Source organism: Armatimonadota bacterium, assembly GCA_018268395.1.
In the GTDB taxonomy this organism is placed as follows: Bacteria; Armatimonadota; Fimbriimonadia; order Fimbriimonadales; family Fimbriimonadaceae; genus JAEURO01.
In genome coordinates this window covers 1-57,671 of sequence record JAFDWQ010000008.1, presented here as the reverse complement: position 1 = coordinate 57,671, position 57,671 = coordinate 1, and the positions used below count along the sequence as shown (strand labels likewise).

Annotated in this window: 54 protein-coding genes (1 of these 54 running past the window's edge); 26 read left to right on the top strand and 28 right to left on the bottom strand. The window is 62.9% G+C overall.

All coding sequences use genetic code 11. The features are described from left to right. Window positions 1-82, bottom strand: partial view of a hypothetical protein gene (locus JST30_12835; protein MBS1715212.1) — the start only. The gene continues 281 nt to the left of window position 1, outside the view; the window shows 82 of its 363 coding nt (coding positions 1-82); its start codon is at window positions 80-82; its stop codon lies off the left edge, out of view. 147 nt (window positions 83-229) lie between these two features. Here JST30_12835 and JST30_12830 point away from each other — a divergent pair, with 147 nt between their 5' ends. From JST30_12830 to JST30_12810, 5 genes are all read left to right on the top strand, one after another. Then, window positions 230-3,238 (top strand): winged helix-turn-helix domain-containing protein, encoded by a 3,009-nt coding sequence (locus tag JST30_12830; protein ID MBS1715211.1) that lies wholly within the window; start codon window positions 230-232, stop codon window positions 3,236-3,238. 646 nt (window positions 3,239-3,884) lie between these two features. After that, a complete protein-coding gene (locus tag JST30_12825) occupies window positions 3,885-4,853 on the top strand; it encodes a hypothetical protein (protein ID MBS1715210.1) in 969 nt (322 codons plus the stop codon). 70 nt (window positions 4,854-4,923) lie between these two features. Then, window positions 4,924-5,088, top strand: a complete 165-nt coding sequence (locus JST30_12820; GenBank protein MBS1715209.1) for a hypothetical protein — start codon at window positions 4,924-4,926, stop codon at window positions 5,086-5,088. A gap of 44 nt (window positions 5,089-5,132) precedes the next feature. Next, window positions 5,133-6,449: a dicarboxylate/amino acid:cation symporter gene (locus tag JST30_12815; protein MBS1715208.1), complete on the top strand. Its 1,317-nt coding sequence runs from the start codon at window positions 5,133-5,135 to the stop codon at window positions 6,447-6,449. 46 nt (window positions 6,450-6,495) lie between these two features. Further along, window positions 6,496-7,167 (top strand): hypothetical protein, encoded by a 672-nt coding sequence (locus JST30_12810; GenBank protein ID MBS1715207.1) that lies wholly within the window; start codon window positions 6,496-6,498, stop codon window positions 7,165-7,167. A 130-nt stretch (window positions 7,168-7,297) separates the two neighbouring features. Here the strand turns inward: JST30_12810 and JST30_12805 are convergent, their stop codons facing one another. From JST30_12805 to JST30_12775, 7 genes are all read right to left on the bottom strand, one after another. Then, window positions 7,298-7,726 (bottom strand): hypothetical protein, encoded by a 429-nt coding sequence (locus tag JST30_12805; protein MBS1715206.1) that lies wholly within the window; start codon window positions 7,724-7,726, stop codon window positions 7,298-7,300. A gap of 58 nt (window positions 7,727-7,784) precedes the next feature. After that, window positions 7,785-8,879 (bottom strand): dehypoxanthine futalosine cyclase, encoded by a 1,095-nt coding sequence (gene mqnC / locus JST30_12800; GenBank protein ID MBS1715205.1) that lies wholly within the window; start codon window positions 8,877-8,879, stop codon window positions 7,785-7,787. Between the two features lie 1,697 nt (window positions 8,880-10,576). Then, on the bottom strand, window positions 10,577-11,257 hold the full coding sequence (locus JST30_12795) for a hypothetical protein (protein ID MBS1715204.1): 681 nt from the start codon (window positions 11,255-11,257) through the stop codon (window positions 10,577-10,579). Window positions 11,258-12,274: 1,017 nt separating this feature from the next. Further along, entirely contained in the window at window positions 12,275-12,562 is a 288-nt protein-coding gene (locus JST30_12790; GenBank protein ID MBS1715203.1) for a hypothetical protein, read from the bottom strand. Window positions 12,563-12,736: 174 nt separating this feature from the next. After that, a complete protein-coding gene (locus JST30_12785; GenBank protein MBS1715202.1) occupies window positions 12,737-13,774 on the bottom strand; it encodes a hypothetical protein in 1,038 nt (345 codons plus the stop codon). Window positions 13,775-13,873: 99 nt separating this feature from the next. Beyond that, entirely contained in the window at window positions 13,874-15,793 is a 1,920-nt protein-coding gene (locus JST30_12780) for a VCBS repeat-containing protein (GenBank protein MBS1715201.1), read from the bottom strand. 81 nt (window positions 15,794-15,874) lie between these two features. Then, on the bottom strand, window positions 15,875-16,741 hold the full coding sequence (locus JST30_12775) for an alpha/beta fold hydrolase (protein ID MBS1715200.1): 867 nt from the start codon (window positions 16,739-16,741) through the stop codon (window positions 15,875-15,877). A 126-nt stretch (window positions 16,742-16,867) separates the two neighbouring features. Here JST30_12775 and JST30_12770 point away from each other — a divergent pair, with 126 nt between their 5' ends. Next, window positions 16,868-17,473, top strand: coding sequence for a hypothetical protein (locus JST30_12770; protein MBS1715199.1), 606 nt, complete (start codon window positions 16,868-16,870; stop codon window positions 17,471-17,473). A 49-nt stretch (window positions 17,474-17,522) separates the two neighbouring features. Here JST30_12770 and JST30_12765 read toward each other — a convergent pair whose 3' ends face one another. Together JST30_12765 and JST30_12760 are read right to left on the bottom strand one after the other, a co-directional pair. Next, window positions 17,523-17,993 carry a hypothetical protein gene (locus JST30_12765; protein ID MBS1715198.1) on the bottom strand — a complete coding sequence of 157 codons (471 nt, stop codon included), beginning with the start codon at window positions 17,991-17,993 and terminating at the stop codon, window positions 17,523-17,525. A 145-nt stretch (window positions 17,994-18,138) separates the two neighbouring features. Beyond that, the gene (locus JST30_12760; protein ID MBS1715197.1) at window positions 18,139-18,615 is read right to left on the bottom strand and encodes a hypothetical protein; all 477 of its coding nucleotides are present in this window, start codon (window positions 18,613-18,615) and stop codon (window positions 18,139-18,141) included. Window positions 18,616-18,688: 73 nt separating this feature from the next. Between JST30_12760 and JST30_12755 the strand changes: the two genes are divergently transcribed. The 5 genes from JST30_12755 to JST30_12735 all read left to right on the top strand — a co-directional run bounded on the left by JST30_12755 (window position 18,689) and on the right by JST30_12735 (window position 24,227). Then, window positions 18,689-20,974, top strand: a complete 2,286-nt coding sequence (locus JST30_12755) for a peptidase S41 (GenBank protein ID MBS1715196.1) — start codon at window positions 18,689-18,691, stop codon at window positions 20,972-20,974. 10 nt (window positions 20,975-20,984) lie between these two features. Beyond that, window positions 20,985-21,314, top strand: coding sequence for a TfoX/Sxy family protein (locus JST30_12750; protein ID MBS1715195.1), 330 nt, complete (start codon window positions 20,985-20,987; stop codon window positions 21,312-21,314). A gap of 75 nt (window positions 21,315-21,389) precedes the next feature. Next, on the top strand, window positions 21,390-22,547 hold the full coding sequence (locus tag JST30_12745; protein ID MBS1715194.1) for a Re/Si-specific NAD(P)(+) transhydrogenase subunit alpha: 1,158 nt from the start codon (window positions 21,390-21,392) through the stop codon (window positions 22,545-22,547). Beyond that, window positions 22,544-22,846, top strand: a complete 303-nt coding sequence (locus JST30_12740) for an NAD(P) transhydrogenase subunit alpha (GenBank protein ID MBS1715193.1) — start codon at window positions 22,544-22,546, stop codon at window positions 22,844-22,846. The genes JST30_12745 and JST30_12740 overlap by 4 nt, the downstream gene beginning before the upstream one ends. Window positions 22,847-22,889: 43 nt before the next feature. Beyond that, window positions 22,890-24,227: an NAD(P)(+) transhydrogenase (Re/Si-specific) subunit beta gene (locus JST30_12735; GenBank protein MBS1715192.1), complete on the top strand. Its 1,338-nt coding sequence runs from the start codon at window positions 22,890-22,892 to the stop codon at window positions 24,225-24,227. 343 nt (window positions 24,228-24,570) lie between these two features. Here the strand turns inward: JST30_12735 and JST30_12730 are convergent, their stop codons facing one another. Continuing rightward, window positions 24,571-24,891: a GIY-YIG nuclease family protein gene (locus JST30_12730; GenBank protein ID MBS1715191.1), complete on the bottom strand. Its 321-nt coding sequence runs from the start codon at window positions 24,889-24,891 to the stop codon at window positions 24,571-24,573. Between the two features lie 595 nt (window positions 24,892-25,486). Here JST30_12730 and JST30_12725 point away from each other — a divergent pair. Beyond that, window positions 25,487-25,804, top strand: a complete 318-nt coding sequence (locus tag JST30_12725) for a hypothetical protein (GenBank protein MBS1715190.1) — start codon at window positions 25,487-25,489, stop codon at window positions 25,802-25,804. On the opposite strand, the gene JST30_12720 is transcribed toward JST30_12725, so the two are convergent. Next, the gene (locus JST30_12720) at window positions 25,786-26,301 is read right to left on the bottom strand and encodes a hypothetical protein (protein ID MBS1715189.1); all 516 of its coding nucleotides are present in this window, start codon (window positions 26,299-26,301) and stop codon (window positions 25,786-25,788) included. The genes JST30_12725 and JST30_12720 overlap by 19 nt on opposite strands. 537 nt (window positions 26,302-26,838) lie before the next feature. Here JST30_12720 and JST30_12715 point away from each other — a divergent pair. The 4 genes from JST30_12715 to JST30_12700 all read left to right on the top strand — a co-directional run bounded on the left by JST30_12715 (window position 26,839) and on the right by JST30_12700 (window position 32,048). Continuing rightward, window positions 26,839-30,003, top strand: a complete 3,165-nt coding sequence (locus tag JST30_12715; GenBank protein MBS1715188.1) for a metallophosphoesterase — start codon at window positions 26,839-26,841, stop codon at window positions 30,001-30,003. 421 nt (window positions 30,004-30,424) lie between these two features. Beyond that, window positions 30,425-31,063, top strand: coding sequence for a hypothetical protein (locus tag JST30_12710; protein MBS1715187.1), 639 nt, complete (start codon window positions 30,425-30,427; stop codon window positions 31,061-31,063). 143 nt (window positions 31,064-31,206) lie between these two features. Next, window positions 31,207-31,776: a hypothetical protein gene (locus tag JST30_12705; protein MBS1715186.1), complete on the top strand. Its 570-nt coding sequence runs from the start codon at window positions 31,207-31,209 to the stop codon at window positions 31,774-31,776. Between the two features lie 74 nt (window positions 31,777-31,850). Further along, window positions 31,851-32,048: a hypothetical protein gene (locus JST30_12700; GenBank protein MBS1715185.1), complete on the top strand. Its 198-nt coding sequence runs from the start codon at window positions 31,851-31,853 to the stop codon at window positions 32,046-32,048. A gap of 40 nt (window positions 32,049-32,088) precedes the next feature. Here the strand turns inward: JST30_12700 and JST30_12695 are convergent, their stop codons facing one another. Further along, a complete protein-coding gene (locus tag JST30_12695; protein ID MBS1715184.1) occupies window positions 32,089-33,600 on the bottom strand; it encodes a hypothetical protein in 1,512 nt (503 codons plus the stop codon). Between the two features lie 406 nt (window positions 33,601-34,006). On the opposite strand from JST30_12695, the gene JST30_12690 reads away from it, so the two are divergent. From JST30_12690 to JST30_12680, 3 genes are all read left to right on the top strand, one after another. Next, a complete protein-coding gene (locus tag JST30_12690; protein MBS1715183.1) occupies window positions 34,007-34,327 on the top strand; it encodes a hypothetical protein in 321 nt (106 codons plus the stop codon). A 187-nt stretch (window positions 34,328-34,514) separates the two neighbouring features. After that, window positions 34,515-34,712: a hypothetical protein gene (locus JST30_12685; GenBank protein ID MBS1715182.1), complete on the top strand. Its 198-nt coding sequence runs from the start codon at window positions 34,515-34,517 to the stop codon at window positions 34,710-34,712. Window positions 34,713-34,891: 179 nt separating this feature from the next. Further along, window positions 34,892-35,590 (top strand): hypothetical protein, encoded by a 699-nt coding sequence (locus JST30_12680; GenBank protein MBS1715181.1) that lies wholly within the window; start codon window positions 34,892-34,894, stop codon window positions 35,588-35,590. Window positions 35,591-35,846: 256 nt separating this feature from the next. Here the strand turns inward: JST30_12680 and JST30_12675 are convergent, their stop codons facing one another. The 4 genes from JST30_12675 to JST30_12660 form a co-directional block, all read right to left on the bottom strand. Continuing rightward, window positions 35,847-36,332 carry a hypothetical protein gene (locus JST30_12675; GenBank protein MBS1715180.1) on the bottom strand — a complete coding sequence of 162 codons (486 nt, stop codon included), beginning with the start codon at window positions 36,330-36,332 and terminating at the stop codon, window positions 35,847-35,849. A 65-nt stretch (window positions 36,333-36,397) separates the two neighbouring features. Then, a complete protein-coding gene (locus tag JST30_12670; GenBank protein MBS1715179.1) occupies window positions 36,398-36,988 on the bottom strand; it encodes a DUF1211 domain-containing protein in 591 nt (196 codons plus the stop codon). Window positions 36,989-37,026: 38 nt separating this feature from the next. Continuing rightward, a complete protein-coding gene (locus JST30_12665) occupies window positions 37,027-37,767 on the bottom strand; it encodes a hypothetical protein (GenBank protein ID MBS1715178.1) in 741 nt (246 codons plus the stop codon). A gap of 59 nt (window positions 37,768-37,826) precedes the next feature. Then, complete coding sequence (locus tag JST30_12660) at window positions 37,827-38,618, bottom strand: DUF817 domain-containing protein (GenBank protein ID MBS1715177.1); 792 nt, start codon at window positions 38,616-38,618, stop codon at window positions 37,827-37,829. A 96-nt stretch (window positions 38,619-38,714) separates the two neighbouring features. Between JST30_12660 and JST30_12655 the strand changes: the two genes are divergently transcribed. Next, window positions 38,715-39,314 (top strand): hypothetical protein, encoded by a 600-nt coding sequence (locus tag JST30_12655; GenBank protein MBS1715176.1) that lies wholly within the window; start codon window positions 38,715-38,717, stop codon window positions 39,312-39,314. On the opposite strand, the gene JST30_12650 is transcribed toward JST30_12655, so the two are convergent. From JST30_12650 to mntR, 5 genes are read right to left on the bottom strand one after another with little or no spacing between them, the layout of a single operon-like run. Beyond that, window positions 39,298-39,879, bottom strand: coding sequence for a nucleotidyltransferase family protein (locus JST30_12650; GenBank protein MBS1715175.1), 582 nt, complete (start codon window positions 39,877-39,879; stop codon window positions 39,298-39,300). The genes JST30_12655 and JST30_12650 overlap by 17 nt on opposite strands. Next, window positions 39,872-40,849, bottom strand: coding sequence for an XdhC family protein (locus tag JST30_12645; GenBank protein MBS1715174.1), 978 nt, complete (start codon window positions 40,847-40,849; stop codon window positions 39,872-39,874). The genes JST30_12650 and JST30_12645 overlap by 8 nt, the downstream gene beginning before the upstream one ends. After that, the gene (locus JST30_12640; protein MBS1715173.1) at window positions 40,849-42,894 is read right to left on the bottom strand and encodes a xanthine dehydrogenase family protein molybdopterin-binding subunit; all 2,046 of its coding nucleotides are present in this window, start codon (window positions 42,892-42,894) and stop codon (window positions 40,849-40,851) included. The genes JST30_12645 and JST30_12640 overlap by 1 nt, the downstream gene beginning before the upstream one ends. After that, on the bottom strand, window positions 42,891-43,358 hold the full coding sequence (locus JST30_12635; GenBank protein ID MBS1715172.1) for a (2Fe-2S)-binding protein: 468 nt from the start codon (window positions 43,356-43,358) through the stop codon (window positions 42,891-42,893). Before JST30_12635 ends, JST30_12640 begins: the two co-directional genes overlap by 4 nt. 56 nt (window positions 43,359-43,414) lie before the next feature. Beyond that, window positions 43,415-43,825, bottom strand: a complete 411-nt coding sequence (mntR, locus tag JST30_12630) for a manganese-binding transcriptional regulator MntR (GenBank protein ID MBS1715171.1) — start codon at window positions 43,823-43,825, stop codon at window positions 43,415-43,417. A 99-nt stretch (window positions 43,826-43,924) separates the two neighbouring features. On the opposite strand from mntR, the gene JST30_12625 reads away from it, so the two are divergent. Then, window positions 43,925-45,331 (top strand): Nramp family divalent metal transporter, encoded by a 1,407-nt coding sequence (locus JST30_12625; GenBank protein MBS1715170.1) that lies wholly within the window; start codon window positions 43,925-43,927, stop codon window positions 45,329-45,331. Here the strand turns inward: JST30_12625 and JST30_12620 are convergent. The 4 genes from JST30_12620 to JST30_12605 form a co-directional block, all read right to left on the bottom strand. Continuing rightward, window positions 45,328-46,773, bottom strand: coding sequence for a HAMP domain-containing histidine kinase (locus JST30_12620; protein ID MBS1715169.1), 1,446 nt, complete (start codon window positions 46,771-46,773; stop codon window positions 45,328-45,330). The two genes, JST30_12625 and JST30_12620, sit on opposite strands and share 4 nt — an antisense overlap. Next, the gene (locus JST30_12615; GenBank protein MBS1715168.1) at window positions 46,770-47,444 is read right to left on the bottom strand and encodes a response regulator transcription factor; all 675 of its coding nucleotides are present in this window, start codon (window positions 47,442-47,444) and stop codon (window positions 46,770-46,772) included. Before JST30_12615 ends, JST30_12620 begins: the two co-directional genes overlap by 4 nt. A gap of 27 nt (window positions 47,445-47,471) precedes the next feature. Beyond that, window positions 47,472-48,341, bottom strand: a complete 870-nt coding sequence (locus tag JST30_12610) for a hypothetical protein (protein MBS1715167.1) — start codon at window positions 48,339-48,341, stop codon at window positions 47,472-47,474. A 105-nt stretch (window positions 48,342-48,446) separates the two neighbouring features. Then, entirely contained in the window at window positions 48,447-48,986 is a 540-nt protein-coding gene (locus tag JST30_12605) for an AAA family ATPase (GenBank protein MBS1715166.1), read from the bottom strand. A gap of 62 nt (window positions 48,987-49,048) precedes the next feature. Here JST30_12605 and JST30_12600 point away from each other — a divergent pair, with 62 nt between their 5' ends. After that, entirely contained in the window at window positions 49,049-50,701 is a 1,653-nt protein-coding gene (locus JST30_12600) for a DUF2961 domain-containing protein (protein ID MBS1715165.1), read from the top strand. Next, window positions 50,698-51,684, top strand: a complete 987-nt coding sequence (locus tag JST30_12595; protein MBS1715164.1) for a hypothetical protein — start codon at window positions 50,698-50,700, stop codon at window positions 51,682-51,684. Before JST30_12600 ends, JST30_12595 begins: the two co-directional genes overlap by 4 nt. Window positions 51,685-52,123: 439 nt before the next feature. On the opposite strand, the gene JST30_12590 is transcribed toward JST30_12595, so the two are convergent. Beyond that, window positions 52,124-53,443, bottom strand: coding sequence for a TlpA family protein disulfide reductase (locus JST30_12590; protein ID MBS1715163.1), 1,320 nt, complete (start codon window positions 53,441-53,443; stop codon window positions 52,124-52,126). A gap of 62 nt (window positions 53,444-53,505) precedes the next feature. On the opposite strand from JST30_12590, the gene JST30_12585 reads away from it, so the two are divergent. Further along, the gene (locus JST30_12585; protein MBS1715162.1) at window positions 53,506-54,807 is read left to right on the top strand and encodes an erythromycin esterase family protein; all 1,302 of its coding nucleotides are present in this window, start codon (window positions 53,506-53,508) and stop codon (window positions 54,805-54,807) included. 7 nt (window positions 54,808-54,814) lie between these two features. Here JST30_12585 and JST30_12580 read toward each other — a convergent pair whose 3' ends face one another. Continuing rightward, a complete protein-coding gene (locus JST30_12580; protein ID MBS1715161.1) occupies window positions 54,815-55,726 on the bottom strand; it encodes a YegS/Rv2252/BmrU family lipid kinase in 912 nt (303 codons plus the stop codon). A 223-nt stretch (window positions 55,727-55,949) separates the two neighbouring features. On the opposite strand from JST30_12580, the gene JST30_12575 reads away from it, so the two are divergent. Beyond that, the gene (locus JST30_12575) at window positions 55,950-56,882 is read left to right on the top strand and encodes a hypothetical protein (GenBank protein ID MBS1715160.1); all 933 of its coding nucleotides are present in this window, start codon (window positions 55,950-55,952) and stop codon (window positions 56,880-56,882) included. A gap of 354 nt (window positions 56,883-57,236) precedes the next feature. Beyond that, window positions 57,237-57,665 (top strand): hypothetical protein, encoded by a 429-nt coding sequence (locus JST30_12570; protein ID MBS1715159.1) that lies wholly within the window; start codon window positions 57,237-57,239, stop codon window positions 57,663-57,665. Window positions 57,666-57,671 lie beyond the last annotated feature (6 nt).

Sequence of the window (57,671 nt, the reverse complement as noted above, 5' to 3'; positions counted from 1 at the left end):
CTGCGGCGGGGCGCGCCCATGCCGTAAGCACGAGGCTGGCCGCTAGCAAAGTGGAAAAGCCGATCTTATGGAACTGTTTCATGATCACTCGTTCTCCCAAGCCGGCGCGCAGAAACAAACTCTCGCCGGCGAACGAATGATCCGGTGCCTCCCATTAGGCTTCCATTACCGGAAACATTAATCCGGTACGTTATAATGTGCACCACAACTAAACTCCGGAAGTCGTGGATTGGCAGTATTCGGATCGCTCTCGCTCGAACGTAAGGCTTGTCCCTGGCGGCTCTCCCTCTTCGGCCAAGTCCGGCTGGAAGGCGAGAACGGTGCCGGCAGGACGTTCGGCTCGTCGAATCTGGGAAGACTGCTGGCTCTGCTCGTGGAGCACGAAGGCCGAGAACTTCCAAAGCTCGAGGTCATCGACCAGATCTGGCCCGAGAGGAACCTCGAAGACGCCCGGAACAGCCTCCGGGTCTGTGTCCACGAAGTCCGGCGGACGTTCCGTGACCTGGGTCACGTCGGTGACGTCGTGAGCGGCGACCACCACACGCTACGGCTTGTGGAAGGCGTGGTCGAGACGGACGTCGAGACCTTCCGAAAGGGGATCAAGGCCGCTCGGGCCTCGACTTCGACCAAGACCAAGATCATCAACCTGGAAACGGCTTTACGCGAAGTCCAGGGCGAATACCTTCCCGGCATCGAGGACCCGTGGGCGACCGTCCGTCGCCGCGGCGTCGAAGACGAAATCGTCACCGCCGCGGTCGAACTGATCGAACTCCTCAACTCGATCGGAAAACCGGACGATGCATTGGCGATCGGGCGGACGATGCTCCGGGCGTTCAAAAGCCGGGAAGAGCTCCACCGGGCCGTCATGCGGACGTATGGCTTTAAGGGCGAGCCCGGGGAGGCGTTCCGGCAGTACGACGTCCTGTCGCGCGTCCTCGACGCTGAATTCGGGCTCGGGCCCTCCAAAGCCACGGACGAGACGCTCGAAAACTTACCGGAGGCCCTGGCCGGATCTGCCGGCGCAAGAGCGTTGACGGAAGCCTGTGCGGCAGAGACCCGCAGGGCCCTCGTTCCGCGGTTCGCCGCCTCGAGGTTCGTCGGTCGCGAAGCCCAATTGGCCGATCTCGGTCGATGGCTCCATCCCTTGGCCGACCGGTCCAGCCGCCTCGTCTCCGTGACGGGATTGAACGGCATGGGCAAGTCGCGACTGTGCGCCGAGGCTTGCGAGACCCTTCGCGACGCCTATGCGGACCGCGTCTGGTACGCCGAACTGCCCGCGGTCGTCACATCGGAAGGCTACTGGGCGGTCCTGCTCGAAGCGATCGCACCCGACCGGCCCCCCGGATCTTCGCCGGAGAAGCTGGTGAGGGCCGAACTCGGCAAGGGGCCTGCTCTGATCGCCATCGATTGCGAGGGCACGGCTCCGTTGACCTTGGACCCGTTCCTGGAGCGGCTGCTTTCGGACTTTTCCGACCTCAGGGTCGTCAGTGCGCTTCAGGTCCGGCTCGGTCTCGAAGCCGAGCGGGTGCTGGCTTTGAAGCCGATGTCGGTCCCCAAAGCCGGCGCCCCTTGGCACGAGGCCGAGGAGGTGGAGAGTTTCCGTCTGTTCGTCGACAGGGCCTCAAGGGCCAACCGGGAGTTTCGAGTCGACGAAGAGACCGCGCGGGCCGTCACGGAGATCTGCCGGGCGATGGCCGGACTGCCTTTGGCGGTCCAACTAGCAGCGGGTCTCGTCGGGGTCTATGGACCCGAAGGCCTGGCGTCGTCCCTCACCGACCTGAAGCTGTTGAGGCGAAGTCGTCTGGGCGGATCGCCGAACCGGAACGGCGGACTCCAGGAGGCGTTCGAATGGAGCCTCGACCAACTGGAACCGCGAACGGCCGAACGGTTGACCGACCTCTCGGTCTTCGCCAAAGGGTTCGACATGGAGGCCGCCGTCCAAGTCTTAGGCGACGAAGACCTCAGGGCGGACTTTCCCGACTTGCTGGACGGTGGTTGGCTCGAGCGGCGCTCGACCGGCAGAGGACCGCGGTTCGAACTGCTCGAACCCGTCCAGACGTTCCTCGAATCGAAGCTCAAGGACTCGGGCCGGCTGGAAGGGCTCCGTGCCGGGCACCGAAGGTACTACGAGAGCAAGGCGCTACGGATCGGGGCGGAATGGAAGGACGGCGACCGGACCTCGCTCGCAGACCAGGCGTTCGACGACCTGCCGAACTCTTTGGCCGCGGTCCAATCGGGCCTCGGCGGAGGTGCGGACGTCGAAGCGGCTTGCCGGATCGTCGGCGGCCTCGCTCAGGTGTTCAACTTCCGGGCCCACCCCGCCGCCTGGTTCCGGGCCGTCAGGTCTGCCGTCCAAGCGGTAGCCGGCCTCGAGACGGAGGAGGCGGCTACGGCCAACGGAGCCCTTGCGATCCTCGCGTTCTTCGAGTTCGATTTCGAGCTGATGTACCGCTCGGCGTCGCGACAGACCGCCATCCTGGAAAAGCGGAAAGCGTCGTCGTCTGAGACGGCTTCGGCCCTGACGCGGCTCGCCCTGGCGAACAGGGCGCTCGAGCGGTTCGACGACGCCGTCGTCCTCTACCGGAAGGCGATCGTCCTCGAACGGCGTGGTGGAAAGCCGACGATCCTGCACCAGGCCCGGTACAACCTCGCTCTCTTGCTCGAAGCCACAGGTCGGCCTGGAGCCTTGCGCCAGTACCGAAAGGCCGCACGCGAATCCGAAGATCAAGGGGACGTCCGTTTCATCGGGCTCGCAGCGAACTCACTGGCCCGCCTCGCCCGGCTTCAAGGCGATCTTCGGACGTCCCTGGCCGCCTCGCGAAGGGCGCTCGAAGTCCTCGAACTGGGCCATGACGACCGGGCCAAAGCCTTCGTCCAGAACGAGCTGGCGATGTCCTTGCTCCAGTCCGGTCAGACGGCCGAAGCCGTCTGCCTGGCGTCGCGCGCCCTTGAGTCCGCGATGTCGATGGGAGAGTACAACCTCGCGCGCTCGACCCTGTCCGTGCTCGCTAGCGGAATGGCGTCTTTTGGAAACGGGACGAAGGCCGCTCTCGCGGTCGGCGTCTTCGAGCACTTCCACTCGCGGGTGCCTGTGCGGCCGTACGAGGAAGACGTCGAAAGGGTCTCTTCCGTTCAAGCCGAGCTGACAGTGCCCGTCTTCCAGGTCCCGCGCCATGCGACGGACCTCACGGACGTCCTAAGGCCGCTCTTCGGCCTCGACGAAGCGTCGATCGCATAAAAAAGGGTTCCGGCCAGCCGGCCGGAACCGAAGGATCGATCAGTTGCATTCGTTGGATGTGCTTAAGCGGATCAGGACAGGATTTTCTTCTCTCGCTCAGAACACGACACTACTGTACCATTTCTCGTTTTCGATAAGGCGTCTTGAGGTGCAAAAAAGTCATCCAATCCCGTATTCCAGGTTCAAAAAAGACGAATGTTGCCGAATGGGCCGCGTGACAATAGTCACTCGGAATGTAGATTTCTTAAAGGATAAGAGACACGATCGGTCAGCACATGTGAAAAGGCACATGCGAGGAAGGGACGGATGCGCGCCGACGACGACGCCTAGGCGTCGCGGTGCGACGGCAGTCCAGCCGTTATCCGCTGACGGGAGACCGTCCTAGAAAGGCGGAGCGAGGGCCGGACTGAGGCACGATGCCTGAGCCCGTCGTCTCGTTCGCCCGCCCGGAAGGCGTCCTAAGGGGACGTCCGGGTCAAAGGGGACGACGATCACGGTCACTATGAGACGCTCTTGGAGCGTGTAAGCGTGCCTCTTCATAAGATGTTGCACCTAGAGGTCTCCATTATAGGAAAGATTCCGCCGTGCGCGGTGTTTTCCCGCCGATTATCGTGCGAAGTCCCGTAGGGCGCCCATAATCGGGCTCGTGTCGTCAGGCTTTCCCCGAGTGCCGCGCGTCTGGGCGGGCGCGGTCTTCAGCCCCGGCCGCTTCGGCATCGTTCATCCGAGCCTGCCATGGCGCGAGGTCATGGAGGCCTATTATTGGGACAACCTGCTCGTCGCGATGGACCTGGCCCAGGAGTCCGGAATGGGGCTGAACGGCGCCTATCTCGGAGTCTTCCGGACGATCGAGGCCGAGCACGCGACGCGGGAGGAAGGCTTGCTTTTGGACCGCGGAGACTGGCTGCTCCTGGAGTACGTGCCCCAAGAGGGCGCGGACGACGAACTCCCTTGGATCGAATCCGTCGTCCGGGAGGAGTGCGGCCGCGTCACGGACGAGTTCGGTCACTCCCTTGGCCACTCGGTCCTGTTCACGTTCCTTCACCCCGACGGCGACGTCCCTTATGTTCCGGGCAGGGAAGGGTACTTCGTCGACAAGTACCCGTTCGACAAGGTCTGCCTCCCGTCGTCGCTCTTGCGCAGACCGGACGAACTCCGGGGTGCGGTCCGGCACGAGTTCGCGCACGCCATGGCCTTGAACCGATCGCTCGGTCAATGTCCGTTGTGGCTGCACGAGGCGGTCGCGATGGTCGCCCAGGACGGGCCACGTCGCCGGGCCCGGCGCCTTGCACAGTGGAGAGGCCCGGTCGAACTGGAGGCGGCCTTCCGTAAGGACCGTGAAACGCCGGACGGGTCGGTGGCGGTCCGAGAGGCCTACACCCAGGCCGCCGTCCTTGGCGGCTATCTGGACGGACAAGGCGGGCGCCGAAAGCTGGGTTCCTTGATGGACGCGTTCACCGACAACGGGCTGCTCCAGTCTTTGTGGATGCAAGCCGTCTCGCAGAGGCCTGAAGACGAAGCGCTCAAGCAGGTGTACGGCTTCGGACTGAACGACCTCTTCGCTCGGGCCTACGAATGGTCGCAGAGCGACGACCCGACGTCAGAAAGTCCGTGACCGGGCGATAGTCCTCCGAAACCTGGCGATCAAGGTTCTGACCGGCGTCTGGATAAAGACGGCCATGAGGATGAAGACACTCGTTTGGATCGGGCTCGCGTTCGGGATCGGCGCCTTAGTCTCTCTGGGCCGCCGAAAGTGGGACGAACAGGGCCGGCGGCGGCACCGAGACCGGCTGTTGGACGAGGCGCTCGAAGAGACCTTTCCAGCCAGCGACCCCGTTTCGATCCCCTGACGGAAAGTCCAGGCCGGGCCCGGGTTTAGGTACAACCCGGAGTCATGGCCAAAGACCGAAAGCGCACCCCCCTGCACACGAAGGTCGCGGTCGGGTTGACGGCAGGAGCCGTCACGGGCCTTGCCGCCCAAGCGCTCCTTCCGGGCGGTGCTAAGAACGACGGCCTGGTCTGGGTGAACGATAACGTGATGACCCACATCGGGTCGGCCTTCCTCGCGATGATCTTCATGATCGTCGTGCCGTTGCTTCTCAGCGCTCTCGTCCTAGGCGTCGCTGAAATCGGCGAAGTGGCCAAAGTCGGTCGGATCGGCTTACAGGCCCTGGCGCTCACGGTCCTCCTCAGCAGCGTGGCCGTCGGCATCGGCCTCGCCGGTGTCAACCTCGTCCGTCCCGGCGACGTGATCCCAAGGGAGAAACGGGAGGAACTCTGGGCGGGCGTCAACAAAGAGGAAGCGGGGAAGAAGGGAGCGGCCGAGAAGGCGGCGGAGGTCGATCCGCCCGTGTTCGGCATCGTGCCGAAGAACCCGTTGCTCGAAGCGACGCGCGCCCTCTCCGGCGGGCTGATCCCCTTCATGTTCTTCGCCCTTGTGTTCGGTTTGGCCCTGGCAGGCGTCCCCGAAGAGAAGGCGATGCCCGTACGGTCGTTCTTCGAAGGGCTTTTCGCCGTGTGTCAACGGATCGTCGAGATGGCGATGTCGTTGGCACCTTTCGGCGTGTTCGCGTTGGTCTTCAAGACCGCGAGCGTCCTCGGTCTTCATGCTTTGGCCGCCGTCGGGGTCTACGCGGCCGTGGTCCTCGGGTGCCTCGCCTTGCACATGTTCGGAACCTATCCGGTGGTCCTCAGGTTCGTGGCCAGGCGCGATCCTCTGGAATTCTTCCGACAGACGAAATCGGTCATGCTGACCGCTTTCGCGACCAGTTCCTCGAACGCCACGCTGCCAGAAGCGCTGCGCGTCGCGGAGGAGGAGGTCGGGCTGCCGCGCGACGTCTCGTCGTTCGTCCTTACGGTCGGCGCCACCGCGAACCAGAACGGCACGGCGCTGTTCGAGGGCGTCACCATCCTCTTCTTGGCCCAGTTTTACGGGATCTCACTGGACTTTGGCCAGCAACTGACCGTCATGGGGCTCTCCATCGTGGCCGGGATCGGTACGGCGGGCGTGCCGGGCGGGTCCTGGCCCATGATCACGGGGGTCATCCGACGATTCGCCATCCCGGCCGAATCCATCGGGATCGTGCTCGGGGTCGACCGGATCCTGGACATGAGCCGCACGACGCTGAACGTCATCGGTGACATGACGATCGCGACTTGCGTCTCTTCTTGGCAGAAGCGTCCGGTCGCGATCCCCGAGTCAGTGGAATGACGCGCGGGCCAAACGGTCGCCGTCTGAAGCGCGTCTAGAATAGGTCATGTCGACTTGGACGCTTGGTCTGGCCCTCCTCACGGCGGCCCCCGCAAGCGATGACGACCGCGACGTCGTCCAGACCGCGATGCTTTCGTTCCTCAAACACGAGCCGTGGTACGCGTCAGACTGGAAACCCAAGGACTACGTGGTCCTCGGCACCAAGTTCCGGGAAACAGAGCGCGTGTCGTTCACCTCGGCCCTCGATCATCTGCGCGAGTCCGTGGACGCCGATCTGAAGGGCATTCGCGAGGGTCTGGCTACGACGGCACACGAGACGAAAGCGGACGTCGAACGGCTTCGTCGCGAACTTGCGCGGCTCGAGCGCAGCAAGAAGTCTCTCGACGCTATCAAAGACGCCGACACGGACTCCGGGCCGAGATACGTGCCACAAGGGATCGCTCCGCTCGCCGGTCGCTCTTGGGACAAGCGGATCAAGGTGACCGACAAGTCGAACCGGTTCCTCTTCCGCCGCGACGACAAGAACGCGGATCCCTCTCTGGAGAAGTGGACGGTCTACGGTTACGCTTCGCCACCAAGCTACTCTTCGAACGGCCGGTATGCCATCGTCGGGTTGGGCATCCCTTGGAGCATGCACAGCTCGCTCGTTACGTTCTTCCTCCAGCGCACGGCGGAAGGTTGGAAGATCAGCGCGACGCACGCGACCTTTTATGTCTAAGGAGACCCTCTCCCACGCAGAGATTCCGTTCGAGCGTCAGCGTTGAGCCTTTCAAGGAGCAGGGGACTTGGCTTGAATGACGGCCTCCCCTCGATTCGAAAGTGGCGGGTACCAAGAGGTGTCACGGGCGTCAACCGGGCATGACGACGACCGGAACCGTCGGGCACGCGGGCCAGCCGTCTTTGGCCTTGCCAGCGATGACGAGGCGGACAGGCTTGCCCGATGTCGCCGCGGCCCGTGCGATCTCAGCAGTGACGTCGTGGAGATAGAGTTTGGCGCGGCGGTTGATCTCCGTCGCCGGATCGCCCGCGGAGCGTCCCCACCGGACGTACACGAATTCGCCGCGCGAATCCTTTTGAAGGAACGGGCCCGACCATCGGGGTGTGCCGTCCTTTCCCGGGCCGAGTTTCAAGCTGAAAGGGAGCACCAGGTCGGCCTCGGTCGTCCGTCGGACTTCGACGGGTCGGGCCGACGATCCTTTGCCCTTCTGAAGCGAGGCGAGCACGCCCGGCATCGGCTCTCGGGCGACGATCTCGAACGGCACCTCGACGGTCTCCATCCCGACGGATCGTACCACCGGCGCCCGTAACGTCGGGCGAACGACCGCAAACCCGGAATCAAGCGGGCAGAAGTTCGTACCGCGTGTTCCGGACACGCGGCGTATAGCCCGCGTCTTCGATCAGCCTCTCGAACTCCGCCGCGTTCAGGATGAACTTGTTGCCGCGTGCGCTGACGACGTTCTCCTCGATCATCGTCGAGCCAAAGTCGTCCGCCCCATAGCCGAGCGCGACCTGCGCGATCTTCGGCCCCTGGGTGAGGATCGAGAGCTGCACGTGGTCGAAGTTGTCGAGGTAAATGCGCGAGACGGCGAGCGTGCGCAGGTAGTCGAACGCCGAGGCCTTGCGCTTCACGGGCAAGTTGGTCTCTTCGGGCTGGAAGTTCCAGGTCACGAACGCGCGGAACGGGCTGCACTCGTCCTGCAGGTCGCGGATGCGCTGCAAGTGCTCCACGCGGTCGTCGGTCGTCTCCACGTGGCCGAACATCATCGACGCGCTGGACCGCATGCCGAGCGCGGCCGCCGACCGCATGCACTCGAGCCACTCGTCGGTCTTGTCCTTGTAGGGCGCGATGATCTCACGGACGCGGTCGACGAGGATCTCCCCGCCTGCACCCGGGATGCTCTCGTGCCCCGCCGCGCGCAGCCGTTCGAGCGTCTCGGTGACGCTGAGCTTGCTGATGTGGGCGACGTAATTGATCTCGGCCGGGCTGAGGGCGTGGAGGTTGACCGTGGGGAACGCCTCCTTGATCTTGCGGAAGATGTTCTCGAACCAGTCGACCTTGAGCTTGGGGTTCAGGCCGCCTTGGAACAGGATCTCGGTGCCGCCCTTTTCGACCGTGTCGCGCACCTTCTCGAGGATCTCGTCCTCGCTGTGCGTGTAGCCTTCGTCGTCGCCGGGCACGCGGTAGAAGGCGCAGAACTTGCACCGCATCCAGCAGACGTTGGTGTAGTTGAGGATTCGCCCGACGACATAGGTGACGACCTTCGGGTCGGTGCGCCGCTCGCGCCGGAAGTTGGCCATCGCGGCGAGGTCGTTGAGGTCGGGATGGGCGAACAGCGCCTTCGCGTCGTCGGCCGTGATGCGGGCGTCGGCGAACACCTTGTCCGCGATCGCGTCGATCGTCTTGGCGTCGGGTCGTTCAAGGACGGGCATCGCCTAGAATTGTACGCTTTCGGGCTTGGAGGGGGTGGGTTCGGGTCGGTCCGGACAGAGCGCGGACGTCGGTCCGCGTTCGGTTTATGGAGCGCGGACTTCAGTCCGCATTCGGTCCAGCGGACTTGAGTCCGCACCCTGCCGGGACTGACGCTCCCGGCCAGTGTCCAAATCGACGTCGCCTGCGACAAGAGTGACGACGCCGTCTCCAGCTTCTGTCTGTGCTCGACGTGTGCTCCGGATGTGCTCGACACGTGCTCGACACGGCCGTTCCGAGCACGTTCCGAGCACGTGTCGAGCACGTGTCGAGCACAGAGGGTGGCGTGCAAGGGAATCTGGAACGGGGCAAGAAACCTGCATTTTCGGAGTCGAATGGTATGCGATGGCAGTGTGAGGGCTCCCCTGACGACCCAGGCTTTGAGGGTCCGTGTCACGGATAGGGGTGCAAACGGGCACGGACATCCGGTTTCACCCATGCCTCCCGGGAAGAGGTCACCCTTGGTCAGGCCACAAGCCGGACGACCTGGGACGCGACCCGTGGTGACGTCCTTGACCCGGTCTGCAACGGGACAAGCGCGCTCGGAAGGCTCGTCATGGCGCGTTGCCAGACCGAGCCACCCGTCAGATGACTCCCTCCTCCCGGTTGGCCAGGAATCGGCACGACCAGAACCGGGATGGCCCAGAGGCCGACATATCTCGTCACGACGACGTGCTTGGACTTCGATTCGGTGCGGACGAAGCCTCCAGACTAGGCCCGGCGGCGCGCGGTGTGAGGTGGTGTCCGGAGTCTGGAGGCAGCCAAGACCGGTGCGTGGCAGGAGTTTGTCAGCAATGGCTGGAATCCTTCCGTGGACAGAAACGTCCGGAGGGTCGTACTGCCCGAAGCCGTCGAGCGCATTGCAGGAATCTGGAGTGGGGCGCTCTCAGACTGAGTTCAAACCTTTGCCGGTAAGGGATGTTTAGCCCAGTATCTGTTCACTAACTAAGCCAGGGCAGTGTCCCACGGCGTGTCAAGAGGACAGCCCGTCTCTCTTGCATGTGGGCCTGGGATCGGTCCGAGCCGCAATTGTTGCCATACTCAACACGAAGTTGTTTCCGCGGCAGAATGCCGCCGGGAAGGCAGCCAACCCGATCACCTTACTATTTCACAAGACAAAGCCACACTAGGGCTGCCTCTGGCTAAGTACAACTGGTATTACTGATGCGCACAAGAGGAGCCCAAACATACCAAGAGCGAGCATGGACAGACGCTTACGGTACAAACCCGACTTCTTTCTACTCAAGGCTAATGCAACGCAGATACCTGCGAATACTATTACAAACGGGAGCTGTACAGCTCTACACCATTGCTGTAGTTCTCCGATACTCACTTCATCACACGTTTCCACCAAACCGACACTTTCGGCCGGGTGGCCCGGTCCGGACGGGTGGCCCGGTCTGGCAACGGCGTCCACGCTTCATCCCGCCGGACCGGAGACCGTTGCAGACCGGGTCAAGGACGCCGCATCAGACCTGCCCGTGAAACCGCGCGTTGTGCGCCGGTGCGGACGAAGCCTCCAGACTAGGTCCGGCGGCGCGCGGTGTGAGGTGGTGTCCGGAGTCTGGAGGCAGCCAAAAGTCAATCCAGCGTGTTGCCATGCCTGGCCCATCCTCATGCCGAGAACTCGCCACTCGGCCAACCTGTCCCAGCAAGAGCTTCACCGTAAGAACCGGAGGATCTCAAGGTTTCCCTTCAAACCCATTTCTGCACCGGAGCTTCTCCTTAAGACCGCTGACAGCTTCGGGGCCTTCAATGGCGTCTTAGTTTGCGTTTGCCTAAATGCGTTAGTAAGATTACTGCTGAACTCTTGTGGCCTGAACTCGTGGAAATTGCTGATCCCTTCCGCAAGGGTCAAATCGTCGTCACTGGTGAAACCCATGTTATCACGGGCTGGATCCAAGAGAGATGTCCACAGGAACAGCACGACTCCTCGTTCAGACTCAACAGCCAGCGAAAGGAGGACTTTCTTCCTCGTTTCGCCCCTAACCGGAACCTCAAGGTGGCTTGCTGCAACAACGCGGACTCCCCGGACGGAGTCCCCCAGTAGGGATTCGCTGACTCTATCTGTAACCTCTCGGCTTAATCCCTCCAGAAGCAAGATACTGGCCACTCTCATCCTTTGATCCGGATCAGTGCTGAGTTCTTGTAAGAGGGAAATTGCATCCCCTTTCGACAGTACTACAACCGTCCTTATCGCAACGATACGCCCTTGAAACTGCTTACTTGAATCCTTAGCGTACTTAATTAAGAAGGGAATATCACTCTTTTGTGCGTCAGATAATGAGCGCAGCGTCGTCACCGCTTCATTGGCCGAGCCGGGCAATTCTGCGCGATCCAACGTTTTTGCGAGTGTAGCCGTGCGACTTTCGCATGCAACGAGCGGGAGCATACAAAGACTCAGCATGAAGAGCAGCTTGATAGTGTGATTCTGAGAGAGCACTATTCAAGCTCCCTAACGGCTTCCTTAATGAGTTCCATCTCAGCCTCTCTAATGACTTCGTCGACGTACTCCCAATAAGACTCGCAAAAATGGTGGCAAAGTTCAAGAGATTCACCAATAAACTTCATGTTGCAGCATTCCATACACTCAATCAAATTGCGCGAAGGTGTTACACAACGAGAAACCTCAATTGGTTTCGGGGGTGGCCCCCCGTGGCCCTTACCGATGCTTGGATTGATCCTTCCACCTGAAAGCGATGGTCGGGGCGGTGGATCAGGGTATACTTCGCCGGGTCGTCCGTTACGTGGATGCGCCCTGAAAGGAGACATGCCTGGCATGCCGTACTTGCCTTGTTTGCCACAAGTAAAGTAATAGTCTCGCGCCAACTTTGCGCACACGAAGTCATGGAACAGCCCCCAGGGCGGGCAATTGCATAGTGCGTAAATGTACGCGTTCCATGGCTTGCTACACTCGACACAGTTTGACGGTGGGCTCGGGGGAGGACACACAGGACCAGGTGGCCCGACATTGAGTCCGAAGCGATCAGTGAGACCTGTTGGCCGCCCCAGACAATAGCTGAATGCGAATTGCCTTGGCCATAAGACATCCCTCGTCGTCCACCTGGTGGTCTGCGAGCTATAGTGCCGGTACGGCAGGGAGACATCGGCCCAAAGGAGGCCCGTCTGGGCGTAGCCCCAGGTTCCCACCCATGTCCTGGTCACGGTCGGCGCGGCACCGCTCACCCTCTTTCCGTAGGCGGCGTTCCGGATCGTTTCCAGCGTGTTGCCCGAGGTGTCGGTCACGTACGTCACCGAACCCAGAGCATCGGTCAGGTAGTCCTTGCGGGATCCGCCCGTCGTCTTCTCCGAGACGAGCCTCCCGTGCGCGTGCTGGTACGTCTTGACCGCCATCAGACTATGTCCGTTCCTGCAGGATCGTGAGCCCGTCCCAGACGAGCGTCGTCAGGGTCCCCGAAGTCTGCACCGAGCGCTTGAGGCCGTCGCCGTCGTAGGCCATCGTCGTCCTTGTGCTGCCGGAGCGGTACAGCGTCATCCTGTTCTCCTTATCATACGACATGGTCGTGACGGTCGGAACGAGCGCCTCCTTGACCGCCACCAGGTTGCCGTTGTCGTCGTACGTGTAGGTCGTCGTACCTGACGAGTTAACACTGGACGGGTGGCCCGGTCTGGCAACGGCGTCCACGCTTCATCCCGCCGCACCGGAGGTCGTTGCAGACCGGGGCAAGGACGCCGCGTCACGTTGGCCCGTGAAACCGCGCGCTGTGAGTCGGTGCGGACGAAGCCTCCAGACGAGGTCCGGCGGCGCGCGGTGTGAGGTGGTGTCCGGAAGTCTGGAGGCAGCCAAAGCCACCGCCAACTAGTCCACGCGCCTCAATAAGAAGGCCCTCACGTTCCTGCCAACGGCCGCCATACCAGCGATATCACCCCTTTCATTGATGTCATAAGCCGTGTCGAGGATCCATCCTGTCGGGATCCCCGACGTCACGGTGTTCAGGTCGATCGGACCTATCCCAGGTTCAATGAGCATGGCTCGGACACCGTTCGAACCCGGGGCGAACACCCCTACGATCTGCCCGCGCTCGTTGAGGCCTTCCGGAAGCATCCCCAACCCTCCGATGTCCTCCATGGCTTTGCCGGACTCACACCTGAAGCCTCGATAACCCAAGAACGCAGACCAGCAATAGCCGATGACCGTCCCCTTATTGTCGATCGCCGAGGCGAAGCTGTTGTGATAACCCGGCAAGACACCAAGGTTCTTCATCCCCTCTGAAGGCGTCCACCTGAAGGCCCGAGGATAGCCGGGCATCGGGGGCGTGCTGGCCGTACCGCACACCTCGCCTTGGTCGTTGATGTCGGTCGCGCCCGATCCGAAGTCAGGGTCGAGCCTCCCCAAGAGCGTGATCCGGCCCTCGGCGTCCCAAGTGCACGCCGTCTCAGGAGTGGCGATGTATCCGCACGCTGTACCCGACGAGTTCACGGCCTGCGGGAACGACCATGAAGACCCCGCCGTCTCGAGGATCTTGTAGCCCTTTCCCAGTTTCCAGGAGAACGGCTGCTGGTTCTTGACCGAGCCGCCCATGTACCAGTCGACATACCCGACGACCAGTCCGGAGTCGTTGACCCCGGTTGCGAGCCCCCGCCTTAACGAGGCCGAGCCGGGGCCGAGCCGCTGCATCCCAGTTGCGGCAGTCCAGTACGCAGGCGCACGGTCGTTGATCCCGGTCGAGCCCACGACCATGCCGGTGTCGTTCAGGGCCATAGCCCGTGCGTTCCCCTGTAACACGGCTCCCAGGTCGACGCATTCGTATCGGACTGCGAACGCCGATGAAGCGAACATCAGCGCGATCACGACCACCGAGCCCCTTATCGAATTCATCCCACGTCGCCTCCTCATGGTTTCTGACTTGGCACCTTCACACGATGTTCGGATCGAACCACAGTTATGTTCAACTTCGAGCGTGCCGAATGAGGATCGACAGCCTCACGTTTCGGGTTACTGCAGTCTCCACCCCACGGCGTCCGTGCTGACCGTGAACGACGACGTCACCGCCACGGTCGCGACCTTGACCCGAAGGCGGGCGCGGACGCGCTTGGTGCCCGCTTCCACGTACCGCGCGGGGTTCGTGGCCTTGACCGTCACGGTCGTGTCCGACTGGGGCGCCGTGCCCGTCTTGGCATCGACCGTGTCCCAAGCTCCCGCGGAGAAGTCGTAGAGGTCGACGACGTACTTGAGGCCGATGTTGCTGACGTGGAACGTCACGTCCGACTCGAGAGTGGACGGCAACACGGACGGGGAGGTCGAGTCGAACTCGATCGTGACCGGAAAATCGTTCTGCCCCGTCGCGACGCCCTTACGGACATTGAGAGAGTTGCCGTCGGCCGTGGCCAGGCTCGCGAGGTCGCCGCTGACGAGGATGCCCCGTGTGATGCGGAACGCGTCCGGAACCAGTTTCGCGACGGGCGCGAAGAGGCCGTCACGGACGTTGCGGGCGTGGTAGGTCGGCCACTCCAGCCCGGATGTCTTGTACTGCCAGGGCAGCGTGTAGAGATAGATCGTGACGACGGTATCGGACGCCACGACGGCGAGTTCGTAGTCGCCGTCCCCGTCGACGTCGCCGATCGTCGCACCGTTCATGTAGGTGAAGCCCGTCGTTCGGAGAGGGAAGCCGGGCAGGTCTTGTCCGGTCGCGGTCATGCCGTAGAGATAGCCTTGGTTCGAGACCATCATGTTGTGGTCGGCAAAGATCTCCTGCACTCCGTCGCCGTCGACGTCGGCCACCGTGTACGGCCCTTCTGCGCCGCCGCCGTGGGTACTCACATAGGGGAATCCGGCGCGGGTCTGACCGGTCGCCGTCCATGTCCAGAAGAGGTTCGAACTACCGGAGACGTATCCGGCCTGACCGTCGAGGACGTCGAGCGTCCCGTCGTTCTCGAGGTCGGTCACGGTCGGGCACCCGTAGCTCCAGGTCTGCATGAGCTTGGGCCAGCCGGGGAGCATCGTCCCGTCGTACTTGAAGGCGTAGGTGCCGGGCGCGTCCTTGTGCGCTCCGACGACGATGTCAAGCTTGCCGTCGTGGTCGAGGTCGGCGAGGGCGGCGCACTGGTAGCTGAAGTTCGCGCCGGGGATCTGCTTCGGCCAGCCGCTCATGACGGTGCCGTTGCGGCGGATGAGATAGAGTGAGTTGTAGGAAGCGGTGAAGACCTCTTTGTCGCCGTCGCCGTCGACGTCCGCGACGGCGCAGCTCTGGGCCGGGACGTGGTCGATCGTGACGGGCCAGTTCCCGCCCCACTCGGTGCCGTCCTTCTCGAACACATGGACGCGGCCCGCGCTGCTCATGCGTTCGCTGACGATGATCTCGAGCTTGCCGTCGTTGTCGAGGTCGGCGAGCGCGGCCGAGTATTCGACGTTGTTGTTGTTCAGCGACTTGGGCCAGCCCGCGAGGACCTGGCCTTGGGCGTTGAACACGTAGAGCCGACCGCCGCTGGTGAAGCCGCGCGTGGTCTGGACGATCTCGATCTGGCCGTCGCCATCAAGGTCGGCCACGCTCGGCGGATATTGCGGGAAGCCCGTGGTGTTGACCGGGAAACCGGGGACGGGCGTTCCGTCGAGCTTCCAGGCGTGGAGCGCGCCGAGGGTGCTGGGCACAAGGATCTCGAGCTTCTTGTCGCCGTCGAGGTCGGCCATGACCGCGCCGCGGGTCGGCACGAAGTTGGCGTGCCGCCCGGTCGTGACCGGCCATCCCGGCATCTGGGGGATGTCGTCCTGGACGCGGGTCTCGTCCGGTGCAGGTCTCTCGACCGGAACTTTGCGAACGATCCCGGCCACGTAGGAAGCGGGATCGCTGACGACCGCGGCGACGGCCTGAGGAGCCGGAACGGTGATGCTGGCGAGAAGGGCAACGAGGATCGGCATGGTCGGACCCGGAACTCCTATTCTATGACACTTTCAGGTCTACGGCGCAAGCCGCGCTCATTCTCGGCCGACGATCGTGTCCTAACTGCCGTCGAAGAAGGCGATCGCCTTTTGAATCGATCCGTTGACCGAGGTGAAGTGGTCTCCGGAAGTCTCGATGGCTTCGATGTCCTTGCCTGCGGAACGACCTGCGTCGGCCATCGCACGGGACATGACGCCGAAGAGGCGTTCTTCGCTTCCGAAGTACAGTCGCGTGGGACATTTGAGGCTCTTGACGAAGACGTTGGGCGATCTCATCTCCAATTCCGCGCGGCCGGCCCGGTCGTACGGGACGATGTCGGCCACGCCCGGGCTGTTGCTGAACTGAAAGTGGTCCGGTGCGCCCGAGAACGACGCCGCGGCGCGGACATCCTTCGTGCAGAGGGCCGTGAGCAATGTCAGTGTCCCGCCCGCGCTGTGACCGGCGACAAAGATCCGGTCTTTATCGACCGACGGATCCGATCTCAGGGCCTCGAGGGCCGCAAGCACGTCGTCCACCTCGTCATAGAGCAGGGTGAAGTCTCCAGGCTGACCGTTCTCACCCCGTAGGATCGGGGCCATGACGACATAGCCTGCTTTCCGGAAAGGGTCAGCCATGTCCCAGTCTTCGACTCCAAAGGCGAAGCCACCGTGGAGGAACAGTACGGCAGGACGGTTCCGCTCCGTGGATTTGCTCGACCAAGCCCGAAGTTTGAGCCCTCCCGATTTGTATTCCACGACGCGGACACCCGATGGCGCTACGGGCATGTCCTGCAACTGGGGGGACGGAGCCCGGAAGGCCAGCCTGGTCTTGAACGACGCCCGCGCCGTCGCGTAGTCCTCAGACCTGACCGCCGCTGGTTTCGGCTCTTCTCGGCAGCCTTGGCTCAAGAGGGCGGCACACGCGACCGGAAGGAGCAGCCGTAACAAGCCACTGCCCTTGCCCTTTCGGCCTGGCGCAAGTGATTCGAAGGTATGCAATTCCGATCCTGTACTGGGCGAAGTATGTCACGGCACCGGGGGGAAACGTTCACGGCTTGACAGTAGACTGGACCGATGATCTCCGAGCTCGTGATCCTTGGTTTCGACAAGCTCATGCCTCGCGACGAGGCCGCCCACGACGCCTCGTTCGTGACCTTCCGCAAGTCGCTGACGGCGGCTTTGAAGAAAGGGAACGACACGTGGGTGGTCTCGAGGATCGACCCGGACGTCCGGATCTCGTTCGGCGAAGAGAACGGAAAGGCGGCGCTGCTCTCATCGTGGAAACGATCGCCCTCTGCGAAAGCCGCCTTCCTCAAGGAGTTGCTCCTGATCGTCGGACTCGGGGGCGGGTTCCGCGAAGGATCCTTTTGGGCGCCGTACACGTACGCGTTCTGGCCGGACGAACTGGACGCGTTCGAGAACGCGGTCGCGGCGGGCGCCCGCGTGGAGCTGAAAGAGTCCATGTCGCCGGCGTCCAAGACCCTCGCGGTGCTCAGTTACGACATCGTGCGGCTCGTTCCGGAAGACAGTCGCGTTTCGACCGAATGGCGAAGGATCGAACACCGAGGCAAGAAGGGCTTCGCCAGAACGGGCGAAGTCCGGTCCGGTGCGGACGCCCGGGCGTGCTTCACGAAGGTGAAAGGGTCGTGGCGGCTGACCGCGTTCGTCGCGGGGGACTGACGCGGCCAGCGCAAAAAGGACAAAGCGAAAACAGTGGATTTCGGTCCGATCAATAGAACGCTTCGTTCCGTTCGATCCGGACGCCGACCAGACGTTCGGTCGAGTCGTTGTTGACCGTGATCATCTTGAGCGGCCCGTTGTTCGCGTCCATGTCGATCTGCAGTTGGAGGTTTTCCGTCGCGTTGGCACCGTTGGGGACCTTGATCCACACGTAGTACGGCGTGAACTGGTTGACGGTCCTGAATCCGAGCGTCAATTGGCGCGACATCCTGTTCGACTGGTATTGGTCGACCCAGCTCGGCGTGTTCTGAGTCGACGCGAAGTCCTCGGGGTTGTTCACGTCAAGGGTCGCGTCCGCGTTCCGGGTGATGTAGACCTCGTACTGCATGAGGTCCTGAGAAGTATCGGTCCGAACCAGTCGGACGACCATGTCCGAGCTGTTCCCGAGTTGGCTACTTCCGCCGCACCCGGCTCCAAGAATGAGGGCCGCAAAGACGGCCAGAGATAGCATGTGTCTCATGCCGTCTCTAACGCCGGTCTAGCGTTCGGGCAAGTCACCGTCTTGCACGATTAGGCCCTGGAAGTTGCAGACCTGAAGAAAATACCGAAGGCCGCAGGTGCTTACCGAACCTGCGGCATCTGTTTTGGATTTCGTAAAGAAGCTCTCAGTACGTCGCTTCGTTCCGGTCGACGCGCACGCCGACGAGACGCTGGGTCGTGTTGATGGTCAAGTCGTATGCGACGGCCGGTCCGTCGACCCCGTCCACGTCGATCTGCAAGTTCAGTGTCTCGAACGCGGCACCGGTGTTCGGGACCTTGACCCACACGTAGTACGGGGTTTGGTCGCTCCGCGTCGTGTAGCTGATGTTGAGTTCCGTCGTGCTGCGGTTCGACGCGTAATTGTCGCTCCAGGACGGCGCGTTCTGGCTCGACACGAAGTCCTCAAGGTCGAGCGTGTCGAGGGTCGTGTCGTTGGACTTCGTCAAGTACAGCTCGTACTGCGTCATGTTCTGCGTGCCGTCGGTCCGCTTCAGATGGACGACGATGTCGGAGTTTCGACCGAGCGAGCTCGAACCGCCGCACCCGGTCAGAGAGAGGGAGGCCAAGGCAAGGATGAGGCAGGCGCCAAGCGTGCGTCGCATGTCTCAGTATGACCTTTCAACAGGCGACGGACAGGCTTCGCGATCGACGCGCGACAGGTAGCCTTTTGCGACCATGTGCGTCAGACCGTTGATGATGAGGCCCGTGACTTTGTTGCTCGTCGCGACTGTGGCGGTCTGCGCCCTGGCTCAAAACCGTGTGGTCAATCCTGGTTTCGAATCGGGATCGCCTGGCGCGCAACCTCCTGGATGGTTCGTCCCGCAACCGAGCACCGACGCGGGTTATACGGTCGTCGTCTCGTCAGAGGGGGCCAAGGAAGGGAAGCAGTGCGCCGTGCTTTCGAAGACCGGTTCCGGAGCCGCCGGCTTCGGGAACATGATGCAGTCGGTTGACGCGCAGCCGTTCCGCGGAAAGCGCGTCAAGTTCAGGGCTGCCGTGCGCTTCGAGAAGGCGGGCGACTTCGGTCAGTGCCAACTGTGGATGCGGGTCGACCGGAAGAACGGGGAACAGGGGTTCTTCAACAACATGGGGGACCGGCCCGTGCGGACGTCGACTTGGGCCTTCTATGAGATCGTCGGCGACGTCGCCGCAGACGCGGAATCGGTCAATTTCGGCATGCTGATGGTGGGCAGCGGCTCCGCGTTCCTCGATGCCGCGAGCCTTGGTGAAGCTTCCGGAGCGACCACCGCCGCGGCTCCGCCCAAGGCCTTGACCGACCGTGGTCTGGAGAACCTCGTCGCCTTCACGAAGCTGCTCGGAACCGTGCGCCACTTCCATCCGAGCGACGCGGTCGAAAGGGCCGACTGGGAGGTCGTCGCCTACCAAGGCGTGACGGCCGTCGAGGGGGCCAAAGACGCGACCGAACTGGCCCAGAAGCTCGAAGCCTGGATCCGCCCGCTCGCGCCGACCGTCCGCGTCTTCCCGTCGGGATCGAAACCGCCCCTGTCCGCAGGTCTGAAGCCGACTTCGGACGCCGACAAAGTGGTCGTCTGGGAGAACGTCGGTTTCGGCGGAGGCACGGTCCCCAAGGAGCAGAACATCTATCGGAGCCGGCGGAAGTTCGTCGACGCCCCGGGCGGGAAGGTTCCTGAAGGGACGACCGACCCAGGTCAGCCTTTCGAGGCGGATTTAGGGGGTGGCGTCTCCTGCTCGGTGCCCCTCGCGCTCTTCGCCAAAGGCGAAACGGCACTCCCGGTTTCTCAAGTGCCGGAACCAGGAGCCTCCAAGCCGGAGTTTTCCGGCGACGACCGGACGACCCGCCTGGCCGCGGCCGCGCTCGGATGGAACGTCTTCCAACACTTCTATCCGTATTTCGACGTCGTCAAAGTGGATTGGCCGGGCGTCTTGCGGCGGACCCTGACGGCCGCTGCGACGGACGCAGGCGCGAGGGCGTTCTTGGACACCCTTCGCACAATGGTCGCTTCGGCCAAGGACGGGCACGGTTATGTCGCCCACACTTCGGACGACCGCGCCGCGCAGCCCCCGATCGCGGTCACTTGGGTCGACGAGAAGTTGATCGTCACGGTCGCGGGCGCCGAAGCGCTCGGGCTGAAGCCGGGGGACGAGATCCAAAAGATCGACGGTCGCTCCGTTTCCGAAGCCTGGAAAAAACTGGAGCCCACGATCTCGGGCGCGACGCCTCAGTGGCGGCGGTATCGGGCCCTCGGCGAACTTCTCGCGGGCCCCGACGGATCGACGGTGTCGATCGAGGCCGTCCACGGATCGGGTGCCGCGTTCACCGTCTCCTTGCCGCGCTCGAGCGACAACCGGATCAAAGAACCGCGCCCGGCAGCGATCGAAGAGATCCGGCCGGGGATCTGGTACGTCGATCTCGACGGCCCGCGGGCCGATCCGGAAGCCTATTTCAAGAAGATCCCTGACCTTGCCAAGGCGAAAGGTCTGATCTTCGACATGCGCGGCTATCCGAACCAGGTGGCGATGGACGTCCTGAAACGGCTGTCCGACAAGCCCGTCACGTCCGCGTTGTGGAACGTTCCGGTCTTTATGAAGCCGGACCAGGAAGGGGTCGACTTCGTCAAGTCGAGGTGGCCGGAAGAAGGTCCGATCGAGCCGCGGTTCAAAGCCAAGACGGCGTTCCTCACCGACGGGCGCGCGATCAGCTACGCCGAGAGCGTGATGGGCATCGTCGAGGCGTACAAGCTCGGCGACATCGTGGGAGGAACGACCGCGGGGACGAACGGGAACATCGACCCGTTCCGGTTGCCCGGCGGCTACACGGTGGTCTTCACGGGCATGAAAGTCCTCAAGCACGACGGTTCGGTCCACCATGGCGTGGGGATCGCTCCGACGGTCCCGGTGTCGCGGACGGTCAACGGGATCCGGGCCAAGCGCGACGAAGTGCTGGAGAAGGCGATCGAAACGGTGTCGGCGGGGGGATAGAATCCCCGGTATGGCGAGCCGGCAAGAGACGGTCGACGACGTCCTGGGCGCCCTCGAAGGCGTGCCGGACGTGAGCGCGAAGAAGATGTTCGGCGAATACGCCGTGTACTCCGGTGCCAAGGTGACGGCGCTCGTCGCCGACGACATGTTCTTCATGCGCCCGTCGTCGGCGTCCGGCCCGTTCGAAGCGGAGTGCGAGCTCCTTCCGCCATACCCCGGCGCGAAGGGGCACCACCACGTCCCCCGCGCAAAGTGGGCGGACAAAGGTTGGATGCGGGCGTTCTTCGAAGCGACCGCCGCCGCCTTGCCGGAACCGAAGCCGAAGAAACCCCGGGTCTGAAGCCGTCGTCCTTTTCGACGACCCGCGCCGATCCCTTCGAAGGGCGTGGGTAAAGTCCGATATAAGGCAGGATCGATGCGGATCGCTGTACCAAAAGAAACCGCGCAAGGGGAAAAGAGGGTCGCGCTGACTCCCGACGGGGTGAAAGAACTCGTCGGCAAAGGAGTCGAAGTGACGGTCGAGAAAGGGGCGGGTGATGCCGCCCTTTATAGCGACCAAGACTATGAAACCGCCGGAGCCAAGATCGCCGAAGACGTCGGCCCCGTCTTGGCGGAGACCGACTTCGTCCTGAAAGTCACCGGCCCGACCGACAACGCTCCCAACGCCGAGATCGACCGGATCCGGATGGGGGCGGCGTACGCCAGCTTCCTCTTCCCGACGTCCAACCCGACGTCGGTCGACAAGCTGCGGACGGCGGGACTGACCACCTTCGCGATGGACCTCATGCCGCGCATCTCGCGCGCCCAGAGCATGGACGTCCTGAGTTCGATGAGCACGGTCGCGGGCTACAAGGCCGCGCTCCTCGCCGCCGACTACCTTCCGAAGTTCTTCCCGATGCTGATGACCGCGGCGGGGACTCTCCCGCCCTCACGGGTCTTCGTCATCGGCGCGGGCGTCGCAGGCCTTCAAGCGATCGCCACGAGCAAACGCCTCGGCGCCATCGTCGAGGCGTTCGACGTCCGGCCCGCCGTCAAAGAGCAGATCGAAAGCCTCGGCGGCAAGTTCGTCGGGATGAACCTACTCACCGAAGAGGCCGAAGACGCCGGCGGCTACGCCAAAGAGGTCTCGAGCGACACCCATGCCAAGGAACTCGACCTCATCGCCTCGCGCCTGCCCAACGTCGACGCGGTCATCACGACCGCGCTCATCCCCGGCAAACCCGCCCCCGTGCTCATCACGAACGACATGCTCAAGAAGATGCGGCCGGGTTCCGTCGTGATCGACCTCGCCGCGCCGAACGGAGGCAACTGCGAGTCCACCGTGATCGGCAAGGTCGTCGTCCACGAAGGCGTCACCATCGTGGGCCGCACCGACCTCATCACGAGCATGGCCCACGACGCGAGCCGGATGTACTCCAAGAACATGACCACGTTCCTTTCGCTCCTGATCAAAGACGGCGCGCTCGCCCTGGACATGGAGGACGAGATCGTCAAAGGCACCATGGTGACCCACGAGGGCAAGGTCGTCCACGAGGTCACGCGCCTCTCGCTCGAACGAGGAGGCGGGGCTTGAGCCTTCTCGCCGTCGTCACCATCTTCGTCCTCGCGGTCTTCGTCGGTCTGGAGGTCATCGCCAAAGTCCCCCAGACCCTCCATACGCCGCTCATGTCCGCCACCAACGCCATCCACGGCGTCATCCTCGTCGGCGCGGTGATCGTGCTCGGCACGGCCCACGATCCGCTCGGGATCGTCCTCGGGTTCGTCGCGACGGTCTTCGGCGTGCTCAACGTGGTCGGCGGCTTCGTCGTCACGGACCGCATGCTCGAAATGTTCAAGCGCAAGCCCAAGAAGGAGGGCGAAAGTGCCAAGTAACGACCTGATCAACGTCGCCTATCTCGCGACCGCCGTCACCTTCATGCTCGCACTGAAGCTGATGAACGGCCCGAAGACCGCGCGCAACGGCAACCTGCTCGCCGCGGCGGGCATGGGCGTCGCGCTCCTCGCGACCTTCTTCATGCCCGGCATCAAGAACCTCGAATGGATGGCCCTCGCCTTCGTGGTCGGTGGCGTGCTCGGCACGTGGTCCGCCCGCAAGGTGCAGATGACGGCCATGCCCCAGATGGTCGCCCTCTTCAACGGGCTCGGAGGCGGCGCCGTCGCGCTCGTCGCCCTGCTCGAATACCGGAACTTCTCCGCCGAAGGCGTCACCGACGCCGTCAAGATCTCGACCAGCGTCCTCAGCCTCGTCATCGGGTCGATCAGCTTCTCGGGAAGCCTCGTCGCCTACGCGAAGCTCCAAGAGCTCATGACGGGCCGCCCGATCACCTATCCGGGACAGAAAGTCCTCAACTTCCTGTTCCTCCTCGGGGCGGCCGGGCTCATCGTCTCGCTCATCGCATGGACGCACTCCATGCCGCTCTTCTACGTTCTGCTGATGCTGGCGCTCGTACTCGGCGTGACCCTCGTCCTCCCGATCGGCGGCGCGGACATGCCCGTCGTGATCAGCCTTCTCAACAGCTTCACCGGGTGCGCCGCGGGCCTCGCGGGCTTCGTCCTTGGCAATACCGCGCTCCTCATCGGCGGCGGTCTCGTCGGCGCGAGCGGCCTCATCCTCACGCTCCAGATGTGCAAGGCCATGAACCGCTCGCTGGAGAACGTCATCTTCGGCGCCTTCGGAGGCGGGCCGACCGGGGCGATCGCAGCGACCGCCGGGCCGCAAGGCACCGTGCGCAGCTACTCGGTCGAAGACGCCGCGATCATCTTCGCCAGCGCGAACAGCGTCATCATCGTCCCGGGATACGGCATGGCCGTCGCCCAGGCGCAACACGTCGTGAAGGAGCTCGCCAACAAGCTCGAAGAGAAAGGGATCGACGTCAAATACGCCGTCCACCCCGTCGCCGGACGCATGCCGGGCCACATGAACGTCCTCCTCGCCGAGGCCGACGTGCCCTACGAGAAGCTCTTCGACCTCGACGAGATCAACCCGATGATGCCGGAGACCGACGTCGCCCTCGTCATCGGCGCGAACGACGTCGTCAACCCCGCCGCGCGCTACGACAAGAACTCGCCGATCTACGGCATGCCGATCCTCGACGTCGACAAGTGCCGGACCGTCATCGTCAGCAAACGCTCGATGAACCCCGGTTTCGCCGGCATCGACAACGAGCTCTTCCTCTTGCCGAACACGATCATGGTCTTCGGCAACGCGAAGAACACGATCGCGTCGCTGTCGTCGGCGGTCGAGCAGATCTGACCGAGGGCTCGGTCCGGGGGAAGGGCACGTCATCCCGAGCGAAGTCGAGGGACCTCCGAAAGGCGGGAGGAGGTAAAGGGGGTCCCTCCGTTCCCTTCGGTCGGTCGGGATGACGTGGCGCATGGGGTGTGGGGCGAACCCTGGTCACGTCATCCCGAGCGAAGCCGAGGACTCTCAGATTCGTCATCCCGAGCGAAGTCGAGGGACCTCCGGGGTTCTGCAAACTAAAGGGAATGAGAGGTCCCTCCGCTCCCTGCGGTCGGTCGGGATGACGTATCTACAAGGGTGAAGCGACAAAACCAGATCGCGTCATCCCGAGCGAAGTCGAGGGACCTCCGGGTAGCTAGCCGGACGCTGAGTCGAAAGAACCGCCGTACCAATCCGCCGCTAAATCTCTCCAGTCAGGGTTCGACGACTCCACGAGCCTGACCTTCTTTTCGCGCCTCCAATTCTTGATCTGCTTTTCTCTTGCGATGGCTTCGGTCACGTCGGTGAACTCCTCGGACCACACGAGCTTGTTGCAGCGATACTTCTTGCTGAAGCCTTCGAACTCGCCGGTCTTGTGCTGCCAGACGCGGCCGACGATATCGGTGGTCACGCCCGTGTACAGCGTCCCCGATGAGCTCGCAAGGATGTAAACGTAAGACCGCGGCTTTCTACCGATCGATCAGGCTACCTTCCGGAGGCCCCTCCGCTCCCTGAAGTCGGTCGGGATGACGCGACCCTAAGTGAGGGGGCTCAAACTCTGATCACGTCATCCCGAGCGAAGTCGAGGGACCTCCGGATCCCGTTGGCAGCGCACAAAGGGAGGTCCCTCCGCTCCCTTCGGTCGGTCGGGATGACGCGACCTTAAGTGAGGGAGCCCAAACACTGATCATGTCATCCCGAGCGAAGTCGAGGGACCTCCGAAAGTCGGTGCAGCAAAAGGGAGGTCCCTCCGCTCCCTGCGGTCGGTCGGGATGACGTGCCTCTGAGGCTGCGGCAGAACCTGATCACGGCGTCCTGTACGTTGCCCAGTACCTTCAGATCACGTCATCCCGAGCGAAGTCGAGGGACCTCCGATCCCTGCAAACGATTGGGAACGGGGGGTCCCTCCAAGCACTGCGGACGGTCAGGACGACGCGTTCTTCAGTGAGGGAGCCCGGACACCGATCATGTCACCCCGAGCGAAGCCGAGGGATCTCCGTCTTCCGTTGGCAGCGCACAAAGGGAGGTCCCTCCGCTCCCTTCGGTCGGTCGGGATGACGTGGCCGAAAGACATGCGCTCTTCCGCGCAGAGTCCTTGCTTTGAAGCGAAGCTCTCCCGCTTTGAAGCGAAGCTCTCCCGCTTTGAAGCGAAGCTCCATTGCTTTGAAGCGACGCTCCATTGCTATGAAGCGAAGCTCCATTGCTTTGAAGCGAAGCTCCATTGCTTTGAAGCGAAGCTCCATTGCTTTGAAGCGAAGCTCTCTCGCTTTGAAGCGAAGCTCCATTGCTTCAAAGAAAAACCTTCCCGCGGGGCGCGTTTGAACCTGAGACCAGGTTTCGGGGCTCGAAAACGCCCTCGGCAGGGTCCGCCTCAGTCCCTGAGCAGGTGATTGAAAACGAAGTACACGCCGAAGGCCGCGAAAGCCAGAACGACGATCGAGCAACCACAGAAGGTCACGACGCAGGCTGTTTGAGACAAGTCGGACCGGTTCCGGCCTGGGTCGCCGAACGCCGGCACCGTCAGGCCGCGGCGCCGGCACTCCTCGATCTGCTCTTCGATGCGCCTTCGCGCGTATCCGTCGCCGAAGTCCGCCGGCGGCCCCTTTAACTTGAGCCGGTGGAGGATCCTCTGGGGGTCCTCGCCGCAGTCGGCGACGAACAGGGCGACCGCCTCCCATTGGCCGTCGTCCAACTCCTCGGACAAGAACCAAAACCGCCCCGCCTCACGCGGATAGCCGAGTTTCCAGTACACGTCGCCGAGCCGCCGGCGGACGTCGAGGTCGAAAGGAAAGGCCGTGAGGAGACCGTGGAGCCTGTCGCGCGCAGGCCCGAGCTTCCCCTCGGCGATGTCGCGTTCGATCCGCTCCCACGTCTCAGCTTTGGGCACGACGGATTATGTGACGTGCGGGACGGTTGGCCCGGTCTGGCAACGTCGCTCACGATGAAACCGTCCGTTTCCGGACCCGTTGCAGGCCGGGTCGGGTGGCCCGACCAAGGGGTGACCTCCTTCCGGATGGTCCGGTTGCCAGGACACAGGGAAGGCCCGAATCAGATCGCTTGGAGTCCACCGTCCCGAGCGGTGCTGGAACGTTCAGATTCGTCATCCCGAGCGACGTCGAGGGACCTCCGGATGCAGACGTGCACCGCGTGACGCGAAGACTTGTCTTCGTGCCACGGAAACACGCTTCGCAAACACGTTTGTGCCGTAGAATGAGGACGTGAGGCGACGAATCTTCATCCACCGTCTCGGGAGTGGAGAGCACACGTTCCTTCGGAACCGGGGTGAACCGGCACGGTCGTCCGGATCACCCCGGCCACCCAGGAGGAGGTTACCCATGGTCGGGCCACCCGCCGCAAGCTTGTGGCTGGAGTACACGGGCTGCAAAACCACGTTCATCTCTTGGGGGACGCTACATTGAGAATCTTGCTACTTCACCTCAGCGACCTTCACTTTGATGGCGCTGGTACGAACGCCGCAATCCAACGTGCACCAGAGATTGCCAAGGCTGCTTTGGGTGATATTCCCGGAGTCGGAGCCGTCCTTTGTTTGGTCACCGGAGATCTTACGGACAAGGGGGATCCCGAAGGTTACTCCTGGGTGGAAATGTTCTTCGCAGATCTTCAGGATTCTCTCAAGACGTTTCAACCCAATATCGAGTATTTGGGTGAGATTTACGTTCCAGGGAACCACGACATAACGCGGCCCGAGGACGCGAAGGATCTATTTGGGCTCACGACCGCTCTGACCAACCTCCGACATCCCAGGAACTTACTTGGGCCCGGCTCGGTCGAGGTTGCGATTGCCTTAGAAGCGCAGGCAAAGTTCTTTGAGTTCGAGAAGGCGCGAACTGGACGATCAAGTGACTCTGTCACTGAGAAACTAAGCTGGGTGCGGACATTCAAAATTGACAACGCAAATCTTGAGATCGTGTGTCTGAATACATCCTTTGCCTGCTTGGATGAACATGATCAAGGTCTCTTGAGCAGCTACTGGCCCGAGGATTTGAGCGTAACTGATGGATCGTTTCGGATCTGCCTAATGCACCATCCTTGGAATTGGTTGAAGATTGAGAACGGCAGGGGCATTCAGAAGCATTTGCAGGGGTTTTCAGATTTGGTTCTCTCCGGACACGAGCACGATGGCCAAGAGTACGTCAGGCACTCCAAGGCTTCCGGTGAGACGATCTTTTTCGAAGCCGACGCCCTGATCCCGCCCAAGGGTCCAGGCAGCCAAGGATTCTCAACAATTGCACTTGACTTTGATACTGGTCAGCGCCGAACCAGCACTTTCCTCTGGCACGACAATCGTTACGTGCCAGGAGCAGCTCAAGACTGGTTCAACATGCGCCGTGATGTCGGTGTCACAGACGGCTTCATGGTCACAGACAAGTTTCTTGACTTCCTGGATGACCCTGGAATGTCGACAGGTGGAGTTAATGGTACCATCCGTTTGGCCGATGTCTTCGTTTACCCGAAGCTCCGGGATGTTACTTTTGAGACCCATCGGGCTCAGCAGCAAGGTAAGGGGCCAACTGGCCCCGTGACTCCCGTGAGGAATAGGACGGCCGCTAACGCTAAGGGACCGCAGGTTGAATCGAGGCCAGTAACCACAGTCACGAAGGATGAGACGAAAATTGATCGAATTATCCCGGCCTCAGATGCAATTTCGAAGCTCGCGACGGAACCTCGAATGCTGGTTGTCGGGGAGAGTAAGTCCGGAAAGACGACTTTGCTCCGCAAGCTGTTTGCGGACTTGAGGTCGATGGGCAAGGTGCCACTGGTGCTGTGTCCGCACGATCTCGGATCACCAGAAATTGATAGCGTACATGCTGCCCTGGCCAAACGCGCAGTCGAGCAATACGGAGAAGGGGCCGATACCAAGTTCCTCCAAGTGCCGATTGAGAAGAGGGCAATCTTGATTGATGAGTTCCAGGAAGTCAAGCTCAAGTCTGAGCAGCTAAAGACTCTTTTAAACAGCATCGAGTCTCTATCGGGTATGACCATCCTTTTCGGTGACGAGTTGTCTGTTCTTCGTCACGTATGGGCCGCGTTCAAGGACCACACGATCCTCAACTTCAGAATCTACAGAATGCTCCCACTGGACGGAGCCCAACAGAAAGAGATCGCCAGAAAGGTACATAACGTCCAGGTAGCTTACACAGATGATGTTCAAGTCAACGAGGCGTTGGTCCAGCTTGAACGTAACTTGGACGGGATCTTGGGTCAGATGACAGTCACCCCACTCCCTGGTGACGTGAAGGCCATTGTTCGTGATTTGATCTCACAGCAGACTTCAACGGCCGAATACGGTGCGTTCGGGTTCTTCTATGATCGCATGGTTCGGAATGACCTGTCTGACGGGGTGGCGAATGCCGGGAAAGATGCACAGGAAATACAGCTCAATGCTCTCATGGACTTCCTGACCGAACTCTCGTTCACGATGTACTTAGAGCGGACTTTCTACGTCACGGACGAACAGATCAACCAAGTCATCGCCCTGTTCCACAAAGAGAAGATTCCGTTGGAGAGATCACAGTTGCTGGCGGTCTTAAACCGTGCAAGGATGATCGTCCAGGACGACTCAGGCTACAAGTTCCGTGAGCGATACCAGCGGTATTACTTCATGGCCACGCGACTTAAGGACATGCTTGGTGATGAGGACACGCAAGAGGATGGCCGGGCCATTCTGATGGCAATGGTAGAGACCCTGCACGAGCAAGAAAGCGCTGACGTGATCCTGTTCACGATCTACTTGACCAGGAGCCCCTGGCTGATGAAGCAGGTCATCACCAAGGCTCATACAGTCCTGGGGAAGCTGGATGAATGCGACATGAGTACGTCGTTCGACTTTGCCCAGGTTGACAAGCACAAGCAGAAATCCGAACTAGAGATCTATGAAGGGATCGATGTGGATGACCACCACCACTCGACCTCGGCTGAAAGCGACGACGATCTGGATGAGCAACTTTTGCTGACCATTAAGAGCATGTCAGAGGCGTTCAATACGATCAACATCATCGGACAGGCTCTACGCAATTACTCGACAAAAATCAAGCTCGAAATTCGGGAGGGACTGGCCGAGGAGTGCTACGGCCTAGCGCTGAGGGCCCTGACAGCCTTCATCGGACTGGTCGAGCAGGGACAGGGTGAACTTATCAGCTTGGCGCGAAAGCATCTGAAGGTGAACATTGACCCGACTAAGGAGAACCAACTCGCATCGACGTTGTTGGGTGTTTGTAGTTTCGGCATAGTCAGACGCACCACACTTGCACTGGCATCTCCCCACCTCGCTGATACACTTTATGGCGTGAGGGCCGATGCCACAAGCGTCTCATCAAGGATGATCAGAACAAGCCTGCTCCTTGACCTGAAGAGAATTGAGGACACCGCAGTAGCCGCATTCTATGAGAACCTGGATGGTAACCCTATTGCTAGAAATGTTCTGACAAACGTTGTGGTAACGAATCTGAGGACATTTGATTCAACCCACAATCGCCGTCAATCCCTGTGTGCTGCGGTTAAGGTAGACCCGAACATGCCTGCCCTTTTTGGGTCTCCGTTCAAGCCGAGGCTTGCTGGCGAAAAGTGAATTAATATCCGGCAAGTGGCCTGATCAAGGCTGACCTCCTCCTGGGTGGCCGGGGTGAACCGGATGGTCGTGCCGGTTGCACCCCGGTTCCGAAGGAGCCGGCCCGGTCCGACGGCTCCCGTCACGACTTGCGGCAAGCCGGCCATGCAGCAAGAGAAGGGGAGAGGTCCCTCCGCTCCCTGCGGTCGGTCGGGACGACGTAACCCCAAAGGGCCGAGCGGGCCTGACGCCACCAAGTCCGCCGCAGCATCAAAATCGAAGACTTTTGCAAACTGCACCCTCCTGTGCCCTAAGGAATCCTTCGCGCCCTACCAAGACTCCCTAACAGGCGCAAGGCGCGGAGCCGGAAAAGATGCCAGGGCCAGGTCCGATACCCGTCCCCCCGGCAAAGAAGGCCCCACGGAAACGAAGGAACAGCACAATGGCAGACTACAACAAACTCAGCGACTCACAACTGGCCGATTGGCTGGCCAACCTGGCCACGGTGGCAGCGGCGAATTCCGGGGTCCTCGGACTCACTCCGCCTCAGATCGCCCAATTGAACACGGCGAACACCGCCTATGCCGCCTCGCTCGCGAACAAGATCGCCAAGGCGAACGACGCGAAGGTGGCGACGATGGGGAAGAACGACCAGCGCGCGAGCAGCCTGTTGACGGTCCGCACCTTCGCGAACCAGTGGCAGGCGAACCCGAGCGTCCCCGATTCGCTCATCCAGCAGCTCGGGCTCAACGTCCACGCCGACGACCCGACCGAGCGCCCGGTCTATCAGCCCGTGAACCTCGTGGCGAACGGCTGCGACCAGGTGAACAGCCTCGTCTGGGGCAAGAACGGCAATTTCCCGAACACGGTCTACATGATCGAGTGGCAACTGCCGGGCGGGGAGTGGGAGATCCTCGACAGCACGATGAAGACGAGGTACGACCATGAGGGCACGACCGCGGGCGAGCAGGTCAGCTACCGCGTCTACGCCCAGCGCGGTGCGAAGAAGTCGCTGTTCTCGAACGTCTCGACGGTGTTCTCCGGCGGTATGCCGGGCAGCGGCGAGCTGAAGGTGGCGTAGACGACGGTTGTTTTCTGGACAGTCGGCATGGTGGCCCCGCTTCGGCGGGGCCTGTCCTTTTTTGGGGGAGTGCTATCCGACAAGGAAGATTGGCGTTACGATAAGTTCGTCGAAGTTAGCGTCGGGGCCAAACAGGCGACGGTTTGGCACCGTCACAAACGGACATGGTGCTCGTCCCCATTCTCGCATCGACACTGTTGGCGCCCGTCAACCCTGCCATCGTCAAGCCGAAGAACCTGAACCTGAAGCAGATCACGCAGCCTTGTGTGATGTTGACCGGTCAGCGCGGCGACTCGGTGGAAGCGGCAGCCGCGCACTTCGTCCAGTTCCTCTCGAACAACGGCACGATCACGACGTGCGTGCACGACTCGATCGTTTTCCCCGGGGAGAACCGCATCGACGTGGACACCGACGCTTGGAGGAACGAATCGTTCGGAAGCGGATTCATGCAGTCGTTCGACCTGCCCGTCGGAAGCCGGTTCGACTATTGGATCGTGGTCGAATTCGGAACGGTGCGATCGGGGCCGGTGCGCACTTCGGGTGAGTTCCTGGATACGACCGATCGGACGTACAACGGCGGATTCTACGAACACGTCACGGTGCCGGTCACGGAGCCGTGCGGCGGCATCGCGTTCGAATCGTTGACCGAAGGTCCGTGTCGTTTCCGTGTGACGAGGATGCGTTACACGCCGCCGAACGTGGGGTCGGGCTAGGGCGCAACACCGCGCAAGACGACAGGTCCGTCTAGTTCTACAACCCTTCTGCCCTTTGACGCGTAACTTTGTCCGTGAAGGAAGGAGAACGCAAGGAGCGGAGGTTCGGGCAGGCCTTGCACACGGGGATCTCGCTGTTCACGTCGGTCGGTGTCGCGGTGGCGGTGCAGATTTCGTGGGCGATCAACCACTCGATCGGCTGGGCGGTGTGGCACGGGCTTCTCGGATGGATCTACGTGATCTATCGCTGGATCGTCGGCGTGCCGAACTAAGCCGCCGTCGTTCCGTCCGGGATCCTGACGGGCGCCCCTACTAAGGGCGGCCCGTCTTGCGCACGCCCTCGGAACGCAGCGCCACATCGTATGAAACCCCCTTTTCGGCAGGCTGCCCATAAAGTTCGGGATGCTGGTACGTGCCGTTTTCCGGTCCGACTTTCTGCACCTCGGTCTTCGGTCTTCGGTGGCGGACGTAAGGGTCGTTGCGGTCTGCGTCGACGCGCCAGGAGACCTTCGTCCGAGGCGCGCTGGTGCGGATTTGGAACCGGTTGCCTCGGATCTCTTTGCTGACTTTGGCGAGGACGAAGCCGTCGGCGTCCGCGTCGTCGACGACCGTCAACTGGTACTTGAAGTTGGCGTTGATGTCGGCGAAGTAGGAGGGGAGTTCGACCCAGGCGTAGCCGTCCGCGCCGGTCACGACATTGCCGACATAGAAGTTCTGCGGCATCGGGCTTTCGGTGGAGTAATGGAACAGGTACCTATGGGCCGGGTCGGCGGGATGGTCGATACGGAAGGCCTTCGTTCCGGACGCGCCGAAGTCCCCTTCGGCATAGATCGAGATGCCGTTCGGGCTCCAAGACTTTCCGTAGACGCCATAGTTCACGCCGGTGGTGCTGAAGCCCGAGCCGTACAATCCTTTTCCGGTCGAGCTGTCGCTTTGAGCGATCGCGCCAAAAGAGTTCCCGGTCGTTGAGGTGGCCCACCCGGAAAGGGCACGGGCCGACGAACTGTCGGCCACGCCTCTGACTCCAAAACTGACTCCGGACGTGGCGAGCGACGAACCAAAGACCGCTGCACCGCTCGGACTGTCCACGATGCCGGAGACCCCGATCGTCGCCCCGGTCACGGCGGTGGCTTCTCCCTGGACTCCGATGCCGGTCGTGCTAGCGGCCGTGCCTTTGACGCCGACGGTCGACCCCGTCGAGGCTGTGGCGGTCCCTTCGGCGCCGAAGCCCGAGGTGCTCGAACTTTGAAAACGGCCGCCATACGTCGTTCCCGTCGACGAACCGGCCAGGGCGTAGATCCCGCGACCGGACGAACTCTCGCTTTCGAAACGTCCGCCGTACGTCGTCCCGGTCGCCGCGGACGCCCAGCCGAAGACGCCCCGACCGGACGTGCTCGGACTCGTCCCATAGACTCCGTAAACGGACCCGGTCGCTGCGCTCGCTTCACCGGAGACCCCGCTCGAGCCCAGCGCGGTCGACCCGTTCGCGCCCTTGATGACGGCCTGACTGCTCGAAACGCCGGACACGTTCAAGGGGTTGGGCACGGCTTGGAGGAACGCCGTGGAGTTCAGACCGTCGAGCAGGTCGGCGTTGACGTTCGTCAGGCCCGCCCCTCCTCCTTTGAACTGTCCGGCGATCGCTGTTCCGGTGACGTTGGAGTGGCCGCTTTGCGGAGTGCCTGGCGTCGTCTGCTGGACTTGGACAAAGGGTGGCACGACGGCGATCTGGGCGCGCACAGGGCGGGCGGCTACGATCAGACATGCGGTGGCGATCAGGGCCATTGAGGCCAGAGTCAGCGGAACGGCGGTCGTCGGTCGAGGCATTAAGGGTCTCCGGTAGCTGGGGTCGGAGACCATGGTAACACGGAATAGTCACCGCGTACGACCTCTTCGTGCGATGCAGGCAGACCTGACAGGCCCGCCGATCACATCGGTTCCATCTGCGCAGCCATCACACTCCGTGCGTGGCCCGGACTCCATCCGCCCAGTACTTGAGAGTGGAGCTTCAAGTCGAGGCACCTTAGCTTCCGCAGTTGTGGTCCGCGAACACGGGATGTCTGTGGGACATGGACTGTGAAGGCAGCGAACGGGTGTGCCGCAGTGGCGTCGAATCCCAGATCTGGACTCAAGGGAGATTCTGGCATTACGAAATCTGCCGACGGTCCGACTTGACTTCGAAACTACTGTCGTGATGTTTTAGTAAGATGAAGTGAGGTCCGAGCTCTAACACATGGGAAAGAAGACGAGCCCCGTCATACAGACGCTCCAGAGGCAGCTTTGGCCCGACTCGGTCACGGACTTTCTTTTGTGCACCGGTTATGGCGCGTTCTTCATGGTCTTCTGCCTCGGGACTGTGATCGCACGGATTCCGATCGCGGCAGTGGTCACGTTCGCTCTGAGTGTCGTCCTCATCGTCGCAGGAGTCGGGCTCAAGCGCGAAAGGAGATGGGCTGCGAACGTAGCCTCTGTCGTCTTCTTCTTGACCGGATTCTGGCTGGTCGGTTTCCACTTTCAGAACAGGGCGAACGAACTCGGCCGGCCCGAACGCTAACGGCCTTTCCGGGAACCTCTCGCGTCGAACGGCTTTGCGGCCATTGGTGCCGCCTTCGTCGATAGCGGTGAACCGGCCTCGGTCCGCTCGACCCGGGGCGACGCGAAGATCACGCTTCCGTAGCGGTCGGTCCCGAACCGGCGTCCTCCGCCTCAACCTCAGGTCCACTGAGAGCGTATTCCTGTCCATGAAGGAAGGAGAACGAAAGGAACGTCGTTTCGGGCAGGCCTCGCACACGGGGATCTCGCTGTTCACCTCGGTGGGCGTCGCTGTCGCGGTCCAGATCTCTTGGGCGATCAACCACTCGATCAGCTGGGCGGTGTGGCACGGGCTTCTGGGATGGATCTACGTGATCTATCGCTGGATCGTCGGCGTGCCGCAATAGTGCGGCCTTCTCTCCGGTCCGGCCGATACGGGACCGTCGCCGGAAGACGCCTGGAGCGGGTCGGTAGGTGCAGATGAACGTTCGATGACAGTCCGGACAACCTCCCGTGAAGCGCGGAGATCCACCGGTACGTTGCTTCCGGTCGGCGCAACGGAGCGCCGCCATGAGGGAAGAACGATATGACCACCACCTTTCGGGCGCTCGGCGCCCTGATCGTCGTCGCGACCGCCGTCACGTCCCACGCCGGATATTACAAGCTCTTCGGAAGGGCGAACGAGCAGATCTTCTTCGGGCCGTCCGACAACCAACAGATCGAACAGACCAACGGGATCAAGAACTGGTCGGGCGACGTTCATGGCGAGAACAACACGGACTACGCGGTCGGGCATGTCGACGTCCGGTTCGGATTTCACCGGGGCTCGGTGATGGTCGAGGGGCTGTTCTCGAACGCCTATTGCGAGGCGCGCACGGAAGAAGACGTGACGTTCCGGCACCCCCTCGGACTGCCCGTGACCGTGCAGGCGAATTTGGTCGGAGCGGCGTCGCTCTTCACTCCTGGCGACGTCAGCGTCATGCGGGCGATGTCCGGCCTATCGATCAACGGCGCGGTGCGGGTCTTCTATGAAGACAAGTACATCGGCCTGAGCCACACGACCGTCAGTCCACAACCGTTCACGTTCCAGGTCAACTCTGGCGACACCGTCCGTGTCTACCAGCAGACCATCTTCCAGGTCACCGGCCCGTCGACGGACAAGCTCTACTTCGTGAGTTGCAACGGCGGTATCCAGGCCGAATTGAAGGTCATGACACCGATGGCATCGATGGTCTCGAGCACGGGGAGCAAGTATAAGCCTGTCGTCTCGACCGTGCGGCCCTAATCGCGGGGAAGGAATTTCCCGCCAAGAAGCACTTAAGGGAGGGTTTTCTCGCTAAGACGCAAGGGACATCAAGAAGCGCTAAGGAAGGGTTTTCCCGCCAAGCCGCAAGGACTCAAGGGAGCGCCAAGGAAGGGTTTTCCCGCAAAGACGCAAGGGACTCAAGGGAGCGCCAAGGAAGGGCCATGCAATGTGGCGATCGTGCGCCCACCGCAATGGACGCGAAGGGCGCACGGTCTTGGCCTCAGGGATCAAGCCGTCAGTTCACCTTCAACGTGACTTTGGCGAGGTATTTCTTAAAATTGCCGGAGTGATAGTTGACGTCGCGCTGGTCCCAGCGGATGATCCAGACGTTGTACGTGCCGGCGGGGACTTTGAACATGCCTTCGGTCGAGGCCCACATCGTGGAATCGTCGGCCGATTCGATCATGCGCTCGTCGATGAAGTCGCCGTCGGTAAGGTCGGCGTTCTGCTTGTGGACGACGAAACCGAGATAGCCGCCGAACTTGACGCCTTTCGGGTTCTTGACCAAGATGTTGAACGGCTCGTCGGCCTTCCACGTGTACACGGGCGGCTTTCCTTTTTCGTGCTTTTCAGGGTCGCCCGTCGCACCGACAGGCTTCCAATCGTCGTCGGTGTCCTTACAGATCCAAAGCTTGGCCTTCCCGTTCTCGTCGTGCGCGGCGGCTTCTTGAGCCGGAGATGCGATCGCGGCTAAGGCGACAAGAGCGTGAAGAATGGGCATCCTTGGACTATACCGGCCGACGGGTCTCTCCTGTCCCTTCCCGTCGTCGCGCGGTCCGAATCGGATCAGCGCGCCTCTTCAGACCCGTGCGGTCCGCGCTCGAAGCGCTTGTCCGGCACAAGCCAGATGGCCGCGACGAGCCCATAGAGGGCGCAGCTCGCCCAGGGGAGCGCGAACGCGAGCGGAAGGGAAACGAGGTAGACCGCCGTCGAGAGCTTGCCCTTGACGTCACGTCCGAGCGCGACGGCGACAGGCGAGTCCTTCCCGTTCGCAGCGACGAGTGACTTGGTGAGGACGTAGTAGGCGACGCTCGCCATGAGGAGCACGAAGCCATAGGTGGCGACCGGAAGGGGCGCGAAGCCCGTCTCCCCCATCCACGCCGTCGTGAAGGCGACCAGTGACAGCCAGAACAACAGGTGGTTGTTCGCCCACAGCACGTTGCCCCGGACATGGTGGACGCTTTGGAACATGTGGTGGTGGTTGTTCCAGTAGATCGCGAGGTAGACGAAGCTGAGGACAAAGCCGAGGAACTTCGGCGCGAGAGGAAGGAGGGCTGCCAGCGACGCCTCGTGCGGCGCGCGCAGTTCCAGAACCAAGATCGTGATGTCGATCGCGATCACGGCGTCGGAGAAGGCTTCGATCCGCCCTTTCGTCATGTCTTACGGGGACGGACGGACGTCGCACCCCGTTCGGATCACCAACGCTGTAACGACATGACGAACTCGCCGTTCTTCCGGTCGTACCTCACCACGATCTGGTCCGGACCGATCGACGTCACTTTGCCCTTGTACGCCTGTTTGCTGAACCCGGAATCGACGGTCAGATCGATGACGCCTTCACGCGTGTTCAGCGTGCCCTCGGCGGTCCACGTATCGTCGTTCGGGCTTTCGTTCGCCATGATCACGTGGCACGAGCCGTCCCAATCGAGCGTGACGTACGAGAGGCCCCGGTTCGGCCCGTAGGTGAAGCTGCCCGACCATTCGCCCGCCATCTGGGGCACGCTCAATCGACCGATCTCGCCGAAGGGGCTCTTCAAGGGGTCGCCGACGCGGTGCGCCTGCATCGTGAACTGCGTGTCCTTGACGATCCGGCCGCTCGAATACTGGTCGAGGTCGAGGATCAGACCTTTGCGCTGGACTTTGCCGTCGCCTCGGAACTCGACCTTGGGGCCGGTGCTCCACGCGACCGTCACCGTGGCTTGACCGCTCTTCAACGTCCCCGTGAGCTGGCCGATCCGCCGCTCGCCCGTCATCTGGAGCCATCCTGTGTCCATGAGGACGCCTTTGAGGTTACTGCCGTCGACGAAGACACGGCCCATGCCGCCACCGCCGCGAGAGACGGTCCAAACACCGTTGTACCGGTCCCCCTTCGACTGAACGGCGTCCAGGGCCGGCGACGAAGAAAGGGCGAGGCTCAAGAGAACTGCGGTCGTCATGAAGGGCGCAGGTTACCGCCTCGTGATGCTCAGACCGCACGGTCTGCACGCTCCTCGGATCACGAGATTCCGGTTCCTCGAAGCTTGAAGGTCGCCACGGGCACGATGCCGACAATGACGAGCAGACACCAGGACGACAGTTTGCCGAGTCCCACGGGCGTCCAGCCGTCGACTTGGTCCGGATAGCTCCAAATGTGCAGCCACGTGCACACTTGTTCGGCGAGCCACACGAAGCACCCGATCGCGAAGAAGGCCACGACCATCGGCATCTGCCGTCGGCGCCCTGGGACAGTCGTAAACTCGACTTTCGTCCGTGCGAAGACCGCAAGGACACCCGCTACGATCCACCACCGCGTGTCGGCGAACATCCTGTTGAGGAAGAAGTTGGCGTAGATGGCCGCGCACGCCGCGAACGTCCATGGCCACTTCGGCCAATCGAGGAGCACGAGGCCGAATCGCCGCCAGGCCTGCATGACATAGCTGGCGACGCTTGCGTACATGAACCCGCTGAAGAGCGGGACACCGGCGAACTTCGTCACCGCGTCTCCCGGATACTGCCACGACCCGTGACGGACTTTATAGAGTTCAAGTCCGAGGCCCAGCCCGTGGTATACGGAGATCACGGCGAGTTCTTTCCAGGATTCGAGCCCGCTCGCGACGAGGGCAACCTGCATGCCGAGGCACAGGACGAGAAGGACGTCATAACGGCCGGGTCCCAAGGGTAGCGTCGCCGCACCGGCCGCGAAGATGAAGAGCGGGAAGACGGACGATCGCACCTGGTTGACGAAGAACGTACGGAATTCCCCCTTCTGGTGCCGTCCGATGGCCCGGACGGCCAGCGCTTCACGCATAGCGTCTGTAACCGCAGCCACCGCTAAGAGGTGCCCGTCGCTAGGGCCTGAAACGCTTGCGAGGGCTGAGGCGTCCCTGGGGTTAAGCCCATGGTCGTGTCGAGCCTTCCTTTGTTCGCCTTGTTCGTCCCGTTCTTGACGACGCCCCCTTTGACGGACGACAGCGTAGCGGGCCTCCTTCATCGGAGCGACGTGCAAGCCGAACTCAAAATGACGAAGTCGCAGGTCGAAAAGTGGGAGGCCATCGATCGGATCCGGGCTCCGAAGCGCGGCGGCACCTTTGAACAGGACCCGGTCGTTTTGACCGATCCTGCCGAGCAAGAAAAGAAGGACGCCGAGAGGGAAAAGAAGGCTTGGTCCGTGATCGGTCCGGACCAGTCCGTACGGTTGCGCGAGCTGTTCTTGCAGAGACAAGGCGTTCGGGCTCTTTCGCGCGACGACGTCCAATGGACGCTCGAGTTGACGGATCCCCAAAAGGGCGACGTGCGGAGGGCGAAGACGAAGCGGGACATGGCCCTTCGGACCTTGCTCGATCAGTCCAAACGGGCCAAGCTCGACCCGAAAAGAGTGAGGGACGTCCTTGACGCCGTGGACAAGCAGTTCATCGACGACTTGAACGTGGTCCTGACGTCCGAACAAGCCGACAAGCTCGCTCAGGCAGGCGGTCGCCCCTTCATCTTCAACGATCGGCGGTGACGCCTGCCGGCCCGTCGACGTCTTCCAGTTCCTGAGGACCGACGGCCACCCGGATCACGTGGGAAGCACTTGCTTCTATGACGGCCTTCGCCCCTCGGTCGCCTTGCAGTGCGAGCAACGCATCGCGGTGGGCCGGTCCGAACAGGACAGGGTTCCCGGTCCGACCTTCGGCGCACGGGACGACGATCGCGGACGTGTCACCGGCGCCGCGATAGGCGGCAACGATCATCGAGACGGTCTTTTCCTCGATCCACGGCATGTCGGCCAGAACGATCAGCACCGCACTCTCCGGCCGGACGGATTCGACGCCTGCCCGGATCGAGGTCGACATTCCGACCGCGTAGTCGTTGTTGAGCACATCAACGACGGGTTCCGGCCCTAAAGCGTCCCGGACGCGGTCGGCCTCGTGCCCGAGAACCACGACGACTCGGCCGTCGACCGCATTCCTGACGCGTGAGACCGTCAGCCTGACGAGCGGAACGCCGTCCCGAAGGCACAGGAGCTTGTTCGTCCCGTGGCGGCTGGACAGACCGGCCGCCAGCACGACCGCCGTCACGTCAGCCACGCCGCACCTGGACGATTTCGGCCATGATGCTCAGGGCGATCTCTTCCGGTGTTTCGGCACCGATCTGCAGACCGACAGGCCCTTTGAGACGGGCCAGATCGACGTCTCCGAAACCTGCCGAGCGGAGCCGCTCCAACCGTTCCGCGTGCGTCGTCCGGCCACCGAGAACGCCGATGTAGGCGGCTTCAGAGCGGAGCAAGGCGATCAGGGCCGGATCGTCGATCTTAGGGTCGTGGGTGACGGCGACGGCGTAGGTCGAAGCGTCCGGCCGAAGGTTTCCGACGGCGACGTCCGGCCAGTCCGTTTCGATCGCGTCGGGCGGCACGTCGAACCGCGAGGACACGGCGAACGTGGCCCTTGGTTCGACGACGACGGTTTCAAAACCGAGGGTCCGGGCGAAGGAGACCAACGGGACCGCGATGTGGGCCCCGCCGACGATGATGAGACGCTCGGCCGGGCGACGGACGTCGACGAAGACCTGCACGGCTTCGTCCCAATGTGTGGTCAACGAGGACTCCGAACCGTCAAGGAGCCGAACGGTATGAACCGGTTCCTGGCCAGAAACGTCGGTCGTCCAAACGTAAGGCGTCCGGGAAGCCGTCCATTCTCGGGCCTGGGCCCACACATCCCACTCGGACCGTGTGGAGCTCTGTGCGGGACAGGGTGCCACGAGGACCCGGATTCCTCCTCCGCACGAAAGGCCGACGTCCCAGACGGCGTCCGCGCTCGCCGGTCCGTACTCCAGGAGGGCGTGTCGGCCCGTTTCCAGACAGCCCAGCGCCGCTTGAACGACGGACGTCTCGACGCAGCCGCCGCTGACCGACCCCCAAACGTGTCCGTCTTCACGGACCAGCATGACGGCTCCGGCTTTCCGGGGCGACGACTTCCACGTTTCGACGACGGTCGCCGTCGCCAGCCTGTGTCCGCCGGACGACCATTGGTCGACCGCGTCGAACGTCCGACGGTCCATCAAGCGGTCTGCGTGCCGATCGGCAGTCTCCGTAACCTCTGGCCCGTGGCCGCCGCGATCGCGTTCAAGACCGCCGGCCCTGAAGCAGGGAAGCCGACCTCGCCGATGCCTCCCGGCTGTCCGGTGGCGCCCGTCACGAGGACGTTGTGCTCGGGAGCGTCGGAATGGACCGCCCAGCCCATGTCCCCCCATCCGCTCTGTTCGACCCCGCCGTCTTTGATCGTGACGGCCGACCGGAGGAGCGTCGCGATGCCGTCCATCGTCGCACCTTGGACCTGGGCCTGAACGCCGAGCGGGTTGACGGCAAGGCCGCAGTCGACGACCGACTCCATGCGGCGCACCTTGATCGTCTTGTCGGGCAGGATTTCGACTTCCGCGATCTGTGCGATGAAGGAGCCGTAACCCGCGAAGCACGCGACACCACGGCCACGGCCCTTCGGCAACGGCTTGCCCCATCCAGCGAGTTCGGCCGCCCGGCTCAAGACCGTCTTCAGCCGTTCGTTCTGCAAGAGTTTGAGCCGACCCTCCACGGGGTCTTGTCCGCCCGCGACGAGCAGTTCGTCGAGGAAACACTCTTGGACAAGGTTCTGGTACGTGTTTTCGACCGAGCGCCAGGCGAAGGTCGGCACGGGCGACTCGATGCTGCCGTTCTGCATCCCCGCGTTCGGCAAGGCATAGGCCAGGCGGGCGTTGCCCCAGGCCGCCTCCGACCCCCGGCTCCTGCCCGGCAAGAGGCACTGATGATAGTACGCGGCGGGCAGACCGTCGGCGCCGACCGCGCCTTTCATGGCGTGGTAACTGACCGGACGGAAGCTGTCGTTGCGGATGTCGTCGTCCCGCGACCAGAGCACTTGGACAGGCCCGCCCGCCTTTTTGGACAGGTTGACGGCCTCGCCGATGTAATCGGTCAAGAGACGTCGTCCGAAACCTCCGCCCACGAGCGGAACATGGAGGACGACTTGCTCGGCCGGGATCTTGAGTTGCCTCGCCACCTGTTCGCGCGCGGAGTCCGGGACTTGCGTCGGTGCCCAGATCTCGCACCCGTCGTCGCGGACGTGGGCGGTGCAGTTCATCGGCTCCATCGGGGCATGGGACAGGTAGGGAAGCTCGTACACCGCTTCGATCGCCTTCGATCCGGACGGCATGTCCGGGAACGCGCCGACCGCGGCTTGGAACCGCTTGGTGATCTCGGCCGAGTCGAGGGCAGCATGGGGGCTCTCGGTCCATTCCGTCTTGAGAGCTTCGCGGCCCTTCATCGCCGACCAAGTGTCGTCCGCGAGCACGGCCACCCCGTTTCCGAAGGCGAACACGTCTTTGACGCCGGGCACCGCGCGCGCTTCCTTATCGTCGAACGACTTGAGCGAGGACCCGTAGGCACGCGGTTTGGAGAGCATGGCGACTTTGCAGCCCTTCGGCTTGGAGTCGATCCCGAAAACGGCCTTGCCCGTGACGACGGCGAGGTTGTCGATGCGCCGAGTCGGCTTTCCGACGATCCGGAAGTCCTTGGGATCCTTCAGCGTGACCGAGGACCGCTCCGGGACAGGGAGTTTGGCCGCGGCCTCGGCGAACTCTCCGAAGCCTGCGCTTTGACTGCCGCTCACGATGCGCCCGTTGTCGATCGTGACGGTGTCGACCCCGACGCCCCACTTTTGGGCCGCCGCTTGCCGCAACATGAGGGCCGCGGTCGCGCCCGCGAGGCGCATCGGCTCGTAGGAACCCCTGATGCTCGCGCTGCCGCCGACGCCCTGACGTCCGTATTTCGTTCCGTCTCCGGGCGCTTGGACGACCTTGATCGTCTTCCAGTCGACCCCCAGTTCTTCCGCGACGAGCATCGGCAACGACGTCCGCGTCCCTTGCCCCGTGTCCGGTCGAGGAGCCGTGATCGTGACCTGCCCGTCCGGTCCGATCTGGACGAAGGCGGTCAGTGACCCTCCTTTCAGCTTGCCGTTCCCGAGGCCGAAAGCAGGGAAGTCGCATCCGATGATGAGTCCGCTTCCGGCGACGACGCCGACCTTGAGGAACGACCGGCGGGAAAGGGCGCTCACGCCACGCCTCCCGATTTCGCGGCACGCTTGACCGCGGCCTTGATCCTCTGGTAGGTGCCGCAACGGCAAAGGTTCCGGTCCATGGCCTCGTCGATCTGATGGTCCGAGGGAGACGGCGTTTCCTTGAGGAGGGCGTAGGCGGCCATGATCTGGCCCGACTGACAATAGCCGCATTGCGGCACGTCTTCCTCGATCCAAGCCTTCTGGAGGGCGTGGGTGCCGTCGGCCGGCAGCGATTCGATCGTCAAGACCTGCTTTCCTGCGGCCTCCTCGGCCGTGATCTGGCACGACCTCTTCGCTTCGCCGTCGACGAGCACCGTGCACGCGCCGCAATCGCCGACGCCGCAACCGTACTTCGTCCCGCACAGTCCGAGCGTGTCGCGGAGCACCCACAGGAGCGGCGTGTCCGCCATGACGTCCACGGCTTGGTCTTTGCCGTTGACCTTGAATTTGTACGCAGGCATGATCGATCCTCTGAAACCGACCGTTCCAGTCTATCAGAAGGAAGGGCCGCTTGCGTTCACGGTTTCGGTGTCCGCGCCGTAAAGGCGACCATCGCCGTCAAGGTCGTGTCACTGACGTGGTGCTCGATCCCTTCGGCGTCGATCTCTGCCGTCTCCCGGTCGACCCCGAGCGCGAGCAGGAACGCCACGACCTTGGCGTGCCTGGCTTTGCACTCCTCGGCCAGTGTCCTTCCGGCGTCCGTCAGATTGGCGCTCTTGTACGGCCGCAAAGCGACCAGGCCGGCCGTTTCGAGCCTCTTCAACGTTTTGGAGACCGTCGGATGCGCGACCCCGAACCGTTCGGACAGGTCGGTCAGCCGGGCTTCGCCCTTCTCCTGGATCAACTCGAGGATCGCTTCGACATAGTCCTCGGCGAGCTCCGTGCGGTGGGCGTCCCGGGTCCGGTTGAATCGATGGGCTTCGGACATGCGCCTGTTCCGCCGAGAATTGTACCCATGGCTACACTTTCGCGTCAGGGTTGTGCTATGCTGGTCAGAAGTTAGCCTAGGCTACAAACAAAGGTCGACATGCTGGGTTTCGAGTCCACTGCGAACAAAGGGAACGGGTTCCGGTCGTTGCCGGAGGTCTTCCGGTCCGTCGCCGTCCCGAAGAACGGGTCGTGGCTCCGAAGGTTCTTGGCGTTCGCCGGGCCAGGGTTCTTGGTCAGCGTCGGCTATATGGACCCCGGGAACTGGGGCACCGACCTGAAGGGCGGGTCGCTGTTCGGTTACGCGCTCTTGTGGGTGATCTTCGTCTCGAACATCGCGGCGCAGTTCCTCCAGATCCTGTGCGCCCGGATGGGGTTGGTGACGGGGAAGGACCTCGCGATGGCCTGCCGCGACTACTACAAGAAGCCTGCGGCGATGGCGCTCTGGCTCTTGTGCGAGATCGCGATCGTGGCGTGCGACCTCGCCGAAGTCGTCGGTTCGGCGGTGGCCTTGAACCTCTTGTTCCAGATCCCCCTCGCTTGGGGCGTCCTGATCACCGGCTTCGACGTGCTTCTCCTCCTCGCCTTCATGAAGCTCGGTTTCCGGAAGATCGAAGCGATCGTCTTGACCTTGGTCGCGACCGTCTTCGCCTGTTTCGCCTATGAGATCGTGTTGGCCAAGCCCGACTGGGGACTCGTCGCGAAGGGGACGTTCGTTCCGACGATGCCGAACACGGAAGCGCTCCTCGTCTCGCTCGGCATCCTGGGCGCGACCGTCATGCCGCACAACCTCTACCTTCACTCGAGCATCGTCCAGACGCGGCGTACCGGCGAAGGAAAGGAGGGCCTCCGCGAAGCGATCAAGTTCAACACGATCGATACCGTCGTGGCCCTCAGTTTTGCGTTCTTCGTCAATGCGGCGATCTTGATCTTGGCGGCATCCGTCTTTTCAGGTTCGCGGACCGGGGTCACAGAACTGCAACAAGGGCACGAACTCTTGAGGACCGCGCTGGGAGGCGCTTCGGCCACGGTGTTCGCCGTCGCCTTGCTCGCCTCGGGCCAGTCGTCCACGATCACGGGCACGCTCGCCGGCCAGATCGTGATGGAGGGCTTCTTGAAGATCAGGATCGCGCCCTGGCTCCGGAGAATGATCACGCGCCTTCTTGCCATCGTGCCCGCCATCGTTCTCATACAGCTCAGTGGCGGAAAGGACACGGTCCAACTCTTGGTCCTATCGCAAGTCGTACTCTCGATGCAACTTCCGTTCGCGATCTTCCCGTTGGTCATGGTGACGAGCGACAAGCGCCGAATGGGCGAATTCGTCAACAAGCCTTGGGTGAAGTGGCTGGGCTATGGCGTCTGCACGGCGATCGGCGGCCTCAACGTGTACTTGCTCGTCGAAACGATCGGCCCCGTCTGGGTCGGCGTCATCGGGGCGGTCATGGCGCTCTTCGCGGCGTACGTGATGTTCGTCTACAAAGGTCGGCCGGAAGAGCCGGCGGTCTAGGGGGCCGGCAACGGCAAGGACAGGGTCACGGTGGTGCCGCGCCCCGGTCCGCTCTCGATGGCGAGCAAGCCGTCGTGCGCTTTCACGATCTCGTGGACGATCGCAAGTCCCAGACCGGATCCGCCCGCGTCACGGTCCCTCGCCGCGTCCACGCGGTAGAAACGGTCGGTCAGACGGGGCAAGTGTTCCGGCGCGATACCCTCGCCCGTGTCCACTACGGAGAGGAGCGCCCGTCCGTCCGAAGCGACCTTGACCGTCACCGTCACCGTCCCGTCCGAAGGCGTATGCCGACGGGCGTTCTCCAAGAGGTTGAGGACCGCCCGCTCGAGCCGGTCGGCGTCGCCGTTGACCCCGACGGCCCTCTCGGCCAGGTCCACGAGGACTTCAGGGCCGCCCGGAGGGAGTTTCGCGACCGCGTCGCTTGCGATGACGCGGAGGTCAACGGTGCCCGTCGGCCGAGCCAACGTTCCCGCATCGGCTTGGGCCAGTTCAAGGAGCTGTCGGACGAGGCGGGACATGTCCCGAGCGGCTTCGTCAGCCACCTTAAGGGCATCGCGGGCTTCCTCTGGCGGGGCGTCGAGACCGGCGCTCGTCGCGAGTTGAAGCCGCGTGAGGGGCGTCCGAAGCTCGTGCGACGCGTCAGCGGTAAAGCGCTTCTGCTGTTCGAGCGAAGCCTGTAACCCATTGACCGACGATTCGACCCGCTCGGCCATCGTGTTGAACCGGCCGCCGAGCCGTGCGAACTCGTCCAGGCCTTGGGTCGGTAAACGGGCCGAAAGTTCGCCCTCGGCGATGGCGCCCACCGTCGCCTCCATGTCCGCGATCGGGCGGACGACCCGGCCCGTAAGAAAGTACGCCACGCCGAGGGCGGCCACGACCGCCAGAGGGATGACGGTCACCATCGTGCGGACTTGCACGGTCGCAGCGTCCTCGATGAACGTCGTTTCCTGAGCCGTCTGGACGATGCGCCGGACTCCGTCCTGTCCCAGGAACGGCATGGTGAAGACCCGGACAGGTGTCTTGCGGTAGAGGCGGTCCGAATAGCCCGCCCGTCCTTGTCGGGCCGCGTCGATCGCCGGCGGGTCGAAGAAGTCGGCACCCTGAGGCGGTGGTCCCTCCGTAGGGTTTTCGAGGACTCTCGGGCGGCGGATGGCGGCGATCAGGTCGGAGTCGTCCCCGGGGAACGGGCCTTGTTGCCGAAGCGCCGGGCCTGGGCCAGGTTGCCCGTCGCTCAACATCGGTGGCCCGCCCGGACCCCCGATGCCGAATCTCGGGCCCCTTGGGCCGCGGCTGAACGCTTCTGCCCGGTCCCTGAGCCCCCGGTCGAGGTCGCTGCGCATCCGACTGAGGTTCACGGCCGTCATCGTTCCGCCGAGCGCCGTCAGAGAAAGCGCGACGACGGCCGCGATCCAGGCCGTCACCTGACCACGGAAGGACTTCAAGCGCCGCCCGCCTTCAAGACGTATCCGATCCCATGGACCGTATGGATCAACTTGACCGGGAAGTCCGCATCGACTTTCTTCCTTAGGGACGCGACATGGAAGTTGACGCTGTTCAGGAGGCTCTCCTCATCGTCCCAGACCCGCTCGAGGATGACGTCCCGCGTGAGCGTCCGACCCTCGTTGCGGGCGAGCGCCTCGAGGAGCGAAAACTCCCGCGGCGTGAGTTTGATCTCGCGCCCGGCCCTTGAGACCGTGTGGGCGTGGGTATCGATCGTCAAGTCTCCCACCGTGACCGTGCCGGTCCGATGCACCTTGTCGCGACGGAGCAACGCGTCGATCCGCGCTTTGAGTTCCCGGATGTCGAAAGGCTTCGGCAGATAGTCGTCGGCGCCGCCCTCCAGTCCCCGGATCCGGTCTTCGACCGAATCCCGTGCGGTCAACATGAGGATCGGCGTCGTGACCTTGGCGCGTCGCAGGTTTTCACACACCGTCCAGCCGTCGCGCTCGGGGAGCATGATGTCCAGGACGATCAGCGAGAACTCGGAAGCGAGGGCGGCCTCCTCGCCTTGGAGGCCGCTCCTCGCCACGTTCACTTGGAACTTCTCTTTTTCGAGGAACCGTGAGATCTGGGAAGCGATCACCAGATCGTCTTCGATGACCAAGATCTTCACGGTTCCATTATGAGAGGGTCGTCGGCGTCAGTCTTGCCCGCCGCCGCCTCGGCCGCCGCGTCCGCGTTGGCCGAATCCGGGTCCGCCCGTGTTCGGCTGGGCGAACTTGAACGGTCTGCCGAGCATCTGCTGCCACTTGGCCCGTTGGTCGACCGTCAGGACGGCGAGGATCTGCTTCTCAGACCTGGCTTTCGCCTCGGCCATCTGCTTCTGCATCGCCTCGAAGTCCGGAGGGCCGCCTTGCCCGCCCTGCGGCGGTTGCGGCCGCGCAGCGTCCATCGCCGCTCGGACCTGCTCTCGCTGGTCGTCGGTCAAGCCGAGCTTGTCCGCCACGTCAGGCTGGCTGATGGCGCCTGCTCCGCGCCATTGGAGCTGAAGCTCTTTGTAGCGCGCGTACTGGTCGGCGTTCAAGATCTCTTTGACCTTGGCGTCCATCGGGTCGGGTCCGCCCGGTCCGCCCTGGGGTGGACCGCCGAACTGTCCGCCGCCCTGCGGCGGTCCGCCCGGACCGCCCTGCGGAGGGCCGCCGAACTGTCCGCCGCCCTGCGGCGGGCCACCTGGTCCGCCCTGCGGAGGACCGCCGAACTGGCCACCGCCCTGCGGCGGGCCACCTGGGCCGCCCTGCGGAGGACCGCCGAACTGTCCGCCGCCCTGACGGGCCGGGAACAAGTCGGCGAGCTTCTGCTTTTGATCGGCCGTCAGTTTAAGTTCGGCCTGGACGTCCGGCATCATCAAGATGTTCGGGCCGCCCATCATCATTCTCGGGCCGCGTTGCTGGAACCCGCCGCGTTGACCCTGCGGAGGTCCGGCCTGGCCGAATCCCTGTTGCGCCTGCACTATGGTTCCGATCGCCAGAGCGCACACGATCGCTAACGTCGTCCGTTTCATCTCTTTCATCCATTGGGCAGAGCGTGGGGACCGCTTTGCTTGATGCTATGATCGGCCGGCGAGGTTTGGAAGTTGTTTGGGTTCTGGCCTTTTCCGTTCGTAATGATCCGATCGTCAGGCGTCGCAGAGCGCCTGGAAGAGTTCGAGCGCGGTCGACTCGACGGTCCCCAAGTTAGGATGGACCAACCAGTCTCTCAGGTCCGCTTGGTCGTATGCGTCGCGCACGGTCCGGATCACGGGCTCCAAAACGTCAGGGTCGAAGGACTTGTCCGAACGCGACCGGTTGCGCTTCAAGCACGTGCTCAGGTGGGGAAGGAGGGCGACCTTGTGGACGTGCCGTCCTCCGAAGGAACGGGCCGCCCACGCGTCGATGTTCTCCGGTCGACGGCAATGATCGAGCACGACCGTAAAGCCGCCGCCCAGATAACGGACGGCGACGTCGGCGGCCGCGTCCTCGGCGAGCGCGAACTGCCGCTCCGTCTCCTCGGTCCACTCGGGGACCGGCTGCGAGATTCCGCTGACGACCCACTCGCGGAGATCGTCGACAGGGATGCGGAGGCTCCGGGGGAACAAGGCGGCCAACGCCAAGGAGACGCTCGTCTTTCCTGAGGCCGGTGGACCGGAAACGATCACGATCGACGCTTCGGGATCCATGTGGGCAGATTACCCCTCGGGTCGCCGTTAGCCGGCCCGCGGTCGTCGGTCACAATCGGGACATGACCCCATGGGCCCTTGCCGTCGTGACCGCGGGAAGCGGGTCCGTCGTCGACTTTGAGAGCCTGATCAAAGAGGCGACCGACCTCACGGCCCACGCGCGTCTGCCCGTGCCGGCGTACCGGGCGCTTCAGGCTTCGAGCAGGAACCGGGAATCGGTCCATCGCGACCGGCCAGGGTGGTTTGCCGACGGAGACGGTACGGGCTTTCTGAGAACGGTCGAAAGAGCGGGCCGGACCGAGTGGACGGTCATGGAGCACGACGGTCCCGGGTGCCTGACCGCTGTTTGGACGCCGTACTTCTATTACAGTCTTGAAGATAGGACCGGCCCGAACGTCCGCGTCTATCTCGACGGTTCGGACCGGCCCGTCATCGACGAGCCGCTGATCCGGTTCGTTCGCGGCGAGGGGAGCGTGCCGGAGCCCTTTGCCTTTCCCACGGCCAGGGCGGGCGACTCCTATCTTCCTGTCCCGTTCGCCAAGTCGTGCCGCGTCACGATGACGGCCAAGCCCTTCTACTACCGCATCGACTACCGCGCCTACGAGCGCGGAACGGCGGTCCGGACGTTCCAGAAGTCCGATGGTGACAAGGCCCTGTCGCTTGCCGCGACCGTGGGCCGACGCTGGACGGCGCCTCCCCGTGTCCTGGCTGACAAGGACCTTCACGACTTACAGGCCCAGGGTTCCTACTCTGTCCGATTACCCGGCGGTCCCAGGGCTGTCACGGGCATCAGGATCGATCTCCCGGAGTCCGTGGGCCGGCCACAGTCGCTCCGCAACGTCGTCCTCGTCGCCACGTTCGACGGAGAGCGTTCGGTCTGGTGTCCGGTCGGAGACTTCTTCAGCAATGCCGACGGCCTTCACCCGTTCTCGACGATGCAACGCCGGTCCGTCGGCGACGGCACGTTCTTCTGCACATGGCCGATGCCGTACCGGAAGGACGCCACCTTGACGTTGCTGAACTTGGGAGACACGAAGGTCCGGGCCTCTTTGGCCGCAACGACGGCGTCGTGGCGATGGGATTCCCGGTCGATGCACTTCCACGCGTCTTGGCGGCCTGACGACGTCGCCGTGGGATCCGTATTCCAAGACTGGAACTTTGTCGACGTTCTTGGCAAGGGCGTGTACGTGGGAGACTCCTGGACGGTCGTGAACCCTCAACGCGACACGTGGTGGGGTGAGGGGGACGAAAAGTTCTATGTCGACGACGACTGGAAGCGGGGCTTTCCGAGCCACTTCGGCACGGGGACCGAAGACTATTACGGTTGGGCGGGCGGCGTTTTGCCCGATCGGCGGGACGAGTTCTCGCGACCGTTCCTGGCGAACGTCAGAGTCGGCGGCCTGGACGGACACACGATGGGAGTGAACGTCTGCACCCGGTCCAGGGCGCTCGACGCCGTCCCGTTCGACGACCGATTGAGGTTCGACATGGAGTCGTCGTTCGGCACCGACATCCGGCAGCCCTGGAACCTGCTGGGTTACTCTTCGGTCGCTTTTTGGTACGGTCGTCCTGGAGCTTCCGACAACCGGCCGCCCCAGCCCCGTGCCGCGAGTCTTCCCATTCTGACCGTACAGAACCTGCAGCGCCGCTCGGACGCGATCCGAGAGAAAGTCGGACGCGCGCGAACCCTCCGAACGTCGTATCAAGACCCATGATTTCGCTCCTCGCTCTTGCCATCGTCGGCACACGCCTCCCCGCAAACGTGACGTGGGTGGACGATGAAGTTTCGGCCGTCTTGGACTACTGGAAAAAGGAGTCCCCGACCGACGAGGATTGGCGACGGATCGCTTCGACGGAGGGATACCGCCGACTCAAAGAGCGGGAACTCGGCATGGGCCGGCTGTTCGAAGACCTCGCCTTCCGCAAGTATCTGGACACGCCTGCCTTGAAGTCACAAGCGGCAGAGTATCAGGCAGCCTTGGACAGGCTGAAGGCGATGGACTTTGAGGGCCTCGAGCGGCGGGCCCTCGACTATCTTCCCGAAGGCGCGAAGATCGAGGCGTCCGTCATTCCGTTGATCAAGCCGTCGTCCAACAGCTTCGTGTGGGACGTGGCCAAAAATCCGGCGATCATGCTCTACCTTGACCCCTCGAAATCCAGAGAGAACACGGAAGTCACGATCGCCCATGAGCTCCATCACATCGGCTACGGCACGAGTTGTCCGTCCCAAGACTTCTCCGATTGGGTGGCCAAAAAGCCGGCTGCGGTCAAGACCGCCTGGACCTGGATGGGAGCGTTCGGGGAAGGCTTCGCCGTCCTTGCCGCAGCCGGAGGGCCAGACGCCGACCCGATGTCGACGTTCGGGCCAGAAGCCGAATCGTTCCGAAAGGGCCTTCGTGAGCAGGCCCAGGACATGCGGCGACTCGAGGACTTCTTCTGCGACGTCGCGAGCGGAGCGGTCCAAAGCGACGAGGCGACGAAGAAGGCGCGGGAGTTTTATGGGGACATGGGCGCGTGGTACTCGGTCGGTTACGTCCAAGCCGTCACGATCGAGAAGGCCTTCGGACGGACCCGACTGGTCGGTTGTTATCGCGATCCCCGGCTGCTCTTGAAGACCTACAACGAAGCGGTCGAGAAAGGGAAGAGCGGTCTGCCGAAGTGGTCGGCCAAAGTGTTGGCCGCGATGGGTGTCGAGTAGGAGAGACGTGGGCCCGGAGGCAACGGAGGACGCATGTGGCGAGGGAGAGGGCCCGCCGCGACCTCGCGTCACACTCCAGGCGCACGCTCCTACGGTCTTGGCAGGGCGTTCGCCCGACCTCAGTTCCGTAGGCCCGTCATCGATCGACGGGGACAACCGTCAAGACGGAACGTCCGGCGGGGATCGTTCGGTGCCGGCAAAACGTTGGGCCTTTCTCTTCGCCCGACCGGTCTCCGTACGGTCGGCCGCGATCGCACCGATAACGAGGGGGACGGTGAGCCGTAAAGGGTGGAAGCTCGGGCTGAAGGACGGTGGACGAACTGCCCCGGATGCCGCAACGGTGACCTCTCGGTCCCAAAAACGATGACCTGAAAAAAGAAGAGCCCCGGGCACAGCGGGCCGGGGCGTACAGCAAGAGTTTTCAGTGCAAAAGGCGAGTCTACCTTTCGCTCAGGATTTTCTCGACTTCTTGCCTGAATTTCTTGAAGCTCTCGGGGCTGTACCCGACATGGAGTTCACGGACCTTGCCGTCCCGGCCGATCAAGACCGCGGTCGGAATCCCGGTCACGCCGTAGGCGTCCAAGTTCGTGCGTTCGCCATAAACGACGGACCACGGGATCTTGTGCTCGGTCATGAAGTCCTTCATCTTTCCGAACTCGACGTCCTTCGGGAGATTGCGGTCCGGCATGCCTTCGCCCTTGTAGTAGCCGTAGTACGTCGTCACGCCGACGATCTCCAGGCCCTTGTCCTTCAATTCGGCGTACATCTTCTCCATCTCAGGAAAGGCCGCGATGCACGGGCCGCACCAGTGGGCGAAAAAGTCCACGATCACGACCTTGCCCTTCAGGCTTTCGAGCCCTTCGTAAGCGCCGTGCGAACGCTCGCTGACGATCGCAGGAGCGGTCGCACCTGTCAACCGGATCATCGTCAAGGCCGCGTTGGCCCGGCGGAAGTTGGGCGAAGCTTTGTCGATCTTCGCGATGGCCGTCTCGAGGACTTCGATGGCCGCATCGCGCTTACCGGCCGTGGAGTACAGGTCGGCGCGTTTGTTCGCGAACGAGAACCGGGTCGACTCGTTGCTGTTCTTGCAGGCGGCTTCCAACTCGGCGGTCAGTTCCTCGTCGGTTTTCGGCTTGGCGTTCGGGGCCGACTGGTTCCGCTTCCGTATCGGCAGCATGCGCTGCGAATACGCCTTCGGGTCTTCGAACGTCAGCTTCCTTTCGACGGCGTCCAAGGTGGCCAGCGCCGGAGCTAAGCCCTTCTTGTCATAAATCGTGTCGACGAACACGTTCGTGGTCATCATGCCGATCTGGTTCGATTCGTTGAAGGTCGGGACAGGGATATCGTTCAATGTCACGGCCAACATGTCGGCCTCGCCTTGCGCGTTGCAGGCGGAAGCCATGAGGTACATCGCCTGAAAACGGTCCGTGTCGTTCGGGCCGGTCTCCAAATACCTCTTCGCCAAGTCGCAAACGGACTTGTTGTCGCCCGCCATTTGCATGACACGCGCCCAATCGAGGCATTCCGATGCTTCGACCTTCGTGAAATCGATCCCCGCGGTCAATTGCGCGATCTTGGCCTTCGTCTTGTCCGTCAGCTCCTGGAAGTCGACGGTCTTCTTCGCGTCCCGCGCCTCCTTGATCAACCCGGAGCGATAGTCGTTGACCTGTTTCAGGACGTCTTTGCCGCTGGCCTGTTGGGCGCCCGCGAAGCTGAAGACCGCGACCGCCGCGATGAAGGAGAACACGAACCTCTTCACAGTGAACCAGTGTACACGAGGAAGTGGGAATTCCCGTCCGTTTCGAAGATGTACCGGAAGATATGGTGGCCACGGTCATAGCCGTTTCGTACGTGCTCGCCGCGCCGGGGAGAGACCTGGATCTGGACAAAGCCGTCCACGGGCTTGCGTCCTCGACGCGACTTTCGCCCGGCGACAAGTCGATCCTCCGCAATGCGGTCGGAGGGGCGCGCGTGGTCTTCCTCGGCGAACTGACCCACGGCGACGGCACCTCGTTCGAAGTCAAAACGGAACTGGTCAAGTTCTTCCACGACGAGATGGGTTTCGATGCTCTGATCTGGGAGTCAGGACTCTACGACTGCGCCGAAATGGACGCCGAGCTCGGTGGCAAGAAACCGCTCGATGACGTCGCACGGTCGGGCGTCTTCGGACACTGGTCGACGGCCGTCCAGTCGTTCCCCGTCTTCGAGTACGCCCGCCAGACGCGCAAGTCCGAACGGCCGCTCCGAATGGCCGGTTTCGACCTCCAGAACTCGGGCACGGCCGGCTACTCGATGTTCCCCGACATCCTCGGATGGTTCGACGGCTCGCCCGCTCTCACCGCCGAAGACCGAAAGGCGGTCCAAGACGCTTTCGAGGCGGCGCGAAGCGCGGGCCAAGCGGCCGACCCCCAAAAGGCGATGGCCGACGCCGTCGCCGCCGTCAACGCGACCGCCCCCAGGTTCCTCCGCGCCTACGAACGAGAAAAGAAGACATTGGACAAGGCGTGGGGCGATCGGGCGCCGTTCCGGGCGCAGGTCTTGAAGAGCACGGAGCGGGCGGCCGAAATGCTCCGGCTGAACAGCGAAGCGGCCGAAAAGGGAACGGGGATCTCCGGACCGTACAACCTCAGAGAGGCCCAGAACGCGGCCAACTTAGCTTGGTTGCTCGACAACCCCCTGAAAGGGAAGAAGGTCGTCGTCTGGGCGCACAACGCCCACGTTTTCCGCGGTCTTCCCGGCGTCGGTTCCGGCGTCGGCCGCTCGCCGCGACCGGGCGATCTGGACTCGATGGGACGCCTCTTCGCTCGAGACCGCAAAGACCGGACGTACGTGATCGGGTTCCTGGCCTACCAGGGAAGCTGGTCGTGGCTCGGCAATCCCGAGATCACGTTCGAAACCGCGAAGGACGGCACCCTTGAAGCCGCTTTGCACCGCCAAGGGCACGCGCTCTCGTTCGTGGACCTCAAGGGCCTCCCCCCGAAGCACGCCCTCCGCAAGCCCCTGCCCGCCGTCATCGACAGGCAGAACCCCTTCACCCTTGAAACGGTGTGGCCGGACGGGTTCGACGGCGTGGTCTTCATCGACGCGATGAAGCCGCGGGTCCAGCGGAAGCCTGCAGGCTGACGGCTGTTCAATCGACAGGCGAAAGCTCTTGGTCCTCGGGAACGAGCACGCGCAACGCGCGAGGGAGGACGGCGCAGTCCACCGGCGTCTTCAGGCACGTCTCGCCGTCGACCGTCACCGACATCGGCGGCGTCGTCTCGATCCGGATCTTCTCCGCGTCGAACGACTCGACCTCCGGCAACGCCACGTGCAGCCCCTTCGTCACGAGGAGCGCGTAACGCAGCAGCTCCGACTTCTTGCTCGCCCGCACCGCGTAGCCCGTCAGCTCGCCGCTCACGAGGCTGGCGTCCGGCGACAGCACGAACGGCCCGCCGTGGAACCGCCCCGTCCCGACGACGACCTGCATCGTCGTCATGTGGACGCGCTTGCCGTCCGCATCGACCGTCACCTGGAACGGCCGCACGTCGCGCAAGGCCCGCAGCACCGCCAACGCGTACGCGCCCTTGCCGAGCAGTTTCTTGGCGAGCGGGTCGAGACCCTCCGCGATCTGCGTCGTGAGCCCGACCGTGACGACGTTGACGAACGGACGGCCGTTGACCTGTCCGATGTCGACGTGGGCCTCGCGCCCTGTCGCGACCGTCTTCGCCGCCTCTTCCAGGTCCGCCTTGATCCCGAGGTCTTTCGCGAAGGCGTTGCCCGTCCCCGCAGGAAGGACCGCCATCACGGTGCTGGTCGAGGCGAAGACGTTGGCGACCGCCCCGAGCGTGCCGTCTCCGCCGCCGACGAGCACGATCGGGGTCTGGGCCGCGACGAGCTCGCGCGCGCGGGCGACCATCTTGTCGGTCTTGCGGAAGACGTTCCAGTCATGGACGGTGACGCCGTGCTGCTCCAGCGCGGCCTTGGCGGTTTTGGCCCACTCGGCCCCGCGCCGGGAACGGACGTTCAAGATCGCCGAAACCGTCCGCGCCCCGTCCGCCACGCCTGCAAGGTACCTGGCCGGGCCGGCGACCTGCCGGAGCCGTCCGAACCACCCGAACCCGCTTCGATTCCCGGAGGTCCCTCGACTTCGCTCGGGATGACGTGACCGCTGATCGGACCCCTGACCGCTGTCCACGTCATCCCGACCGACCACAGGGAGCGGAGGGACCTCCCCATCCGAACCACCCAATCGTCCTTTCACCCTCCGACGTACACTCGGGCCCGTGGCCGACTATCCGCGGACCGAAGAGGGGCTGCAAGCAGCGCTTGGCGCACGCGAGAGAGCCCGGGAGGCGGGCGATGCCGCCGCGGAAGGCGATGCGTTGCTCGCGCTGTCATTCCTAGTCAAATGGGTCCGATCGGATACGTGTACGGCCCCCTTCGAACGTTCGTTGGAACTCGCGCTCGAGGCCATCGATGTCTTCCGACGGATCGGTGACCAGAAAGGTGAGGTGCGTGCTCTGATTCGCGCCGTATCGCCGATGGATCCACTTTTAACCCAGGAGCGTCTTGCTAAGGCGCGGGAGATCGCCGAAGGGCTGGGAGACATGAAGCTCATAGCTGACGTGACCGCCGCTCTGGCGCGCAGCTCGGGGCTCACCGACAAAGCCATGTCGCAACGGCTCTCGAGGGAAGCGCTGTCGCTTTACGAAGGACTTGGCGACTTTCGTGGTCAAGCGGGCTGCCATTTCAGCCTTTCGATCGCGCCCGGAGAGTCGCGCGACAAGATGCTCCACGCCGTCCAGGCTTTCGAGCTCTACCGTCGAAGTGGCGACGCGGAAGAAGCGGGCAGGGCCCTCATGCCCGCCATGATGAACGCCGAGACCGACGCCGACAAGGCCGCGTTGGAGCCGCACTGTCTCCTGGCCTTGGAAGACGCCCGCGCTTCGGGCGAGGCCAGCAGGATCAAACCACTGTTGCGTCAACTCGCGGCCATCGCACTCGCCCAAGACGACCTCAAGACCGCAAGGGCGCGCCTCCAAGAGGAGCGATCATTGCTTGATCCCGAGGAACCATCGCCGATAGAGCAGTGGGAGACAAACGTGTACTTCACCAAGATGATGTTGTCCGTCGCCCAGAAGGGCGGCAGCAAAGAAGACGTCGGAGAGCTTCGTCGCAGCCTCGGTGATTTGATGCGCAACCGCCCTCGGGCCTAGCAAAGCAGTTCCGATCTGACTCCCCGGACTCCCGGCGGCTGGTATGACCAAGTGTGGCCACTCGCTAGGGTGGTCAGGACAAGGCCGAGGGTTCGTGCGGCTTTGTCCTGGTTCCGCAAGGAATACGTCCGAAAATGACGGCCGCTGCGGAAAGCCAGGTAGAACCACGTCCATGGCCGTGAGACACGTCAGCGCCGGCCGCGCGACGAAGGCAAGTCCCTTCGGAACCGGGTCGCAAACGGCACCCCGACCAGAGGCGACGGGGCAGGCGAGCCATCCCCTTTCGGCCGGGCCACCCACCGCGAGGTCACCGCTGGTCGGGGCACCCGCCTCTAAGGGGCACACCCGCCCATCATGAAGGAAGACCAGCCCCAGTGGCTCGCTGATTGGAACCGGCTCAAAACACAATGTCAACATGGAAGATACAGGTCCGTGCTCCGTATCATCGGCCGTTACGAGTCAAAGTATGCCGAGAACGCGATGCACTTTCGTGGACTTCGAATGGAAGCTCTCTTTGGACTTGAGCGGTACAAAGAGCTCCTTAGATACATAGAAACCGGTATAGAGAGAAGCGAGTGGAACCGAAATCACTACATGTACTTGGTGTATGCCAGTGCACGCTCACGATCCTACAAGGGAGTCGAGACATGGCTCGGCAAGCTCCTGCAATCGGGGTTTAAGGACAGCGAACTCTTGAGCCTCGTAGCAGATGCGGACAGGCGACCCGGATCGCAGCTCTTGCAATCGATTGCAGATGGACTATCAGGTAGTGGGTCAGTTTGAAATAAG

Excerpts from the sequence above, each read along its gene's own strand:
- JST30_12665 (MBS1715178.1), bottom strand. The coding sequence starts at position 37,767 with ATGACGACCGCAGTTCTCTTGAGCCTCGCCCTTTCTTCGTCGCCGGCC.
- JST30_12810 (MBS1715207.1), top strand. The coding sequence starts at position 6,496 with ATGTCGACTTGGACGCTTGGTCTGGCCCTCCTCACGGCGGCCCCCGCA.
- JST30_12585 (MBS1715162.1), top strand. The coding sequence starts at position 53,506 with ATGGTGGCCACGGTCATAGCCGTTTCGTACGTGCTCGCCGCGCCGGGG.
- JST30_12600 (MBS1715165.1), top strand. The coding sequence starts at position 49,049 with ATGACCCCATGGGCCCTTGCCGTCGTGACCGCGGGAAGCGGGTCCGTC.
- JST30_12570 (MBS1715159.1), top strand. The coding sequence starts at position 57,237 with ATGAAGGAAGACCAGCCCCAGTGGCTCGCTGATTGGAACCGGCTCAAA.
- JST30_12635 (MBS1715172.1), bottom strand. The coding sequence starts at position 43,358 with ATGCCTGCGTACAAATTCAAGGTCAACGGCAAAGACCAAGCCGTGGAC.
- JST30_12755 (MBS1715196.1), top strand. The coding sequence starts at position 18,689 with ATGTGCGTCAGACCGTTGATGATGAGGCCCGTGACTTTGTTGCTCGTC.
- JST30_12725 (MBS1715190.1), top strand. The coding sequence starts at position 25,487 with ATGCGCTCTTCCGCGCAGAGTCCTTGCTTTGAAGCGAAGCTCTCCCGC.
- JST30_12745 (MBS1715194.1), top strand. The coding sequence starts at position 21,390 with ATGCGGATCGCTGTACCAAAAGAAACCGCGCAAGGGGAAAAGAGGGTC.
- JST30_12780 (MBS1715201.1), bottom strand. The coding sequence starts at position 15,793 with ATGCCGATCCTCGTTGCCCTTCTCGCCAGCATCACCGTTCCGGCTCCT.
- JST30_12645 (MBS1715174.1), bottom strand. The coding sequence starts at position 40,849 with ATGGACCGTCGGACGTTCGACGCGGTCGACCAATGGTCGTCCGGCGGA.
- JST30_12680 (MBS1715181.1), top strand. The coding sequence starts at position 34,892 with ATGACCACCACCTTTCGGGCGCTCGGCGCCCTGATCGTCGTCGCGACC.
- JST30_12750 (MBS1715195.1), top strand. The coding sequence starts at position 20,985 with ATGGCGAGCCGGCAAGAGACGGTCGACGACGTCCTGGGCGCCCTCGAA.
- JST30_12820 (MBS1715209.1), top strand. The coding sequence starts at position 4,924 with ATGAAGACACTCGTTTGGATCGGGCTCGCGTTCGGGATCGGCGCCTTA.
- mntR (MBS1715171.1), bottom strand. The coding sequence starts at position 43,825 with ATGTCCGAAGCCCATCGATTCAACCGGACCCGGGACGCCCACCGCACG.
- JST30_12770 (MBS1715199.1), top strand. The coding sequence starts at position 16,868 with ATGATCTCCGAGCTCGTGATCCTTGGTTTCGACAAGCTCATGCCTCGC.
- JST30_12735 (MBS1715192.1), top strand. The coding sequence starts at position 22,890 with ATGCTCGCACTGAAGCTGATGAACGGCCCGAAGACCGCGCGCAACGGC.
- JST30_12660 (MBS1715177.1), bottom strand. The coding sequence starts at position 38,618 with ATGCGTGAAGCGCTGGCCGTCCGGGCCATCGGACGGCACCAGAAGGGG.
- JST30_12610 (MBS1715167.1), bottom strand. The coding sequence starts at position 48,341 with ATGAAAGAGATGAAACGGACGACGTTAGCGATCGTGTGCGCTCTGGCG.
- JST30_12695 (MBS1715184.1), bottom strand. The coding sequence starts at position 33,600 with ATGCCTCGACCGACGACCGCCGTTCCGCTGACTCTGGCCTCAATGGCC.
- JST30_12670 (MBS1715179.1), bottom strand. The coding sequence starts at position 36,988 with ATGACGAAAGGGCGGATCGAAGCCTTCTCCGACGCCGTGATCGCGATC.
- JST30_12685 (MBS1715182.1), top strand. The coding sequence starts at position 34,515 with ATGAAGGAAGGAGAACGAAAGGAACGTCGTTTCGGGCAGGCCTCGCAC.
- JST30_12605 (MBS1715166.1), bottom strand. The coding sequence starts at position 48,986 with ATGGATCCCGAAGCGTCGATCGTGATCGTTTCCGGTCCACCGGCCTCA.
- mqnC (MBS1715205.1), bottom strand. The coding sequence starts at position 8,879 with ATGCCCGTCCTTGAACGACCCGACGCCAAGACGATCGACGCGATCGCG.
- JST30_12760 (MBS1715197.1), bottom strand. The coding sequence starts at position 18,615 with ATGCGACGCACGCTTGGCGCCTGCCTCATCCTTGCCTTGGCCTCCCTC.
- JST30_12815 (MBS1715208.1), top strand. The coding sequence starts at position 5,133 with ATGGCCAAAGACCGAAAGCGCACCCCCCTGCACACGAAGGTCGCGGTC.
- JST30_12710 (MBS1715187.1), top strand. The coding sequence starts at position 30,425 with ATGGCAGACTACAACAAACTCAGCGACTCACAACTGGCCGATTGGCTG.
- JST30_12785 (MBS1715202.1), bottom strand. The coding sequence starts at position 13,774 with ATGAGGAGGCGACGTGGGATGAATTCGATAAGGGGCTCGGTGGTCGTG.
- JST30_12675 (MBS1715180.1), bottom strand. The coding sequence starts at position 36,332 with ATGCCCATTCTTCACGCTCTTGTCGCCTTAGCCGCGATCGCATCTCCG.
- JST30_12765 (MBS1715198.1), bottom strand. The coding sequence starts at position 17,993 with ATGAGACACATGCTATCTCTGGCCGTCTTTGCGGCCCTCATTCTTGGA.
- JST30_12805 (MBS1715206.1), bottom strand. The coding sequence starts at position 7,726 with ATGGAGACCGTCGAGGTGCCGTTCGAGATCGTCGCCCGAGAGCCGATG.
- JST30_12595 (MBS1715164.1), top strand. The coding sequence starts at position 50,698 with ATGATTTCGCTCCTCGCTCTTGCCATCGTCGGCACACGCCTCCCCGCA.
- JST30_12625 (MBS1715170.1), top strand. The coding sequence starts at position 43,925 with ATGCTGGGTTTCGAGTCCACTGCGAACAAAGGGAACGGGTTCCGGTCG.
- JST30_12690 (MBS1715183.1), top strand. The coding sequence starts at position 34,007 with ATGGGAAAGAAGACGAGCCCCGTCATACAGACGCTCCAGAGGCAGCTT.